We start from the raw sequence: 55729 nt of genomic DNA on the forward strand, positions 1-55729 counted from the left end.
TGCCGGAGCCCGGCCTCGCCGAGTAGGCGGGCCGAAGCCGGGGGCGCATCCCGTAAGGGGTGGCCCTGACGTCTTTACTGCGCCCGCGATTCCTTCAGGCCCGCAATGGGTGGGGCGGTCAGGCGGGCGGCGGGCAGCAGGATGGTCACGGTCGTGCCGCGTCCCGGCGCGCTGTCCAGCTCCACGTTGCCGCCGTGCAGTTGGGCGAAGCGGCGGACGATAGGCAGGCCCAGCCCGATCCCTTCATGCTGACGCACGAGGGAGCGTTCGCCCTGGATGAACGGGCGGAAGAGGTGATCGACGATCTCCGGCGGGACGCCGGGGCCGTCATCGGCGACCGTGATGGCGACCATCCCGCCCTGGAGCGCGATCCGCACCGCGACGCGCCCGTTGCGGTGGCCGAACTTCACCGCGTTGTCGAGCAGATGGACGACCATTTCCCCCAGGCGGCGCTGGTCGGCGCGCAAGGTGACGGGCGGCCCCGGCTGAAGCGTGATGGTCTGTGATTTGGCCTGCGCCTTGGGGCCGAGAAGGTCGATGCAGTGGATCAGCAGGGTGGGCAGGTCGATGGTCGACTCCGCGAGGTCGATGCCGCCCGAGCCGCGGGTGAAGTCCAGGATGTTGTTGACCATGCCGAGCAGCGCCTTACCGCTCTCCTCGATCAGCCGGACATAGTCCAGATAGTCGCGATGGCCGAGCGGCCCGTGCGCCTCGCTGGACAGCACCTCGGCGAAGCCGATGATGGCGTTCAGCGGGGTCCGCAGCTCGTGGCTGGTCACCGAGAGGAAGTCGAGCTTGGCCCGGTCGGCCTGCCGGGCGGCCTCCAGGGCGGCGCTGAGCTCCGCCGTGCGCTCCGACACGCGGCGTTCCAGCCCGCGGTTCTGCTCGGCCGCACGCTGGTAGAGCTTGCGGATCTCCAGCACGCTGCGCACGCGGTGCAGCAGCTCCCAGGCGATGAAGGGCTTGGTGAGGAAGTCGTTGGCCCCCAGCTCCAGCGAGCGCCGCCGCGTCTCCTGGTCGGTGTGGGCGGTCAGCACCAGGATGGGCACGACATCGTCGCCGTACAGGGCGTTGACGCGCTCCATCAGATCGAAGCCGCTCATGTGCGGCATGCGGATGTCGATCAGCAGAAGGTCGAAGCGCTGTGCCTCGCAGAGGGCGGGAACCCGGCGCGGGTCGGTTTCCCCCCGCACGGCGGTGTAGCCCTCGTGGATCAGGATGTCGCGGACCAACTCGACGTTCGAAGCGTTGTCATCGACGATCAGGATGGCGGCGTCCTTGACCTCCCGCGCCAAGGTCGGGTCGAGAGCGCTGCGGGTCATGGCGGAGCCGTCCCGGCCCGTCGGACGCACCATTGCATACTGCCCTCCACCTGTGCGCCGCCCCGCGGGATTTTACGGGTTTTAGATTAACCTTGTGCACAGGAGGCCCGTCAAGAACGGTTGAGACAAATGAATGCATTATTGTGCCGCGTTAGCGGTATCACTCGGAGAATGCTTCAATGCATATAAAATTAGTCGGTTTTAGGCGCGCTTTTCCCAGCCGCCGCGGTCGTTTTGTTGCCAGTAGGTAAGGGAATGCCCGGCGGCCTTGCAGACTTTCCAACGGTCGCGCGCGGCCAGCACCGCCTCCCCATCGTTGCCGTCGAACAGGTCGCAGACGAGGTCGAAGGACCCCATCGCGTCGCTGGTCACCCCGTCCACCAGAACCAGGACGGTGGCCCCGTTGGGGTTCTCCTCCTCGGCGGTCAGCCAGACCGGCTGTTCCGCGGCGAAGCCGTCACGCGCCGCGCCATGCGGCAGGAAGGAGGAGGGGTCGTAGGTCCACAAATGCTGATTGAGCGCGTCCACCCGCTCTGGCGAGCCGGCCAGGACGACGGCGCGCCAGCCGCGCTCCAGAACCTTTTCCAGGATCTTCGGCAACGCCTGTTCGAGCGTGCGCCGCTGGAGGTGATAGAAACGGACCTCGGTCATGGCCCCTCGTCGAGATGGCCCTCTCCCCGGAGGGGAGAGGGCTGGAGCTTACTTGCCCTCGTGATAGCTCGCGACGAAGCGGTCGAGCAGACGGACGCCGAAGGCGGTGCCGCCCTTCGGGACGGTGGCCGTGTCCTTCTTCGACCAAGCGACGCCGGCGATGTCGATGTGCGCCCAGGGCAGATCCTCGACGAAGCGCTTGAGGAACTGCGCGCCGACGATGCTGCCGGCGCCGCGGCCTGACCCGACGTTCTTCATGTCGGCGATGTCGGAGTTGATGTCCTTGTCGTAGGCGTCGCCCATCGGCAGGCGCCACAGCGGTTCGCCCACCGACCGGCCGGCGGCCAGCAGGTTCTCGGCCAGCCAGTCGTCGTTGGCGAACAGGCCGGCGTGCTCATGGCCCAGCGCGATGATGACGGCGCCGGTCAGGGTGGCGAGGTCGAGCAACAGGCGCGGCTTGAAGGTCTCCTGCGCGTAGGTCAGGCAGTCGGCCAGGACGAGGCGGCCTTCCGCGTCGGTGTTGATCACCTCGATGGTCTGGCCGGACAGCGAGGTCACCACGTCGCCGGGCCGCTGCGCGGTGCCGGATGGCATGTTCTCGACCAGACCGACGATGCCGACGGCGTTCACCTTCGCCTTACGGGCGGCGAGCGCGCGCATGGTGCCGATGACCACCGCGGCGCCGCCCATGTCCCACTTCATGTCCTCCATCCCGGCGGCGGGCTTGATGGAGATGCCGCCGGTGTCGAAGGTCACGCCCTTGCCGATGAAGGCGAGCGGGCGGCGGTCCTCGGCGTCGGGGGCGCCGTCCCAGCGCATCACGACGACGCGTGGCTCGAAGGCGCTGCCCTGGGCGACGCCGATTAGCGCGCCCATGCCGAGCTTCCTCAGCTTCTTGAGATCCAGCACCTCGACCTGCAGGCCGACGTCGGCCAGGTCCCGGCAGCGGTCGGCGAGGCTTTCCGGGTTCAGGACGTTGGCCGGCTCCGACACGAGGTCGCGGGTGTAGGCGACGGACTCGGCCAGCGGCTCCAGACGGGCATAGGCGCGCTTGGCGGTGTCCGGCTCCGCGGTCAGGACGATGATCTTCTTGAGGGAGGGCTTGGCCTCCTTCTTCTCGGTCGTCCGGTACTTGTCGAAGCGGTAGGAGCGGAGCTGCGCGCCGAAGGCGAGTTCCGCCGCCGCGGCGTCGGGGGACACGGTGCCGCCGTCCGGCAGGTCGAGCAGGACGGAGACCTCCGTCTCGCCGGACTTGTCCAGGGCGGCGACGATGGCGCCGCCGACGGCCTGGAGGGTGGCCTCGGACAGATCCTCGCCCTTGCCGATGCCGACCAGGAGGATGCGGTCGAACTCGACCCCGGCGGGGGCGAGGATGGCCAGCGTCTCCTCCTTCTTGCCGGTGAAGCGGCTGGCCTTCATGGCGCGGGACAGCGTGCCGCCCGTCTTCTGGTCGAGATCCCGCCCCGCGGCGCCGAGCGCGCGATCGGTGGCGACGGTGACGGCGACGGTGCCGGACTTGGGCAGCGCGGGCTTCGCAAAGGCGAACTTCATCGGCTCCTCTCGGGCTCCTCTCGGCTGGGACGGCCGGCGCGCGGGCGCCGGGGCGGGTGGGATCGATCCGCAACCACCCTGGGATAAAGACCTTCCCGTGCGCCCTGTCAAGGCGCGGACCGGTTGTTTCCCGCGCCCGTCCGCAGTACATAGCCCCGGCACGCCGTGGTGGAAACCCCCGGCGCGCCGCGTACCGCCCGTCGATCGGCCGGGGAGGCCGGAGCCCATGTATTCATCCGCCACGCTGTCGCGCTACATCGGGCGCCAGTTCGTCACCTGGTTCCTGCTGCTGCTCGGCATCCTGCTGTCGATCATTTTGCTGCTCGACGTCGTGGAACTGCTGCGCCGCGCCGGAACCAAGCCGGACATCACCTTCTGGCTGGTCCTGCGCATGGCCCTGCTGAAGCTGCCGGAGATCGGTCAGCAGATCTTCCCCTTCGTGATCCTGTTCAGCGGCATGTTCACCTTCTGGCGGCTGACGCGCAGCGCGGAACTGGTGGTGGCCCGCGCGGTCGGCGTCTCGGCGTGGCAGTTCCTGACCCCGGTGCTGATCGCAGCACTGATGATCGGCGCGGTGAAGGTGACGATGATCAACCCGGTCGGCGCCGTCTTCATCGCCAAGTACAACCAGCTTCAGGACCGGTACCTCAAACTGAAGTCGAGCAGCTTCGACGTCTCGCGCAGCGGCCTCTGGCTGCGCCAGCAGGAGGCGGGGGAGCAGTATTTCATCCACGCCGACGGGGTGAATCCGCTGTCCTTCGAGATGTCGCAGGTCATCGTCCTGCGCTTCGACACCGACATGACCTACATCGGCCGGGTGGACGCGCCGCGCGCCGTGCTGCGCGACCGGAAGTGGGAGTTGCAGGACGCGACGATCAACCTCGGCAAGAAGGAATCGGAGACGGTCCCGGCCTACGTCATCCCGACGGAGCTGAACCGGACCACCATCGAGGAGAGCTTCGCCGCGCCGGAGACGATCTCCTTCTGGGAGCTGCCGCAGTTCATCCGCACGCTGGAGGCCACCGGCTTCCCGGCGGTCCGGCACCGTCTGCACTACCAGTCGCTGCTGTCGCAGCCGCTGCTCTATGTGGCGATGGTGCTGTTCGCCGCGGCCTTCTCGCTGCGGCTGCCGCGGCGCGGCGGCACGATGACGATGGTGTCGGGCGGCGTGCTGACCGGCTTCGTGCTGTTCGTGATGACCGACGTGATCCGCACCTTCGGCATCTCCGAAACCATCCCGCTGGCCATGGCGGCCTGGAGTCCGGCCTGCGTCAGCGTGCTGCTGGGCACCGCGGCGCTGCTGCATCTGGAAGACGGCTGACGCCGGATCCGGAGCAGGGCCGACATCGACCGCCCGGTCTTTGGACACAATTCCGTTCCAGGATGCGGTCCACGATTCCGTTTACACGCGCCCGGGGGGGCCGTATTAAACGGCAACCACCTCTGGAGTCTGGAGCACCATGCAGAGTTTGCGAGCCGTCCGGTCTGCCTTCGCCGTGGCGACCGCCTGCGCCCTTCTTGCCGCCGGCGCGCCCGCCGCGGCCCAGACGCGGGCTCCCAACGCTCCAAACAGCCCTGCTGCGGGCACGCAAGGCCCCGCGGAACGCATCGCCGCCGTCGTCAACGACGAGGTCATCTCGCTGTCCGACGTGCACGCGCGCATCCGCCTCGCCCTGCTGAACGCCGGTGCCCAGGACAGCGCGGAGACGCGCCAGCGCCTGACCCCGCAGGTGCTCCGCCAGCTGGTCGACGAGCGGCTCCAGCTTCAGGAGGCCAAGCGTCTCGGCGTCTCGATCCCGTCGAAGGAGATCGACGAGGCCATCGGGCGCATCGCCGAACAGAACCGCATGGGCCGCCCGCAGCTCGAAGCCCTGCTGAAGACCCAGAACGTCCCGCTCTCCACCCTGCGCGAGCAGGTGCGGGCGCTGCTGTCCTGGCAGCGCGTGATGCAGCGCCGCATCCGCCAGGAGGTGGTGATCGGCGACGAGGAGATCGACGCCGTGATGCAGCGCATCAAGGCCAACATCGGCAAGCCGGAGTATCTGGTGGCCGAGATCTTCCTGGCCGTCGACAGCCCCGACCAGGATGAGGAGGTGCGGCGCAACGCCGACCGGCTGGTCGAGGAGGTGCGCCGCGGCGGCAACTTCGCCGCCTTGGCCCGCCAGTTCTCGCAGTCCGCCGGCGCCGCCTCGGGCGGCGACATGGGCTGGGTCCGCACGGGCGAGCTGAACGCGGAGCTGGACAAGACCCTGTCCACCATGCGCGCCGGCCAGCTCTCCTCGCCGGTCCGCACGGCGACCGGCTATCACGTCCTGCTGGTGCGCGACCAGCGGCCCTTCGGCAGCACCGCCTCCACCGCTCCGCCGCCGGCCCCGCCGCCGCGCCCGCGCGCCCAGCCGAAGCCCGATCTGGCCAAGGCCAAGGTCAACATGAAGCAGATCGTCATCCCGGCCCCTTCGAAGGAGGAGCTGAAGGCGGTCCAGGCCCAGGCGGAGAAGCTGCGCAAGTCGATCAAGAGCTGCGCCGACTTCGACGAGAAGGCCCGCGCCATGGGTATTCCGGAATCGGGCGACATGGGCACGCTGCGGGTCAAGGACCTCGCGCCGGGCCTCCAGCAGCTCGCCGTCGGCATTCCGCTCGGCCAGCCCAGCCCGGTGCTGATGAGCCCGGGCGGCGCCGTGATCCTGATCGTCTGCAAGCGCGACGTGCCGATGATCGAGCCGCCGCCGGAAGCCGAGCCGCAGCCGGTGGCCGCCCCGGCCCCGCCGCCGATCGACCCGAAGGACATCAAGATGCCGCCGCGCGAGGAGATCGAGCGCGACCTGATCAACGAGCGCGCCGACCTGCTGGCCCGCCGCTACCTGCGCGACCTGCGCCGCACCGCCTTCGTGGAGATCCGCAACTGATGACCGAGTCCGGCGTCCGTCCGCCGCTCGCCCTGACCATGGGCGAGCCGGCGGGGATCGGCGGGGAGATCGCACTGAAGGCCTGGGCGGAAGCTCGGGCGAAGGCCGGGGCGGCCCGCGCGGACGGCGCGGTGCCGCCCTTTGTCCTTCTGGACGATCCCGCCCGCCTGGAGGCGCTCGCCGCCCGGCTCGGCCTGCCGGTTCCGGTGAAGGCGGTGGGCAGCATGGCCGAGGGGGCTGCGCTGTTCGGCGCGGCTTTGCCGGTGCTGCCCCAGCCACTGGCGGCGCCGGTCACGCCGGGCCGGCCCGACCCGGCCAACGGGGCGGCGGTGATCGCCAGCATCGACCGGGCGGTCGAGTTGGTTCGCCGTGGCGAGGCGTCGGCGGTCGTCACCAACCCGATCCAGAAGTCGGCGCTCTACGCCGCCGGCTTCCGCCATCCCGGGCACACCGAGTATCTGGCCCATCTGGCCGGGCTCACCGAAGAGCCGGTGATGATGCTGGCCGCGCAGGATCTGCGCGTCGTGCCGGTGACCATCCATGTCTCCGTCCGCGACGCCGTGCCGCTGGTGACGCGCGAGGCGATCCTCCATGCCGGGCGGGTCACCGCGGCGGGGCTGGTCCGCGATTTCGGCATCGTCCGGCCCCGGCTGGCCGTCGCCGCGCTGAACCCCCACGCGGGGGAGGGCGGCGCCATGGGACGGGAGGAGATCGACATCATCGCCCCGGCGGTCGCCGACCTGCGGGCGGAGGGCATCGACGCGGTGGGGCCGAAGCCCGCCGACACGCTGTTCCACGCGGCGGCGCGGCGCGGCTACGATGCGGCGCTGTGCATGTACCACGATCAGGCGCTGATCCCGCTGAAGACCATCGACTTCGACACGGGGGTCAACATCACGCTGGGGCTGCCCTTCGTCCGCACCTCGCCCGACCATGGGACGGCGCTGGACATCGCCGGCACGGGCAAGGCCGGCGCATCAAGCCTGATCGCCGCCCTGACGACGGCGGAGGCCATGGCCGCCCGCCGCCGCGCCTGACCTTCGCCGGCGTAGGCGTCAGAGGCGGACCGAGCTGCTGGAGAAGCGGCTGGCCGAGCTGTGGTCGATGGAGGTCAGCGCGACCGACGCGCCGACGGCGATGACGATGGCGGCGGCGAAGCCGAGCAGCATGGCTTTCATGGGGGGCGCTCCTGGAACCGGATTCTGGTCGTGGTTTCGGCGCAAACGCGCTTTTTTCCAAGACCATAAGCGGGGCGGAGCGCGCTTTCAACCACACTTGGGACTCGACCGGGAGCGGCCGGGGAAAACGCCCCTAAGCCGCGGAGGTCAAGGCGCTGCGCAGCACCTCGGGGGCCACTGGCTTGTGCAGCAGGCGGTGGCCGCTCTGTTGGACCTCGGCGATGCGCGCGGGGTCGGTGTCGCCGGTCAGCACCAGCGCGGGCACGCGCACCCCGCAGACGCCGTAGATGTCGCGGATGGCCTGAAGCCCCGTCCGTCCTTCGCGCAGGCGGTAGTCGGCGACGATCATGTCGGGGCGCTGGCCGAGGCTGGTCAGCGTGCCCACCGCCTCGTCAGCGGAGACGGCAGCCACCACCTCGTACCCCCACTCCTCCAGCATGGTCCGCATGGAGAGCAGGATGATGGCGTCGTCGTCCACCACCACGACCAAACCCTTGCCGCCGTTGGCGGGGGACTGAGCGCCGGACTGGGGGGCCGGTCGGCAGGTCTTCATCACCTGGCGCGGCGCGACCGACGGCACGGTCAGGCCGAAGGCGCTGCCCCGTCCCGGCCGGGAGCGCAGCGTCACCTCATGGCCGAGCAGCCCGGCCAGCCGCCGCACGATGGCGAGCCCCAGCCCCAGCCCCTTGCGCCGGTCGCGCTCGGGGTTGGCGAGCTGGGCGAACTCCACGAACACCTCGTCATGCTTGTCTTCGGGGATGCCGATGCCGGTGTCGAGCACCTCGACCCGCAGGCTGTTGCCGGTGCGGCGGCAGCCGATCAGGATCCGCCCGCTCTCCGTGTAGCGGATGGCGTTCTCCACGAGATTGCGCAGGATGCGCTCGACCAACGCCGGATCGCTGCGCGTCCAGCCTTCGGTGGGGACGTAGCGCAAGGCGATCCCCACCTCCGCCGCGCGGCCCCGGTACTCGTCGGCCAGACGTTGCAGCAGGGGACCCAGCGCGAACTCCGTCACCGCGGGGGTGACCACCCCGGCATCGAGCCGCGACACGTCCAGTAGACTGTCCAGCAGCGTGCGCAGGCCGTTCAGCGACTCGCTCATGCTCGCCAGCAGGGGCGAGGCGGGATGGCCGTCGAGCCGGTCGGACAGGGCGTGGGCGAAGAAGAACAGCGACTGCACGGGCTGGCGCAAATCGTGGCTGGCCGCGGCGAGGAACTTGGTCTTGGCCATGTCCGCGCGTTCGGCGTTGTCGCGGGCGGCCAGCGCCTCCTCGCGGGCGCGCTCCGCCTCCGCCTTGGCGCGGTGCAGGGCGTCCTCCGCCGCCTTGCGGGCGGTGATGTCGCGCATGATGCCGGTGAACAGGCGCTGCCGCCCGTCGTGCCATTCGGCCACCGACAGCTCCAGCGGGAAGAGGGAGCCGTCCTTCCGCCGGCCCTCGACCTCGCGCCCGACGCCGATGATCCGCCGCTCGCCGGTCTCGCGGAAATGCGCCATGTAGCCGTCATGAGCGGAGTGGTGCGGCTCCGCCATCAGGATGCGGACGTTGGCGCCGACGGCCTCCTCCGCGCCGTAGCCGAAGGTCGTTTCGGCTGCCCGGTTGAAGGACTGGATGGTGCCGGTCTCGTCGATCACCACGATGGGGTCCACGGCGGAGTCGACGACGGCGCGGTAGCGCGCCTCCTGCCCCGCCGCGCGCTCCGCCGAGCGGTGCCGGTCGATCAGGACGGAGAGCAGCCCCAGCGAGAGGATCAGCAGCGTCCCGATGCCCGTCCCCACCGCCAGGGACGGCGTGGACAGCACGAGGCCGAGATCGTCGCCGGCCGAGGCGGCCCCCACACCGATGGCGTGGCCCATGGCGCTCTCGGCCGCGCTGGCGGCGGCCATGCCGACGTAATGCATGCTGACCACCGCGGCGCCGAGCACCAGCGCGCCGGACAGGCGCTGCAGGGGGCTGGCCGTGCGGAAGGCGAGCCAGAGCGCGGCGGTGGAGGCGGCGACGGCGATGACCACCGACGCAACGACCAGAAGCGTGTCGTAGACCAGCGGCACCGGCAGCCGCATGCCGGCCATGCCGACGTAATGCATGGAGACGATTCCGAAACCGGTCAGCAGACCCGCCGCCGCCAGGGTCGTCCGGCCGCCCCCGCCGTGCGCCACGGCGAAGAGGCCGGTCCCCGACACCCCGACCGCCAGGAGAAAGGATAACGCGGTCAGCAGGATGTCGTAGGACACCGGCACGGGCATGCGCATCGCCATCATGCCGATGAAATGCATCGACCAGATCCCCGCCCCGAGCGCGAGCGCCGCGGCGCCCAGCCAGCCGTTCCGTCCCCGCCCGGCATCCCGCGCGTGGGAGGCGAGGTCCAGAGCCACATAGCCGCCGAAAGAGGCCACGACAACGGACAGCGCAACGAGGTAAGGATCGTAATGGCCGAGCACGATGGGGCGCACCGAGAGTGGACGAGGGGACGGACGCGCAATGGCAGAAACGTTAGATAGTGGAAATCCGCAGCGAACCCAAGCCGGCGAAACGCCCCTGTACGCCTGACGAAAGACCTAATGGCTACCTCGAACGGAAATTCCTCCTCTCGGACTTTGGATCGGAGCTTGGGGCGGAGGCTGGCGGGGTTGCTGCGCCGCTTCGTGCTGCGCCCTTTGCTGACCGTCGCGGCGCTGGTCTATTTCCTGATCGACGCGGTGGCGCTGGAGGCGTTGCGCCCGCTGGCCGCCTGGATCGGGCGGCAGCGCTTCGCCGAACGGCTGGCCGCGCGCATCCGCCGGCTCGGCCCCTATCCGACGCTGGCGTTGTTCGTGATTCCGCTGGTGATTCTGGAGCCGCTGAAGCCAGTCGGCCTGTACCTGATGGGGACCGGGCATGCGGTCCAGGGCGCGCTGCTGCTGGGGGCCGTGGAACTGGTCAAGGTCACGCTGGTGGAGCGGCTGTTCCACATCGGCAAGGACAAGCTGCTGACCATCCCGGCCTTCGCCTGGTGCTACGTCCGGGTGGTGCGCTGGCTGGCCTGGCTGACCGCCCTGCCACCCTGGCAGGCCGCCAAGCGGGTGGTGGGGCGGGTGCGCGCGGCGATTCGCCCGGCGCTGGCGGTGGTCCGAGGCTGGGCGCGGTCGTTGCGCGACCGCCTGCGCGCTGTGTCGAAAAGAGGGTAACCCTGCCCTGCGCTTGCCGTGTCCTGCGGGGAGCCTCATATCAATGCGGTTTTGCAGACCGTTCCAAGGCCAACCCGTGCGTTTCCTCCCCCTGACCTTCGCCCTTTTCGTCGCCTTGGCGGCCCCGGCCGCCCTCGCCGCGGGCAAGTCCGGCTCCGTCTCCTCGCGCGAGTCGCGCATGGCCGACTGCGAGGCCGCGGAGAAGGGCGATCCGGAGGCGTCCTACCGCATGGCGCGGCGCTTCCTGTTCGGCGTCGGGGTGAAGCGCGACCAGCGGGTCGGCACGGCGTGGCTGCGCGCCGCGGCGTCGCGCGGCCACAAGGAGGCGCGGCGGCTGGTCGCCTATGTGCCGGGCCGCATGGGCCATGTCCGCCCCTGGTGCCGCCCCGGCGCGGCTCCGCTGCGCGAGGCGTCGCCCCCGCCGCCGGAAATCATCGCGCTGGTCCACAAGACCGCGCCGCAATACGGGCTGGACCCGGCGCTGGTGATGGCGGTGATCCGGGTGGAGAGCGCCTTCCGCTCCGAAGCGGTGTCGCCGAAGGAGGCGGCGGGGCTGATGCAGCTCATCCCCGATACGGCGGAGCGGTTCGGCGTGTCCGACGTCTTCGACCCCGCCCAGAACATCCGCGGCGGGGTGCGCTATCTGCGCTGGCTCTTGGCCTATTTCCAGGGGGACGTTACGCTGGCCCTTGCCGGCTACAACGCGGGGGAGCGGGCCGTGGACCGCTACCGGGGCGTTCCGCCCTACGAGGAGACGCGGAACTACGTGCGCGCCATCCGCCGCTTGTACGACGCGCCGCGGCATCCTTTCGACGCCGCGGCGGCGGACCCGTCGCCCATGGTCGTCCGGCAGGCGGCGGAACTGGCGAAGCCCGGCAAGGGCTGAGGACGAACCAACAAGGGGAGGGGCCACCCGTGCCGATGTCCGAACGCAGCTTTCTCGGCCTCAGCGCGGCGGGGTTCCACCGCGTCGCCTACACCCAGTGGGGGCGCGAGGACGCGGCCCGCACCGCCGTCTGTGTGCATGGCCTGACCCGCAACAGCCGCGACTTCGACGCGCTGGCCCTCGATCTGGCCGACCGCTACCGCGTTGCCTGCCCGGATGTGGTGGGGCGCGGCAAGAGCGGCCGGCTGGCCAACCCGACGCTCTACGGCTACCCGCAATACTGCGCCGACATGGCGGCGCTGATCGCCCGGCTGGGGGTGGAGTCGGTGGATTGGGTCGGCACCTCCATGGGCGGGCTGATCGGCATGCTGCTGGCCGCCCAGCCGGACAGCCCGATCCGCCGTCTGGTGATCAACGACATCGGTCCCTTCATCCCGAAGGCGGGCTTGCAGCGCATCGCCGATTACGTCGGCAAGGACCCGGTGTTCGAGGATCTGGCGGCGGTCGAGTCCTACCTGCGCTTCGTCCTGATGGGCTTCGGGCAGCTTTCCGACGAGGCGTGGCGCCACATGGCCGAGCACAGCGCGCGGCTGCGTCCGGACGGCTGCTACGGCCTTGCCTATGACCCGGCCATCGCCGAGGCCTTCAAGGCGCAGCCGATGGAGGACGTGGACCTGTGGGCCGTCTGGGACGGCATCCGCTGCCCGGTTCTGGTGCTGCGCGGCGCCACCTCCGACATCCTTCCGGCGGAGACGGCGGAGGAGATGACCCGCCGCGGCCCCAAGGCCCGTCTGGTGGAGTTCGCCCACACCGGCCACGCCCCGGCGCTGATGACGGCGGACCAGATCGCCGCGGTGCGCGACTTTCTGCTGGAGGACTGACGGGGGTACCCCGGCTTGGGTCCGGCATGCGGCCCGGAATCCGGCTGGCTATGGCCGTGCTCCTGGCTTAGCATCGCCGATACGGTTGCGCCGCAACGATGGTCTGGAGGCCCGACGCCATGAGGGGTTTCGCCGCGCTCGTCCTGTTGCCGTCCTTCATGTTTCTGTCCTTGGCCTCTGGTCCGGCCCAGGCCCGCGACGCGCTGGACTGGCTGGCGCGGGAGCCGGTGACCCTGCTCGACTGGGGCATGACCCGGCTGCGCGGCGACCTGCACGACACGGTGGACGGGCTGTCCCGCGATCTGCGGACGGAGGTGTCGCGCAGCGGCGTCTTCTACCGCTTCCAGGACCGGCGGATCGTCGCCTACGCCAACTTCGTCGATCTGCCGCGCAACCGGACCGAGGAGGTGTGCAAGGACGTCTACACCCGGCTGGCCGGCGCGCTGGTCCGCGGCGGGCCGCAGGGAGCGGGCGGGGCGGCGTGGTATCTGGAGAGCGTGTTCAGCCACGACTCCCAGGGCGGCGACCGGCCCCAGGATCTCGGCGACCAACTGGCCGACACGGTGGTCCTGCAGGTGACCATCGGGCCGAAGCCGTCCCAGGCCTTCGATGACGGGCGACGCATCACCTGCACGGGCCGTCTCGACGCCACGCCGGAGAACATTGCGCTCAAAAGCGAAGGGTGACGGTGACGCGCGGCAGATGACGGCGGGCCTGCGCCGTCCTATAAGTGCGCCCATGACCGACGCCACGCCCGATCCCGCCCCCATGTCTGGCCCCATGCCCACCGCTTTCGACCCGCAGGCCCTGCCGCCGCTGCGCGAGGTGATCGCCCGCTTTGGGCTGGATGCCCGCAAGGCGCTGGGGCAGAACTTTCTGCTCGACCTCAACCTGACGGGCCGCATCGCGCGCTCGGCAGGCGACATGACCGGCGTGACGGTCGTGGAGATCGGTCCCGGTCCGGGCGGGCTGACCCGTGCCCTTCTGGCGACCAAGGCGAAGCAGGTCATCGCCATCGAGCGCGACCACCGTTTCATCGAAGCGTTGCAGGACGTGATCCAGGCGGCGGACGGGCGGCTGTCCATCGTCGAGGGCGACGCGCTGGAGGTCGACCCCATCCAGATCGCCCCGGCCCCGCGGGCCATCGTGGCGAACCTGCCCTACAACGTGGCGACGCCGCTGCTGATCGGCTGGCTGGGGCGGATCGAGGAGTTCGTCAGCCTGACGCTGATGTTCCAGAAGGAGGTCGCCGACCGTCTGGTCGCCAAGCCGGGCAGCAAGGCCTACGGCCGCCTGTCGGTCATCACGCAGTGGCGGTCGGACGCCAGGGTGCTGTTCAACCTGCCGGCCAAGGCCTTCACCCCGCCGCCCAAGGTGGAGTCCACCATCGTCCACCTGACCCCGCGCGCCAACCCGGAGCCGGCCGAGTGGAAGGCGCTGGAGCAGGTGACCGCCGCCGCCTTCGGCCAGCGCCGCAAGATGCTGCGCCAGAGCCTGAAGAGCCTGGGGAACGCGGAGGCGCTGCTGGCCGCCGCCGGCATCGAGCCGACCGCGCGGGCGGAGGAGGTCGATGTGGCGGGGTTCGCGGCGCTGGCGCGGGCGTTCAGGGCGCGATAGGTTCTTTCCCCCTCCCTGACCCTCCCCCGCTTCGCAGGGGAGGGAACTGAACTCCCTCCCTTGCGAAGCGGGGGAGGGAAGGGGCCCGCGGCGAAGCCGTGGGAAGGGTGGGGGCAGTGCGCCGCCGCCTTACAGCGCGGCCTGCACGCTCTCCACAAACGCCGGCATCCCGACCTGCCGCGTCCGGCGCAGCCGCTCGGCGCGCAGGATGGCCTGGACCGCCTGCACGCTCTCGTCCACGTCGTTGTTGACGATCACGTAATCATACTCGCCCCAGTGGCTGATCTCGTCCGACGCCTTGGCCATGCGCTGGGCGATCACCTCCGCCGAGTCCTGGCCGCGGGAGTGCAGGCGGCGCTCCAGCTCGGTGCCCGAGGGCGGCAGGACGAAGACGCTGACCAGATCGGCGCGGGCGTTGGCCGCCAACTGCTGCATGCCCTGCCAGTCGATGTCAAACAGCACGTCGCGCCCGGCGCTCAGCGCCGTCTCCACGGCGTGGCGCGGCGTGCCGTAGCAGTTGCCGAACACGCGGGCGTGCTCCAGCAGCTCGCCCTGGCCGGCCATGCGGTCGAACTCCGGCATGTCGACGAAGTAGTAATGGACGCCCGGCTGCTCGCCGGGGCGCATCGGCCGGGTGGTGACGGACACCGACAGGGTGATGCCGGGGTCGCGGTCCAGCAGGCGGCGCGAAATGGTGGTCTTGCCCGCCCCGGAGGGGGAGGACAGCACGAGCATCAGGCCGCGCCGGGCGATCTTCGTGTTCATGGTCTCAGGCATATGATTTCGGGCATGGGGCGGGTGTCACTCGATGTTCTGGACCTGCTCGCGGAGCTGCTCGATGGAGGCTTTCAGCGACAGGCCGATGCGGGTCAGCTCCACGTCCGCGGACTTGGAGCACAGGGTGTTGGCTTCGCGGTTGAATTCCTGGCACAGGAAATCGAAGCGGCGGCCGATGGCGCCCCCCTCCGCCAGCATGTCGCGGGCGGCCTGGATGTGGGCGCGCAGCCGGTCCATCTCCTCGCGCACGTCGGCCTTGGCGATCAGGATGGCGGCCTCCTGGGCGAGCCGCTCCTCCGGCAGGGCCGGGGCGGCGTCGAGCAGAGCGGCGACCTGGCTGCGCAGCCGTTCGCGCAAAGCCTCCGGCTGGGTGCTGGCGCAGGCGGCGGCGGCGGTGATCAGCCGCTCGATCTCGTCGAGATGGCCGTTCAGGACGGTGACCAGACGCGCGCCTTCCGACAGGCGAGCGGTGACCAGATCGCCGATCAGCCGGCCGAGGTCGGCCTTCAGCGCGGCCTCCACGCGGTCCCGCGCGTCGCCCTCGTCCTCCTCCACCGGTTCGATGATGCCGCGGACGGACAGCAGCGAGTCGAGCCGCGGCGCGGCGGCCCCGGCGCCCTCGATCTCGCGCGCCAGCTCCAGCACCTGAGCCAGAAGCTCGCGGTTGATGCGGAGCTGCGACACCGACTGGCTGCGGGTGACGGTCAGGTTCAGGTTGACGCTGCCGCGTGCCAGCCGCTTGGGGATTTCGGCGCGGGCGGCGGCTTCCAGCGTGTCGAAGCCGGCGGGCTGGCGGCAGCGGATGTCGAGGTTGCGCCCGTTGACGCTCTTCACCTCGAAGGTCCAACTGTAGCCGTCGGCATGCCCATCCACGCGTGCGAAACCGGTCATGCTGGAAACGGCGGAGCGTTGGGCGGGCAAAGCGGCCTCGACGAGTATTTGTGGGATCGGGATGCTCACGTTATAGCGTCGGGCGGCCAAGGCAACAAGCGTCAGGGACAAGGGGGAAAGGGGCATGCGCGATCCGCGCTCGATCGTCATCACCGGGGCGTCCAGCGGCATCGGGGAGGAACTGGCCCGCGCCTACGCCGCCCCCGGAGTTGCGCTGGCCCTGAGCGGGCGCGACTCCGCAAGGCTGGAGGCAGTGGCGGAGCGCTGCCGCGCCGCCGGGGCGGCGGTGGAAACGGCGCTCGTCGACGCGGCCGACCGCGCGGCGATGGCGGAGTGGCTGAGCGCGCTGGACGCTCGCACGCCGGTCGATCTGGTCATCGCCAACGCCGGAATCTCCGCCGGCACCGGGGGCGGCGTGGAGAGCGCCGAGCAGGCGCGGCGCATCTTCCAGGTGAATGTGGACGGCGTGCTGAACAGCGTTCATCCGCTGCTGCCCGGCATGCAGGCGCGGCGGCGCGGGCAGATCGCCCTGATGGCCTCGCTGGCCGGCTTCCGCGGCATGCCCGGCGCGCCCGCCTATTGCGCCAGCAAGGCGGCGGTGCGGGTCTACGGCGAGTCGCTGCGCGGCGATCTGGCGGGGCAGGGGATCGGCGTGACGGTGATCTGTCCGGGCTTCGTGAAAAGCCGGATGACCGCGGTGAACCGCTTCCCCATGCCCTTCCTGATGGAGACGGACCGCGCCGCCCAGGTCATCAAGAGCGGGCTTGCCCGCAACAAGGCGCGCATCGCCTTCCCTTGGCCAATGGCCGCCACCGTGTGGCTGCTGGCGGCTCTGCCGGTGGCCTTGACCGATGTCCTGCTGCGGCAGGCGCCGCGCAAGGAATGAGGTGGGAGGATTAGGGCTTGGCTTTCCAATAGCCCCAGACGGAGGCGGGCGGGACGTTCAGCGGGGTGAAGCCCAGCCGCTTGCCCTTGACGCCCAGCGCGCGCTGGTTCAGCGGCGACACGAGGCCGTAGGTGTAGAGAACGAAGCGCCCGCCCTCGGGCAGGATGCGGAAGCAGGCCTCGACGACCTCCTTCTGGGCGCGCATCGGCAGGTTCAGCATGGGGATGCCGATCACCACCGTGCCGACCTTGCCGACCAGCTCCGGACCGAGGATGTCGGCGGCCTTGCGGCAGTCGTCATGGACGACGTTGACGTCCGGATAATGGCCGCGCAGGAAGCGCGACAGATGGTCGTCGATCTCGAAGGTGAAGATGCGGTTGCCCGGAATGCCGCGCTGGAGCAGGGCCTTGGTGATGGCGCCGGTGCCGCCGCCGAACTCCACGACGACCTGATCCGGCCCGCACAGCACCTGCTCTCCGATCAGCCGGCAGAGCGCGCCCGAGGATGGGGTAACGGAACCCATGGAAAGGGGATTTGCCAACCAACGCTGGAAGAAAAGCCACGCGGCCGGCGGCGTCTTGCCGCTTTTCTGCTTCTCCGCGACGGTGATTTCCGTTGGTGTCATGATCGGCCTTTCGCCGTTGGCTGTTGAGCGTTTTACCCCGGGGCTAAACAAGCTGGAGCCTCAGGGGGTCCCGAACCTAACAATCCCAGAGCGCACTTATGTCGCATCCGGGGTTCCCCCGCAACCGGCCGAAGCGGCGGGAGCTATGCCATAAACGCGGGATATGACGTGGCGGCCAGCAGGGTCTGGCCGGCGTAGGACAGGCTGCTGGCGACCAGCGCGAAGAAGACCAGGGCGGCCACGGTGAGGGCGAGGCTGACCGCGACGGCGGCCCCGTCGCGTTCGATCAGCCCCAGGGACAGCAGTACCAGGGCGAAGCCGGGCAGCCAGCCGGTCAGCGGCAGCGGGACCACGCAGGTCAGCGACAGGAGCAGCACCAGCACGCCGAACCAGCGTTCCCCGTCGATGCTGGCGAAGCGGCTGTGGCGCGGCTTCAGCATCCGCTCGATGGCGGTCAGGCGCGGCATCGCCTTGTCGATCATCCGGGCGGCGAGCGAGCGGCTGACCGAGCGGCGCAGAATCCAGCCGGGCAGGGCGGCGCCGCGCTTGCCGAAGGCCATCTGGGCGGAGAAGAGCAGGATCGGCAGGTCGAACAGGCAGGACACGCCCAGCGGCACCGGCGCGATGGTGGGCAGCGACAAAGCCAGCAGAATGGTGCCCAGCGAGCGGTCGCCCAGCGCCTGGATCAGGTCGCCCAGCGACACCCGCCCGTCCGGCAGGTTGGCGCGGAAGGCGGCCAGGACGTCGGAGGTCCGCTCCTCCCCATGGTCCTGCCGCCCACGTCGGGCGACGGTCGCGGGGAGCGAGGCCGCTCCGGTGAGGGCCACGTTGCGCGGCACGCTCATACGCCGGCCTCCGCCGCCGCCAACTCATAGGCTTCGAGATGCTCCAGCCACGCCTCTTCGGCGGCGGACAGCTTCTTGTCCACGACGCCGAGGTCGATCTGGAGCTTCTGCAGCTTGTCGCTGGGACCGCTGTAGAGGGCGGGATCGGCCAGCTTCGCCTCGATCTTGCGCTTCTCCTCGGTCAGCTTGTTGACCTGCGACTCCGCGTCGGTGGCCTTCTTCTTCAGCGGGGCCAGGGTGGCGCGGGCTTCCGCCGCGGCGCGGCGCTGGTCCTTGCGGCTGGACCCGGGGTCCACCGTCTCGCCGCCCTTGGCGGCGGCTCGCTCGGCTCGCGCGCGGTCGAGCAGGAAGCGCCGGTAGTCGTCGAGGTCGCCGTCGTAGGGCTGAACCGTGCCGTCGGCCACCAGCAGCAGGCGGTCGGCGGTCAGCTCGATCAGGTGCGGGTCGTGGCTGATGAGGATGACGGCGCCCTCGAACCCGTTGATCGCCTCGATCAGCGCCTCGCGGCTGTCCACGTCGAGGTGGTTGGTCGGCTCGTCCAGCATCAGGATGTGCGGCGTCTCGCGGCTCATCAGCGCCAGCAGCAGCCGGGCCTTCTCGCCGCCGGACAGGTCGGAGATGCGGGTTTCCGCCTTGCTCTGCTGGAAGCCGAAGCGGCCGAGATGGGCGCGCACCTTCTCCTCCGGCGCCAGCGGCATGATGCGCTGGGTCTGCTGGATGGGGGTCAGCGACAGGTCCAGCTCGTCTTGCTGGTGCTGGGCGAAATAGCCGACGCGCAGCTTGGTCGGGCGCTTCACCTCGCCGGCCATCGCCTCCAGCCGTCCGGCCAGCAGCTTCACCAGCGTGGACTTGCCGTTGCCGTTGGCGCCGAGCAGGGCGATGCGGTCGTCCATATCGATGCGCAGGTTGACGCGGCGCAGGATGGCGCGGTCGCCGTAGCCGATGGTCACCCCGTCCAGCGCAATCAGCGGCGGGGCCATCTCGTCCGGCTGGGGGAAGTTGAAGACGACCTCGGCGTCGTCCTCCATCAGCGTGATGGTCTCCAGCTTCTCCAGGGCCTTCAGGCGGCTCTGCGCCTGCCGGGCCTTGGTCGCCTTGTAGCGGAAGCGTTCGACGAAGGCCATCATGTGCTTGCGCTTGGCCTCCTGCTTGGTCGCCATGGCCTGCAGCCGCTCCATGTTGGCGCGGCGCTGCTTGAGGAACTGGTCGTAGTTGCCGGCGTAGGTCACCAGCTTGCCCTGGTCCACATGGATGGTCGTCGTGGGGACCGAGTTCAAGAGGTCGCGGTCGTGGCTGACCAGCAGGATCGTGTGGGGGTAGTTCTTGAGGTACCCCTCAAGCCAGATGGTCGCCTCCAGATCGAGGTGGTTGGTCGGCTCGTCGAGCAGCAGCAGGTCGGGCCGGGCGAACAGCACGCCGGCCAGCGCCACGCGCATCCGCCAGCCGCCCGAGAAGTCGGAGCAGGGCCGCGCCTGCGCGTCGGCGTCGAAGCCCAGGCCGGACAGCACCTGGGCGGCGCGCGACGGCGCCGAATGGGCCTCGATGTCGGCCAGCCGGGCGTGGATCTCGCCGATGCGCATGGGGTCGGTGGCCGTTTCGGCCTCGGCCAGCAGGGCGGTGCGCTCCGTGTCGGCGGCCAGGACGGCGTCGATCAGGGTGGTGGCGCCGCTCGGGGCCTCCTGCGCCACCATGCCGATCTTGGTGCCGGTCGGCACGCCGATGGCTCCGGCGTCCGTCTGGAGCTGGCCGGCGATGAGCTTGAGGAGAGTGGATTTTCCGGTGCCGTTGCGGCCGACCAGCGCCACGCGGTGGCCCTTCGACACGACCGCGGTGGCGCGGTCGAACAGCACACGTCCGCCGTAGCGGAACGTCAGGTCGTTGATGTGCAGCATATCGGCGCCGGTTTACCACGGGGAAACCGCGATTTGAAGCGGGACCCGCGGGGCAACCCTTCATGGCAGCCGCGCGAAGGCGGGCGAAGCGGCCTCACGAAGCGGTTGCCGTGGCCGAAAAGCGCCTATATAACCCCGCGCAATCGGCGCCCCGGCCAAACCAGCGGCGCCCATAACGCATTTCCAGCAGGAGCCCACCGCCATGGCCGTCGAACGCACCCTCTCGATCATCAAGCCCGATGCCACCCGCCGCAACCTGACCGGCAAGATCAACGCCAAGTTCGAGGACGGTGGCCTGCGCATCGTCGCGCAGAAGCGCGTCCAGCTGTCCAAGGCCCAGGCCGAGCAGTTCTACGGCGTGCATCGCGAGCGTCCGTTCTTCAACGACCTCGTCTCCTTCATGATCTCCGGCCCGGTCGTGCTTCAGGTTCTGGAAGGCGAGAACGCCATCGCCCGTAACCGCGAGATCATGGGCGCCACCAACCCGGCCAACGCCGCCGAGGGCACCATCCGCAAGGAGTTCGCCGAGTCGATCGAAGCCAACTCGGTGCACGGCTCGGACGCTCCGGAGACCGCCGCCCAGGAGATCGCCTTCTTCTTCGCCGGCATCGAGCTGGTTGGCTGATCGCGGCCCGTCCGCTTCGCAGTCTTGCGCGAAGGGCCGTCCCGACCGGGGCGGCCCTTTTCGATTCAGGGGCTTCCGCCCGCAACTTGTCGCCCGCGCCGGGTCACGGCGTCGTGGACAGGCGTGGCGAAGTCGAGTATTCGGGGATTCTACCGCTAGGAGTACCCCCGCCATGGAAAATCCGGACGTCAAGCCGATCGTCGCGGCCCTGCTGGAACCGCTGCCGCCCCTCGTGAAGGGCAGGAACGACCTGAGCGATCCGGGCGTGGTGGAACTGCTGGTGCGCGGCTACGTCGACCAGTGCCTGGCGGCCTTCCAGGAGGTGCTGCGCGGCAACGTCGAGCAGGACGCGGCCATCGATGCGATCAACGCGCAGGCCACCGCCCTGAACGCGGTCTTTCTGGGGACCAGCGGCTTCGACACGGTGGTCGTCCATCCCTGGAACGCCGCCGACCAGCTCGGCCAGTTCCTTCAGGACACGGTGGGGTTGGATTTCCCGGCGGAGGATTGCGTGCGCGCCGCGCTGATCCACCTCGCCACCCACGTCATGCACGCCATCCAGGGCGGCACCGAGGCGTGGGAGCAGCAGGTTGACGCGCTGGTCGGCGAAATGCGCGACCTGCTGCTCGGCCGTCTGCCGGACGGGGCGTAAGCGCCCCGCCACGGCGTTTTGGTTGGCAGGCTTCCGGCTGGCCGCCTGAATGGGCCGTCAGGCCAGGAAGATCGCCATGAAGACCAGCACGGCGATCACGCCCGCGGTCGCCAGCGTCAAAAAGCGGGTGAAGGCGTGCCAGCCCGCCTCGTGGCGGCGGACGACATCCTCGCTGACCGGATTGTGGCCGTGTTCCGTAACCGCCATCGCCCTCTGCCTCCCCTGTTATGGTTCCGGCGGAGAATGTGGGGAGCGCGGACGGTTGCGGCAAGGGTCCCGCTTGGCCGATGGGCGCCTTTGGGGCGCTCAGGCCGGCGGGTTGATGAGCGTCGGCAGGTCCGCCGCCGGGCCTGACAGGGTCACACGGCCATTCTCGACACGGGCGCGGCCCTCGGCGATCAGGCGCAGCGCCTGGGGGTAGAGCCGGTGCTCGGCCTCCAGCACGCGGGCGGACAGCCGGTCGGCGTCGTCGCCGGGCGGGACCGGAACCGCGGCCTGGGCGATGATTGGCCCTTCGTCCATCTCCGTGCGCACGTAATGGACGGTGCAGCCGTGGAAGCGCACCCCGGCGTCCAGCGCCCGCTGGTGGGTGTCCAGCCCCTTGAAGGACGGCAGCAGCGACGGGTGGATGTTGATCATCCGGTCGTGCCAGCGCTCGACGAACCAGGGCGACAGCAGCCGCATGAAGCCGGCCAGACAGACCAGCTCGACCCCCGCCTCGCGCAGGCGCGCGTCCATGGCCTCTTCGAAGGCGCGCTTGTCGCCGGGGAAGTCGCGATGGCTGACCACGGCGACCGGGACCCCGGCGGCGGTGGCGCGCTCCAACCCGTAGGCGTCGGCCTTGTTGGAGAGCACCAGAGCGATCTCCGCCGGAAAGTCCGGGGCGGCGCAGGCGTCGATCAACGCCTGCAGATTGCTGCCGCGCCCGGAAATCAGGACTCCAACCTTCAGAGCGGTGGGCGTCAGGCCGACCATGCCGTGTCCATGCCGGTGACGGTGACGCGGGCGTCACCGTCCTTGACCGCATGCACGGTGCCGACGGTGAAGACCGTCTCGCCGCCCTGGGCCAGGATCTCGGTCGCCTGCTGCGCCTTGTCCGCCGGGACCACGACGACCATGCCGAGGCCGGTGTTGAAGGTGCGCGCCATGTCCAGCGGGGTCAGCCCGCCCGTCTTCATCAGCCAGTTGAAGACCGGCGGCAGCGGCCACGTGGACGCGTCGAGGGTGACGCCCAGCCCGTCCGGCAGGACGCGCGGGATGTTCTCGATCAGGCCGCCACCGGTGATGTGGGCCATCGCCCGCACCGTGCCGGCGCGCACCGCGGCCAGCGTGCTCTTCACATAGATGCGGGTCGGGGTCAGCAGCGCCTCGCCCAGCGTCTTCCCGGCGTCCCAGGGGCAGGGCGAGTCGTAGCCGAGGCCGGACTTTTCGACCAGCTTGCGGACCAGCGAATAGCCGTTGGAGTGCACGCCGGAGGAGGCGAGGCCGAGCACGACGTCGCCGTCCTGCACGGTGGCGCCGGTCAGCGCGTCCTTGCGCTCGACGGCACCGACCGAGAAGCCGGCGAGGTCGTAGTCGCCTTCGGCGTACATGCCCGGCATCTCCGCCGTCTCGCCGCCGACCAGCGCGCAGCCGGCCTGACGGCAGCCCTCCGCGATGCCGGCGACGATGGCGCGGCCCGCGGCGACGTCCAGCTTGCCCGTGGCGTAATAGTCGAGGAACAGCAGCGGCTCCGCGCCCTGAACGACGAGGTCGTTCACGCACATCGCCACGAGGTCGATGCCCACCGTGTCGTGACGGTTCGCCAGGATGGCGACCTTCAGCTTGGTGCCGACGCCGTCCGTGGTGGCGACCAGCAGCGGGTCGTGATACCCGGCCGCGCGCAGGTCGAACAGGGCGCCGAACCCGCCCAGCCCGGCGTCGGAGCCCGGGCGCGCGGTGGAACGGGCGAGCGGCTTGATCGCGTCAACGAGCGCGTTGCCCGCATCAATGTCCACGCCGGCCTGCTTGTAGGCGTCGGACGTGTTATTAGACTGGGTGCTGATGGTATCCTCGCTTGGGCTGAGCTATATACCTGGGCCACCTGAACCGGGTCATTTTGGGCCGGGTCATAAGGGAACGGGCCGAACATACTCGAATCGGAAGGCTTTGCAATGCTCCACCGCCGCCATGCGCCGCTGTTTGCGGGCTTCGCCGCCATCACCGTGGCCCTGGCCGTTCCGGCCGGCCCCGTGGACGCGCAGGTGACCGGCGCCGCTCCACCCGCGGTGGCGGCGCCCATGGCCGTTCCGGGGGCAAGTCCCGGAACGGCGCCCGCAGCGGTTCCGGCGGCGGACCCCTTCACCGTGTTGGGCGTGAAGGTGGACGTCAGCGCCGCCAACGCCAACGCCGCCCGCGATCAGGCGATCCGCGACGCGCAGGTGAAGGCCTGGGCGGAGCTGTACAAGCGCCTCGTCCCCACCGCCAGCAGCGTGCCGCGGGTGTCGGACATCGAACTCGCCCGGCTGGTCCAGGGCTTCGAGATCGACGACGAGAAGGTGTCGGCCACGCGCTATGTGGGCAGCATCACCGTGCGCTTCCGCCCCAACCCGGTGCGCGAGACGCTGGCCGGCGGTGGCCAGCAGTATGTCGAGCCGCCGGCCCGGCCCTACGTGATCCTGCCGGTCACCGTCGTGGACGGGCGCCCCGTCCTGTGGGAGGACCGCACCGACTGGCGCGAGGCCTGGGAGGGCCGTTCGGCCGGCGCCTCGCTGGTGCCCCTCGTCGTTCCGGACGGCGAGTTGGCCGACATCTCCGCCATCGGCGTGAACGAGGCGCTGTCCGGCGATCCCGAGGCGCTGGCCCGCATTGCCCAGCGCTACAACGCCGGCGGCGTGGTCGTCGCCAAGACCGACCTGCCGGCGGGCGGTCTGGATCTCGGCCGTCCGCTCGCGGTCGAGGTGACCCACTACACCCCCGACGGCGCGCGAGACCAGCAGACGGTCAACGTAAAGGCCGACATGGCCGACCGGGCCGGCGACTTCCTGACCCGCGCGACGACCTTCGTGTCGGCCGCCATCGACGAATCCTACCGCCGCGACAACACCGTGGCGAGCGGGCCGGAGCAGTCGACGCTGGTGCGAGTGCCGCTGGCCAGCCTCAACGACTGGGTGGAGACGCGCAAGCGGCTGGGCATGGTCAACGCCGTCACCCGCACCGACGTGCTGTCGATCAGCCGTTACGAGGCGCTGGTCGCGCTGACCCACCGCGGCGACGTGGAGCGGCTGCGCCAGGCGCTGGCCCGCCGCGACCTCGGCCTCGCCCGCACCGGGGCGGTCGCAGCACCGATGCCGGCTCCTGTTCCGGGCCAGCCGCTTCCGCCGGTCGCGCCCACGCCGGAATGGCAGCTCCAGGTGTTGGCGAAGGGCGCCGGGGCGTCGTCCCTGGCGCAGCCCGCCGCGGCGTCTCCGGCATCCGTCCCGGTGACTCCGTCCGCCTTCTCGCCGGCCACCGCCGCGCCGTCGGCCTATCCCGGCGTGGCGCCGGCTCCGGTCGGCGCACCGCAGTCGGCACCGGGGGCGCCGCCGCGCATTCTGGGCACGCTGCCGGCTGGCACGGCGCGCCAGTGACAGCTGAGGGCGTGACGGTCGAGGGCGTGACGGCGTTACAGACGGGCCGGAACCGGCCCTTGACGGGGCGTCGGCGCAAGGGACAACGGCAGAAGGCACAACGGTGAGCATCCCGAACATCATCACCTTCGGCCGCATCCTGGTGGTGCCGGTCGCCGTCTACTTCATCCTGGCCGGGGAGCTGGGGGTCGCCTTCTGGCTGTTCGTCGGGGCGGGGGTGTCCGACGCCGTGGACGGCGCCGTGGCCCGCATGTTCCGCGCCCGCACGGTGCTCGGCGCCTATCTCGACCCGATCGCCGACAAGGCGCTGCTGGTCAGCGTCTACGTCTCGCTGGGCCACATCGGCGTGCTGCCGCTGTGGCTGGTCATCCTGGTCGTGTTCCGCGACCTGATGATCGTCGGCGGGGTGATGCTGCTCTACACGCTGAAGGAGTCGCTGGCGATGCAGCCGCTCTATGTCAGCAAGATCAACACGGCGGTGCAGCTTGCGCTGGCGGCGGCGGTGCTGGCCCCGGCGGGGCTGGGGCTGCCCGACTTCCACCTGTTCGGGCGGGAGCTGGTGCCCCTGCTGATCTGGGTCTGCGCCGGAACCACGGTGCTGTCGGGGCTGGCCTACGTCTACCGCGGCGGCCTTCTGTTCAGCCGGCACGGAGGGGTGCCGTGACGGCGGGCAAGCAGATCCGCTTCTGGCTGATCGGCCTTGGCCTGTTCGTCCTGGTTCTGTGGCTTCTGTCGGGCATGCTGCTGCCCTTCGTGGTGGGGTTGGCGGTCGCCTATCTGCTCGATCCGGTGGTCGACCGGGTGGAGCGCTGGCGCCTGCCGCGCTGGCTGGCGACGACTCTGGTGCTGCTGTCCTTCGTCCTGGTTCTGGTGCTGATGGTCCTGCTGCTGCTGCCGCTGGTGCAGTCGCAGGTGTCCCACCTGATCGAGGTGCTTCCCAACTACGCCAACGCCGCGCGAGACCGGCTGCTGCCGATGCTCGACCGGCTGATCCACCGCCTGTCGCCGGAGGATGTCGAGCGGCTGCGTGGTGCTGCCGGCAACTACGCCGGGGACGTCGTCGGCTGGGTCGGCAAGGTGCTGAAGCACATCCTGTCCAGCGGGCTGGCGCTGTTCGACGTGTTGTCGGTGATGTTCATCACGCCCATCGTCGCCTTCTACCTGATGCGCGACTGGGACATCCTGGTCGCCAAGGTGAACGGCTGGCTGCCCCTGCACCACGCCGCGACGATTCGGGAGCAGGCGCGCGAGGTCGACGAGACGCTGGCTGGATTCGTCCGCGGGCAGGCGCTGGTCTGCCTCGTACTGGGCGTGTTCTACGCGGTGGCGCTGTCGCTGGCGGGGCTGGACTTCGGGCTGGTGATCGGGCTGATGGCGGGGCTTTTGTCCTTCATCCCCTATGTCGGCTCGCTCTTTGGATTCGTGTCGAGCACCGGGCTGGCCCTGCTGCAGTTCGACGACCCATGGCGAGTCGCCATCGTCATTGCGATCTTTCTGTTCGGGCAGGCGGTGGAGGGCAACGTCCTGACTCCGAAGCTGGTGGGCGACAAGGTCGGGCTGCATGCGGTCTGGGTGATCTTCGCCCTGCTGGCCGGCGGGTCGCTGTTCGGCTTCGTCGGCGTCCTGCTGGCGGTTCCGGTGGCGGCGGTGATCGGAGTGCTGACACGCTTCGCGTTGGGGCGCTATCTTGAGAGCCCCTACTACCGTGGTACCCCCTCTTCATGACACTGGCGGCCCAGATACCGCTCGACCTCGGACACCGCGCCGCCATGGGCTGCGAGGATTTCCTCGTGGCGCCCAGCAACGGCGAGGCGGTGGCGTGGCTCGACCGCTGGCCGTCCTGGCCGGCGCCGGCCCTGACGCTGTACGGGCCGGACGGTTGCGGCAAGACGCATCTGGGCCATGTCTGGCGGGCGCGCAGCCACGCTCCCATCGCCCTGGGCGAGGCGCTCGACCAGATCGACCCGCACGCCCTGCTGGCCCGCGCCAACGCCGTGGTGGTGGAGGACGCGGACCGGGTGGCCGGCGCCCCGGCGCGGGAGGAGGCGCTGTTCCATCTCTACAACCTCGCCCGCGACTCGGGCGGGCATCTGCTCCTGCTGTCGCGCCGCCCGCCGTCGCGCTGGCGGATGAAGCTGGCCGACCTGCGCTCCCGCATTAAGGCGGCTCCCGCGGTGGGGGTGGAGGCGCCGGACGACGCCCTGCTCGCCGCCGTGCTGGTCAAGCTGTTCGCCGACCGGCAGTTGCGGCCGGGCATGGACCTCATCACCTACCTGCTGACCCGGATGGAACGGTCGCTGGAGGCGGCGGGGCGGGTGGTCGCGGCGCTTGACCGCGCCTCGCTGGCCGCGCACCGTCCTCTGACCGTGCCGCTGGCCCGCGAGGTGCTGGCCGGTCTGGAGGCCGGGAAGGGAGGAGACGAGGATGGATCTGGGAATCGCCGGACGCCGCGCCATCGTGTGCGCAGCCAGCAAGGGACTGGGTAAGGCCTGCGCCCTGGCGCTGGCGCGCGAGGGGGTGGCGGTCACCATCACCGCCCGCGGCCGCGACCTGCTGGAGGCTGCCGCCGAGGAGATCCGCAAGGAGACCGGCGCCACCGTGACCACCGCCGTCGGCGATATCGCTACGGAGGAGGGGCGCGCCGCCGCGCTGGCCGCCTGTCCGGAGCCGGACATCCTTGTCAACAACGCGGGCGGCCCGCCGCCGGGCGATTTCCGCAACTGGGAACGCGATGACTGGGTCCGCGCCGTCGAGGCCAACATGCTGGCCCCGATCTTCCTCATCAAGGCGACGGTGGACGGCATGATCGGCCGCCGCTTCGGGCGGATCGTCAACGTCACCTCGGCGGCGGTGAAGGCGCCGATTCCGATCCTCGGCCTGTCCAACGGGGCGCGGGCGGGGCTGACCGGCTTCGTCGCCGGGCTGTCGCGCCAGACCGTGCGTCACAACGTGACGATCAACAACCTGTTGCCGGGCCCCTTCGAGACCGACCGCCTGCGCACCACCATGGAGGGCGGGGCCAAGGCCAACAACCGCAGCCTGGACGAGGAGATGGACCTTCGCCGTGCCGACAACCCGTCGGGCCGGTTCGGCGACCCGGCGGAGTTCGGTGCGGCCTGCGCCTTCCTCTGCTCGGCTCACGCCGGCTTCATGACCGGGCAGAACGTCCTGCTGGACGGGGGTGCCTACGCGGGGACGCTGTAGGCGACAGGTCGAGGATTCCGATGGGTTCTGTCCGACTGCCATCCCAGGGCCGTCGGACAGGCCCCGGCAAAGCGCCCGTTAGAAATCGCAACACGGATCGAGGGCCGATAGGGCCTCGAACGCGGCCTGCATGCCGCTTTCCCTGTGCGCATCGCTGATGGCGAGACCTTCCGCGACGATCACATCGAGCCTCGTCACGCCGATGAACGCGAACATCGACCGAAGGTAGGCTTCGGCGTGTTCGGACGACGCCAGGGACATGACCTGTCGATACTGACCGCCCCGCGCCACGGCAAGGATCACCCGCTTGTCCTGCGCCAATCCTTCCGAGCCGTTCTCTGTGTAGCGGAACGTCTTCCCCGCTATGACGATCCGGTCGATCCACGCCTTGAGCTGGCTGGAAATGGTCAGGTTGTAGAGCGCGACGCCGATGACGATGACATCGGCATTGATGAACTCGTCCAAAAGATTTTCACCAAACGCGATCTCGTCCATCACGGCCGGGGACGCCGCCAGATGATCGCCGGTCAGATGTGGAACGGGAACAGCGACCAGATCACGATGGATGATGTCGATCGCGGGATTGTGTTCCTTCAATCGTTGGACGGTGGCTCTGGACAGCATGCGGCTTACGGATTGCTCACCGAGAATGCTGGAGTCGATATGAAGCAGTTTCATGGGTGATCTTTCTTGAAATGTTGGCGAGAGCGTCGTGCCGTCATGAACCGGCGGGCGGCTTCACACCGAGTCCCGGCAACTGCATCACGATCAGCCCGAGAAAAATCAGGCCAAGACCGGCAAGACGCGACAGGGCGACGGGCTTTCGAGGCAGGCCGACAAGACCCCAGTGGTCGATGATGATCGACGCCAGCATTTGCCCGGCGATGGCCGCCATGATGAAGCCGGCGGCGCCAAGTTTCGGCGCAAGCATGAGCGCGCCGGTAATGTAGGCGACGCCGACAACACCGCCGATCCATACCCAGCGGGGGGCTTGCGCCAGAGTCGAGAGGGTCGGCGCTTCCACCTTCGCCAACGCCAGAACGGGCAGGATGCAGGCGAAGCTGACGCACAGGGATACGACCGTCCCCCACAGGGGATGACCGAGCGTCCGTCCCAGGACGGCGTTGGCTCCGGCCTGAAACGGTACAACCGCACCAGTGATGACCGCGGCCAGGATGAGAAACAGCGCATTGGTTTGCATGGTTGAGCCTCCATGCGTCACCAGATGACGCATTCACTTCATGGATGGAAATTCTTATGTAATATCTTGCTCATGCACGACATGAATACCCTTCGTGGCATCGACCTCAACCTGCTGGTGGTCCTCGATGCACTGCTGGCCGAGCGGCATGTGTCGCGCACGGCATCCCGGCTGAACATGAGCCAGCCGGCGGTCAGCCACGCGCTCGGGCGTCTGCGGCATCTGTTCGATGACCCCCTGTTGATACGCCGCGACGGGCAGTTCGTGCTGAGCGCAAGGGCGCTTGAAATAGCTCCGGTGTTGACCGAAGCCCTGCGGCAGGTGCGGGAGGTTCTAGGGCCGGGAGGCTTCGACCCAGCCAAGGAAAAACGGACGTTTCGCCTTGCGATGTCGGATTACGGCTCCGCAGTCGTCCTTCCCGGTTTGCTGAAGAGGCTGCGCCTCGAAGCGCCGGGAATCGACGTGGTGATAACCCAATCGAGCCGAGAAACGATGCTTCGGCAGGTGTTGGACGGGGACTGCGATCTGGCGGTCGGCGTGTTTCCCGATCTTCCCGAGCGGATCGAAGCGGAGCAGCTTTTCGTCGAGCACTTTGCATGCCTTGCGGATCGGGAGAGGATGGCGAGCCATGACCGTCTGGATATTGGAGCCTACCTTGCCCGGCCACACATGCTCGTCGCGCTGAAGGACGAAGCAAACACCGAGATCGACGCGGCCTTGCGCGCCGTCGGCCACACGCGCCGCATCGCTGTCACGCTGCCGCATTGGGGAAATGCGCCACGGCTGATCCAAGGGACAGACCTCGTTCTGACCGTGGCCCGGAAAGCCCTTGCGCTCTGTGAGCATGACCCGGTCGTCGTCGTCTTCGAGCCGCCGTTTCCGATACCGTCATTTCCCTTCGTTCAGGTTTGGCATGAACGGCGCGGCGGCGATCCCGCGCACCTGTGGCTGCGCAACGCGGTCGCGGGCGTGTCGATATCCGTGTAGTTGGTAGCTATCCAACGTCGGGGCTGCCCACGCACGTGTGCGAAGCGGGGGAGGGCTAGGGTGGGGGCAAGACCGTCACCAGAACACCGGCTTGTCGCGGAACGCCTTCCACAACCCCGGCAGTGCCTTGCGGCGCTTGTCGGCCTGCTTGGCGAGCCAGCGGGTGGTCCCTTCGGCAGCGGGCCGCTGCTCCGGCCGCTCCGCCGACAGGCCGCGCAGACGATCGCCGGCCACCGCGGCGTCGTGCTCGGCGTCCAGCGCGCCCAACAGGGCGTCCAGCGCGGCGATGAAGGGCACCGTTGCGGTTTCGGCGTAGAGGCCACGGAAAAACTCCGCCGTGTGGCGCAGTTTGCGCAGGCGGCGGCGCAGCCGGTCGCGCGCCGCGGCGTCGGCACCGTCCAGGTCGCGCCCCGCCTTCAATGCTCCGGCCCTCAGGGCCTTGGCGTGCTGGGCGGCCAGCCAGGGGCCGGACAGCTCGGCCATCGGGCGGTCGAGCTGGGCGCGGACCTCCGGCGCGGCGCCGGACTGCCACGCCCCGTCCTCCAGCCAGGCGCCGAGGGCCAGGATCAGCCCAGTGCAGCGCGGCGACTGGATCGCTTCCACCGCCGCCAGCGCGGGTGCACGACGGGCTTCCCGAACCGCAGCGGTCAGCGCGGCGATTCCGTCAGCGGGGGCTTTCTCCGTCGCGGCGAAGGGCATGATCCCATGGGACAGCAGCACGTCCCAATCGCGCGCCGGGCCAAGTTGACGGGAGAACCAGCGGATGTCGTTCCCGGCTCGGCAGGCGTCCGGCGCCCCGGCGAGGGGGCGAAACAGGCGGATCGCGGTGCGCAGGCGGCGCAGCGCGACGCGCATCTGATGCAGCCCCTCGACGTCGCCGCCGGCCAGGGCGCAGGCTTCGTTGGCGAGCAGCAGGCGCAGACCGTGCCGCAGGATGTGGCGGTAGGCCTCGGCCACCGTGGTGACCGGGGTGAGGCCCAGCGGCTCCGGCAGGACGGGAGCGGGCAGGCGCCCGGTGACGAGACGGTCGCCGATCTCCGCCTTGCTCTCCGTCCCGATGCGCACCGGCACCCGGCGCTGGAGCGTCAGCGCGATGTCGAACAGGCGGCCGATGCGGCCCGACTTCAGCTCAAGCTCGACCTCGCTGATCCGGGCGCAGGCGTTGCCGGCGGTGATCTGGCCGTCGTCCACCGCCACCTCGATGGAGGTCCGGGCGTCCGGGCGGACGAGCAGGGTGGTGCGCCGGAACTCCGTCGTGAACTGCGGAACCAGCGCCGCCCGCGCGTTCTCCGGCACCAGGGCGGCCACGCCCTCGGCGTCGAGGGGCGTCATGTCGGGGGCGGCCGTGGGGATGGTCCAGTCCCATTTCTTGCGGATGGCCACCGCGGCCGAATCGCCGGGGGTGGCGGCGTTGATGGTCTTCAGCGTCTGGACGAAGCGGTCGCCGTCCTGCCGCACCCGCAGGGCCACGCCCCCCAGGAACAGCCGCCGGTCCGGCGTGTCATAATAGACGGTGCGCAGGTCGCGGACGGCCGGCGCGCCCTCCGCCTTCTCCTTCAGCGCGGGCAGGTCGGCAACGCGGGACAGATCGCGCGGATCGAGATGGAGCTTCATCTCCACCTCGCGCACGGCGGAGACCGCGGTGGGTGCGGCATTCTGGGGCGCGGAAGACACGGGGGGCGACTCCTGCTCGGTTCCGGGCCTGCTCTGTTAAGGGTTGAAATACCCCATTTGGCAAAAGGGCGTTAAGAGAGTTTCCGCGGCAGGATGAAATCGGCCAGCCGTCCCGCCCCGCTGTCCAGGTCGGCCCAGCGGGCCGCTTCGAACAGAATGACGGCGCAGGCACCGGTCGGAAACTTCTCCGCCAGCGCCGCGCGGTGCCGCTCGTCGCCGCTGCCGGTCAGCTCGCGGGCGAGGTCGTGGAGGTCCGGGTTGTGGGCGACCAGCATCAGCGATGACGCGGAGTCGGGCGCGTCGCGCAGCCGTTCCAGAAGCACCCCGGCGCCGCACAGGTAGAGGCCGCGCTCGCGCTCCACCGGGATGTCCGGCGCGTCCATCACCTCCAGCAGACGGTCGGCGGTGTCCGCCGCGCGCCGGGCGGTCGAGCACAGCACCAGCCCAATGCGCGCGCCCCGGTCCTTCAGCTCGTGCCCGACCAGCCGGGCCGCCTTCCTGCCCCGCGGCGCCAGCGGGCGGTCGTGGTCGTCCAGGGAGGGATCGTCCCACGCGGACTTGCCATGGCGCATGAGATACAGGGTCTTCATCGAGGCGGTCCCTTCCTGTCCGGATCGCGGTCCGGCGGGATGCGCCGGGGGTGCGACTGTTTTCGCAGCGGTATTATCGTGACGGCAGTATTATGCTGTCTGACTCAAAACCGTAACGTAGTTGGGGTAGGTTGCTTGGCCCGCCGACCGCGGCGGGCGGTCCGGCCCGACCGGACTGTAGCGGCACCACCCATCACGCAAAAGCCCGAGGCTGCTGTGACCGAACTTCAGGACTTGGAAGCGACCTGCATCGAAGCGGACGCGCCGGAGCGCTTCATCAACCGCGAACTGTCGTGGCTGGCCTTCAACCAGCGCGTCCTGGATGAGGCGTCCAACCCGAACCACCCGCTGCTCGAGCGGCTGAGGTTCCTGTCGATTTCGTCCAGCAACCTCGACGAATTCTACATGGTCCGCGTCGCCGGCCTGAAAGGGCAGGTGGCCGCGGGGGTGAAGACCCCCAGCGCCGAGAACCTGACCCCGGCCCAGCAGCTCACCGCGGTGAACCAGCGCATCGTCGAGCTGATGAACGCGCAGCAGACCATGTGGCGCAGCCTGAAGCAGGATCTGCGCGAGGCCGGCATCATGGTGGTCGACGCCGAGGACCTGACCGAGGGGGAGAAGGACTGGCTGGAGGCCAAGTTCCTCGACGACATCTTCCCGATACTGACCCCCATCGCCGTGGACCCGGCGCACCCGTTCCCCTTCCTGCCCAACCTGGGCTTCTCGCTGGCGCTGCAACTGCATGAGCCGGTGAAGGGGCGGCATCTCGACGCGCTGGTCCCGCTGCCGGCGCAGCTCGACCGCTTCATCCGCCTGCCGGGATCGGAAATCCGCTTCATCCAGCTGGAAAAGCTGGTGATGCTGTTCATCGACCGCCTCTTCCCGCCGTTCCAGGTCAAGGCGCACGGCGTCTTCCGCGTCCTGCGCGACAGCGAGATGGAGATCGAGGAGGAGGCGGAGGATCTGGTCCGCACCTTCGAGAGCGCGCTGAAGCGCCGCCGCCGCGGCAGCGTCATCCGGCTGGCCACCGACGCCGGCATGGCCGCCGACCTGCGCGAGTTCCTGCGCCACGAGCTGCGCGTGTCGAACGACGACGTGTTCGTCCTGGACGGGCTGATCGGCTTGTCGGACACCCGCCAGCTGATCGTCGACGAGCGGCCCGATCTGGTCTTCCGCCCCTTCAACGCCCGCTTCCCGGAGCGCATCCGCGACTTCGGCGGCGACTGCTTCGCGGCCATCCGCGACAAGGACATCGTCGTCCACCACCCCTACGAGAGCTTCGACGTGGTGGTGCAGTTCATCCGGCAGGCGGCGCGCGACCCGCAGGTGGTCGCCATCAAGCAGACGCTCTACCGCACCAGCAAGGACAGTCCGATCGTCGCCGCGCTGATCGAGGCGGCGGAGGCCGGCAAGTCGGTGACCGCCTTGGTCGAGCTGAAGGCCCGCTTCGACGAGGAGGCCAACATCCGCTGGGCGCGCGACCTGGAGCGCGCCGGCGCCCAGGTCGTCTACGGCTTCGTCGATCTGAAGACGCACGCCAAGGTGTCGCTGGTGGTGCGGCGCGAGAACAAGGCGCTGCGCAGCTACGTCCATTTCGGGACGGGCAACTACCACCCGATCACGGCGAAGGTCTACACCGACCTGTCCTTCTTCACCTGCGACCCGGCGCTCTGCCACGACGCGGCGGTGATGTTCAACTACATGACCGGCTACGCCACGCCGAAGCTGTTGGAGAAGATCGCCATCGCCCCGATCACGCTGCGCCAGAAACTGGGCCAGCTGATCGACGCGGAGGTCGCCAACGCCGCCGCCGGCAAGCCCGCCCACATCTGGGTGAAGCTGAACTCCCTGGTCGATTCGGAGATCATCGACCGGCTCTACAAGGCGTCGCAGAAGGGCGTGCAGATCGACATGGTGATCCGCGGCATCTGCTGCCTGCGCCCCGGCGTCAAGGGACTCTCGGAGAACATCCGGGTGCGCAGCATCGTCGGGCGCTTCCTGGAGCACGGGCGCGTGATCTGCTTCGCCAACGGCCAAGCGCTGCCCAGCCCGCAGGCCAAGGTCTTCATCTCCTCCGCCGACTGGATGACGCGCAACCTGGACCGCCGCATCGAGACGCTGGTGCCCATCGAGAACCCGACGGTGCACGAGCAGGTTTTGGACCAGATCATGGTCGCCAACCTGAAGGACGAGGCGAACACCTGGAAACTCGGCCCGGATGGCGTTTATCATCGGGTGGAGGCTGGTCCGGACGCGTTCAGCGCCCATAACTATTTCATGACGAACCCCAGCCTGTCGGGCCGCGGCAGCGCGCTCAGCAGCAAAAAGACGCCGCCGCGGTTGAAGCTGCGTACGGTCATCTGATTGAGGACATCGGTTGCTTATGACGCCGGCGCAGGAACACACGGTCTCTACCAAGGCCATCGAGAAGGTCGCCGACAGGGGCGAGCGGATCGCGGTCATCGACATCGGGTCCAACTCGATCCGGCTCGTCGTCTATGACGCTCTGAAGCGGTCGCCCCTGCCGGTCTTCAACGAAAAGGTCCTGTGCGGGCTCGGCCGCGGGGTGGAGAAGACCGGCTGCCTGAACCCGGACGGCGTGATCCAGGGCCTGGAGGCCCTGGAACGCTTCGCCCTGCTGGTCGGGGGCATGCGCGTCGGGCGGCTGGACGTCATCGCCACGGCGGCGGTGCGCGACGCCACGGACGGTCCGGCCTTCATCCAGCGGGTGAAGGACCGCACCGGCCTCGACGTCAGCGTCATCAGCGGCGAGGAGGAGGCGCGGCTGTCCGCCATGGGCGTGCTGTCCGGTACCCCCGCCGCCGATGGGCTGGTCGGCGACCTCGGCGGCGGCAGCCTGGAGCTGGTGCGGCTGGAACGCGGCGTGATCGGCGAGCATCTGACGATGCCGCTGGGGCCGTTGCGCCTGATGGAGCTGAACCCCGCCAAGCCGAACGGGCTGGTTCGCGCCATCGACCAGCATCTGGAGAAGCTGGACTGGCTGGCCCAGATGCGCGGCAAGCCCTTCTACCCGGTGGGCGGCGGCTGGCGGGCCCTGGCCAAGCTGCACATGGAGCATGTGAAGCACCCGCTGCACATCATCCATCACTACACGGTGCCCTTCGCCGAGGCGCGGGACTTCGCGGCGTTGATCGCCAAGCAGAGCCGGTCCTCGCTGGAGAAGATGTCCGGCTCCCGCCGCCGCATCGACACGCTGCCCTACGCGGCGCTGGTGTTCGAGCGGCTGCTGCGGATGGTCCAGCCGTCCAGCGTGGTGTTCTCGGCCTTCGGGTTGCGGGAAGGGCACCTGTACGCGCTGCTCGATCCCGAGGCGCAGCGGCAGGACCCGCTGATCGCCGCGGTGGAGGATTGGGCGCAGCGCTTTGTCCGCATCGGCGATCCGGCCCTTCTGGTGTCCTGGACCGGCAACCTCTTCGCCGGGGAGGACGACGCGGCCCTGCGGCTGCGGCAAGCCGCCTGCCTGTTGAGCGACGTGGGCTGGGCCGAGCATCCCGATTACCGGGCGGAGCACGCCTGTCTGCGCATCCTGCGCTACCCCTTCCCCGGCATCGACCATGACGAGCGGGCCTTCCTGGCGCTGGCCGTCTACGCCCGCTACGCCGGCTCCATCGACGGTCCGGGCACGCCCAACGCGGTGACCGCGGGTCCACGGTCGCTCCTCAGCGACGCCCAGGCGCGCAAGGCGCTGGTTCTGGGGCTGGCGCTGCGGCTGGCCCACACGCTGACCGGCGGGGCCACCGCGCTGCTGCAGCGCACGGCGCTGAAGGTGTCGGGGGAGCGGCTGGTGCTGTCCCTGCCGGACGACTTCAGCGTACCGGCCGGCGAGACGGTGCAGCGACGCCTTGACGCGCTGGCGAAGGCGCTGAACCGCAAGGGCGAGATTGTGCCGCCGGCTAGGCCGCAAGCGGCGGAGTAGAGGTTTTTTACCCCTCTCCCGGGGCGGGAGAGGGGATCAAACTGGAAGAACCCTCACGCCACCTTGGCGTGGGCGATGGCTTCGCGGACGCTCACGCCCTTGCGCAGGATGTTGTCCACGGCGCGGCCCTGCACCATCGTGATGCCGACCTTGTGGGCGTAGACGAGGCTCGACACGCTGTCGCAGCGCGCCAGGATGAACTTGCAGCGGTCCTGCTCCTGGATGCGCTCCATGAAGTACTTCTCGAAGGTCGGGTCCATCTCCAGCATGTCGTTGGACCAGAAAATCTTCGCGTAATCGGCGTTCAGGTACTCCAGATCGAAGTTCGTCACCCAGAAGGGGTTCAGCCCGTCCACCGCGATCTGGTAGCGGCGGTCCTGGGCGAATTCCACAACCTCGTTGAACAGCGACAGATTCTCGATCAGGTCGCCCTTGGAGATTTCCAGCACCACCTGCCCGCGGAAATCGAGGGGAAGCCGTTCGTCGAACTTCACGAAGCCGGTGGAAATGACCGTGGACAGATTGATGTTGATGCCGATGCGCCGGCCCCGCATGAAGCTGAGCCCGTGGTTCAGCGCCCGCAGCACCGACTGGTCGAGGTTGGCCGTGAAATAGTTGAACAGCCACTTGTTGGCCGTGATGTCGTAGTCCGGGCAGAGCCGTTCCTGAAGCAGCTTGATTGAGATGTAGAGTTCGAAATAGGCCATGTCCTCTTCGGCGTTGCGGCCGATGTTGGCGATGGCTTGGTTGAACAGGAAGGGCGACAGGTCGAACATCTGCATGGAGCGTTCGAGCTTCGCCATCTCCTCCAGCGTGATCGGCGGCTTCGTCTCGTTGGAATGATCGCCGGTCTCGTTGGCCTGCAATTCCTCGATGAAGCGGATGACGTTGATGAAGTTCAACGCCAGTTCCATGATCGAGTAGAGCGAGAATTCCTTGTAGGGGTTCGCCCCGGTCAGGGTCGTCTTCGCCAGGAAGATCTGCTCCACCTTCTGGCAGACGTCGGTGACGCCGGTCAGCTTCAGCCCCTTGTAGAGGATGATGACGTCGCCGTTGGAGATGTTGAAGGACTGGAGGTAGGAGGCCTTGCTCGCCAGTTCCTGGATGATCGTGCGGACGATCATCTGGCTGGACGGGTCCTTGTCCCGCAGCAGCGACAGGTGCATGTGAATCAGCCGCATGCCCTGCAGTTCGGACTTCGCGGAGCGGAGCAGATTCAGCAGTTTGTCGTTGTCAAATTCGGGCTTCTGGTCCTTCGCGGCGGCGACGGCAGCCTGCTTCTCCGTCGTGGAGAGGCGGACGCGGTCGCGTCCCATGGGTGGTTTGCCGCCGAACCTGCTCATACGCGAAATCCCCCGGGTGTGCGCATAGGGCGTGTGCGCACCTTATAGGCGAGAATTCCATCCGCGAGCCACACCGGGCCGATACACGGCATGGATACGGAGCCCGTGACTTATTAGCCCTGACCTTTTTTAACAATGCCTTAAAGCGCTGTTAATTGCGATGAATTGTTTCATAATTTTGGCTAAACGTCGCGACGCTGACTGAACCTGTAACGGGCCAAGCCGACTCTTGCGCCATTCTGGAATGATTCTGGATGGGGCCGCTTACGACCCCTCTCCATTGCCGGCTGGAACGATGCGGACGCGACGGTCGAGCACCGCCAGCCCGATGCGGCCATGCTTCAGCGCCAGCGCGTCTTCGCCGAACAACTCCCGGCGCCAGCCCTGCATCGCGGGTACCTCGGCCGCATCGTCCGCGGCGATGGCCTCCAGATCGGCGGCGGAGGCGATCAGCTTGGACGCCACGTTGTTCTCTTCGCACTTCATCTTCAGAAGCACGCGCAGCAACTCAACGATCGGTTGCAGTCCGGGCGGCGGCTCCTCGCGCGGCTCGACGCGCGGCAGTTCGGAGTCCGGCAGGTCCAGTCCCTTCTGGACGCAGGCCAGCACCTCGGCGCCCTGGCGCCCTTCCGCGAAGCCGCGGCCCATGCCGCGGGTGCGGGCGAGGTCGTCCACGCTGGTCGGGGCGTGGGCGGCGATCTCCAGCAGCGCCTCGTCCCGCAGCACGCGGGAGCGGGGCAGGTCGCGGCGCTGCGCCTCGCGCTCCCGCCACGCCGCCAGCTCCTTCAGCACGGCCATGAAGCGCGGCTTGTTGGTCCGCACCTTCAGCCGCAGCCAGGAGCTGTCCGGGTCCGTCTGATAGGTGGCCGGGTCGGTCAGGACGGCCATCTCCTCCTCCAGCCAGTGGGCGCGGCCGGAGCGGACGAGGCGGCGCTTCAGCTTCTCATAGGCCGGGCGCAGGTGGATCACGTCGGACAGGGCGTAGGTCAGCTGCCGCTCGGTCAGCGGGCGGTGCGACCAGTCGGTGAAGCGGCTGGACTTGTCGATGCGCGCCCCGGCCAGCTTGGTGACCAGCGTCTCGTACCCCACGCTCTCGCCGAAGCCGCAGACCATGGCGGCGACCTGCGTGTCGAACAGCGGGTGGGGGATCTGGCCGGACAGGTGCCAGAAGATCTCCACGTCCTGCCGGGCGGCGTGGAACACCTTCAGGATGGCCGGGTCCACCATCACGCGGAACAGCGGCGCAAGGTCGATGCCTTCGGCCAGCGGGTCGATGGCGACCGCGCCGTTCGGCCCGCCGACCTGCACGAGGCAGAGCTGCGGCCAATAGGTCTTCTCGCGCAGGAATTCGGTGTCGACGGTGATGTAGTCCACCCCGGCCAGCGAGCGGCAGAAGGCGTCAAGGTCTTCGGTGGTCGTGATGAGTGTCATGCGGGCTTCATACACGAGCGCGCGACCGCGCGAAAGCTCGCCCTTCGGCAACTCTCCCAGCGTGCAGCGGACGCGGATGGCGACTTGACATTCCCGCGCTGTCGGTGTGGTGTGTCGGGCCGCCTTTCCGCGCAGGATTCCGACCTTTTCCAAGGTGTTTCGACCCATGCACCCCTACCGCACGCACACCTGCGGCCAGCTTCGCGAAGAGAACGCCGGTCAGATTGTCCGCCTGTCGGGCTGGATCAACCGCAAGCGCGACCATGGACAGCTCCTGTTCATCGACCTGCGCGACCATTACGGCCTGACGCAGTGCGTGGTCGACACCTCCAACCCGGCCTTCCAGGCGGCGGAGCGGCTGAAGCTGGAATCGGTCATCACCGTGACCGGCAAGGTGGTCAAGCGCACGGCGGAGACCATCAACGACCGCCTGCCGACCGGCCGCATCGAGGTGCAGATCGCCGAGCTGTCGGTGCAGGGCGAGGCGGAGCAGATCCCGCTGCAGGTCAACCAGGACACCGACGCCGGCGAGGACGTGCGCCTGCGCTACCGCTTCCTCGACCTGCGCCGCGAGCGCATCCACGAGAACATCCTGCTGCGCTCGCGCGTCATCGCGTCGGCGCGCCGGCGCATGATCGACCAGGGCTTCACCGAGTTCCAGACGCCGATCCTGACCGCCTCCTCGCCGGAGGGGGCCCGCGACTATTTGGTGCCCAGCCGCAACCATCCGGGCAAGTTCTACGCGCTGCCCCAGGCGCCGCAGCAGTTCAAGCAGCTGCTGATGGTCGCCGGGTTCGACCGCTACTTCCAGATCGCCCCCTGCTTCCGCGATGAGGACGCCCGCGCCGACCGCAGCCCGGGCGAGTTCTACCAGCTCGACTTCGAGATGTCCTTCGTCACCCAGGAGGACGTGTTCGCCGCCATCGAGCCGGTGCTGCACGGCATCTTCGACGAGTTCGGCGGCTTCCGCCGCGAGACGCCGCCGGCCATCGACAAGCCGCCCTTCCGCCGCATCTCCTTCGCAGAGTCGATGCTGAAGTACGGCAACGACAAGCCGGACCTGCGCAACCCGCTGGAAATCACCGACGTCACCGCCGTCTTCAAGCGCGACGACGTGGAGTTCCGCGCCTTCAAGCAGACGCTGGAGAAGGGCGGCGTGGTCCGCGCCATCCGCGCCCCGAAGGTGTCCGACAAGCCGCGCAGCTTCTTCGACAAGCTGAACGACTGGGCGCGCGGCCTCGGCGCTCCGGGCCTTGGCTACATCATCTTCGAGGCGGCGGGCGGCAAGGGCCCGATCGCCAAGTTCGTGCCGGAGGCCGCCCAGGCGGAACTGCGCACGGCGGCGGGCGTGGAGGACGGCGATGCGGTCTTCTTCGTCTGCGACCAGCCCGGCCCGGCGGCCAAGCTGGCCGGCTTCGCCCGCACGAAGATCGGCGAGGAGCTGGACCTGATCGAGAAGAACGCCTTCCGCTTCTGCTGGATCGTCGACTTCCCGATGTACGAGCTGGACGAGGAGACCAACAAGGTCATCTTCAGCCACAACCCCTTCTCCATGCCGCAGGGCGGCCTGGAGGCGCTGAACACGATGAACCCGCTGGACATCAAGGCGTACCAGTACGACATCGTCTGCAACGGCGTGGAGCTGTCGTCGGGCGCCATCCGGAACCATCTGCCGGAGCTGATGTACAAGGCGTTCGAGATCGCCGGCTACCCGCCGGAGGAGCTGGAAGCCCGCTTCGGCGGCATGCTCAGCGCCTTCAAGCTGGGCGCCCCGCCGCACGGCGGTTCGGCCCCGGGCATCGACCGCATCGTGATGCTGCTGGCCGACGAGCCGAACATCCGCGAGGTCATCGCCTTCCCGCTGAACCAGCGCGCGGAAGACCTGCTGATGCAGGCCCCGGCCCCGGTGGATCAGGCGCGCCTGCGCGAACTGCACCTGAAGCTGGACCTGCCGAAGCCGAAGGTCGCCGCCGAGGCGCCGAAGGCCGCCACCTGACGGCTTGAGTTTTCCTTTCCCTTCCCGCTTCGGCGGGGAGGGCAGGGCGGCCAACAAGAAAGCCCCCCGTCCGCGAGGCCGGGGGGCTTTCTTGTTGGGAACGGAAAGGCGAAACCGGAAGGCTTCAGGCCGCGACGTTGCCGGCGGGGGCCGATCCGATCATGCGGTAATAGTTGGAGTCGACCAGGACGAAGCAGCTCAGCGTCTTGGCGTCGCCCTCGTCCTCCGTGCTGACCACGCGGGCATGCGGGATGCCGAACAGGGTCACGGTCTCCCGCACGCGCCAGGACCGCCCGTTGGTCGCGCCAACGGTCTGGAACACCTGTCCCACCAAAACCTGCTTCTTGGCCATAGGGAAACCCTCATCCTGCTGTCGGTGCACACCATGACTCCATGGAGGCGTGGATGCACCATGCACAGCTTAGGCCAGTTTCGTCATAATATGGCAAATTGAATTGTAACGATTTGCGCCAAAGGCTGTGACCTTTGCGCCCGGCGGTCAGCAACCCGACTTCGGCAGAGCCTCCACCTTCTCCAGGATGGCGTTCACGGTGAAATCGCCGTAGTCGATCTGCATGGATTCGGCCACGCCGTTCTGCAGCAGGCGCAGGCTCATCTCGTACTCGGGCTGGGCGGAATCGCTCTTCAGCGGGAAGAAGGCCATGCGCACCGGCCACGCCTTCTTGCCCTTCAGCAGCGGGTCGGCGCCGTCCTCCTTGATCGGCGCCGCCGCGCCGATGACCGTGGAAACCTCGGTCGCCCCTTCGGAATCGGCGCCGTCGAAGACGACCCGGTTGAAGAAGGTCTCGCCGGCCCCGGCGTGGTCGAGCACCGCCAGGGTGTGGGCGGTCGGGAACATGGTATTGGGGGGCAGTTCCATGTCCTGGGGCTCCGGCTTGGAGAAGGCGGCGGTGCCGGTGCCGTCCTTGGCCAGCCGGGCGTCGCCGCGCACCTCCTCATCCTCCTCGCCGTTGATCAGCTTGCGGACGTTGAAGCGGTAGCGCTGCCCGTCCTTGGCCTCCCACGTCGTGTAGTTGGTGGTCATCGCCATCTCGTCGCCCTCGGCGTAGACGAAGCGGAGCTGAAAGCGCTGCTCCGTCGTCCAGCCGTCGCAGGCGTCGGCCCATTCGAAGAGCATGCGACCCCGCACGTCGCTGACCTTGGAGCTGTTGCGGGCGGACAGCAGCGACATCTTGTAGACGGCGCGGTGGGGCAGGATGTTCGCCGCGGCGCCGGCGGCCGCCCCCACCGCCGCGCCCGCCGCGTTGGCGGGTGCCGCCTGGACCGGGCCGGCTGCGGGAAGGGTGGTCAGGGACACCAGGAACGCGCCGAAGGTCGCGCAAAGGGCGAGGCGGGCGGCGGAGCGGCGGTTCTGCAAAGCGACATCCACAGGTGATTGGCAGCGTCGGATGGATTATGGGTGTTTCGGCGTCGGAGCGGAAGGCCCGACCCCCCGAATAAACGGAAGGCTGAGGACAGAAACATGCGCAGCGACACCCCCGCATCACGCCCCGTCCTCCTGGTGACCCGGCGCCTGCCCGAGGCTGTGGAGGCCCGCGCGGCGCGCGATTTCGACGCCCGGCTGAACCCGCAGGACCGCGCGCTGTCCGGCGCCGACATCGCCGTCCTGGCGGCGGAGACCGGTGCCGAGGGCATCCTCTGCACCGCCGGGGACCGGCTGGACGCCACCGCCATCGCGGCGCTGCCCGAGGAGGTGAGGATCGTCGCCACCTTCTCCGTCGGCACCGACCACATCGACCTGAACGCGGCCAAGGCCCGCGGCCTGATCGTCACCAACACCCCGGACGTGCTGACCGACGCGACCGCCGACATCGCCCTGCTGCTGATGCTCGGCGCGGCGCGGCGCGCCTCGGAGGGTGAGCGGATGATCCGCGCCGGGGCGTGGAGCGGCTGGACGCCGACCCAGCTTCTCGGCACCCATCTGGGCGGAAAGCGGCTGGGCATCATCGGCATGGGCCGAATCGGGCAGGCGGTGGCGCAGCGGGCGCGGGCCTTCGGCATGACCATCCACTACTCCAACCGGCGGCGCCTGCCCGCCGAGCAGGAGGCGGGGGCCGTCTATCACGCCGATCCCGAGGCGATGCTGGCGGTCTGCGACGTGCTGTCCCTGCATTTCCCGGCGACTCCGGAAACCACCCACTGGCTGAACGCGGAGCGGATCGAGCGTCTGCCGCCGGGCGCCATCGTGGTCAACACCGCCCGCGGCTCCGTCGTCGACGACGAGGCCCTGATCGCCGCCCTGGCCTCCGGACGGCTGGCCGCCGCGGGGCTGGACGTGTTCGAGAACGAGCCGAACCTGCACGCCGGCTACCGGGGGCTGGAGAACGCCTTCCTGCTGCCGCATCTGGGGAGCGCCACGGTGGAAACCCGCAACGCCATGGGCTTCCGGGCGCTCGACAATCTGGACGCCGTCTTCGCCGGGGCGGAGGCGCCGGACCGCGTGGTGTGACACCGCCGCGTGCGCGCCTGTCGGGAGCCCGACAGGCCTTTTGTTCGAAAGCCGTTCAAAAGAGAAAATAAATCAAAAATAGATAAAATTTTCCGTAACCGGCTGTTCTCCAGGCAAATTCTGCCTGGGGGCGGCCTTGCCCGGCAGAAGTTGCCGGGACGAAAGGCCTAGTCTTCTGGATTTCCTCATATGGCACGGCGATTGCTTTGAATTCGGCGCAGCCAGTGCCGATCATGTGGAGAAAGCCCATGAGCGCCGTCGTGAACACCCAGGACCCGGACGCTATTTCCGCCGACCATCACGACGGACTGCCTTTCGACCGCGGGACCCACGACCGGCTGTTGCGGATGCCCCCCTTGCGAAGCTCGCGCATCGCCCATCCGGTGGTCGCCGTGACCGTCGAGGCGGCGGCCCTGGAGCGCCAGCTTGCCGAGGCCCGCGCGACCATCGCCGAACAGCGTGACCGGATCGCCTATCTGGAAAGCCTGTCCATGACGGACGAGTTGACCGGCCTGCTGAACCGCCGCGGCTTCTTCAGCCATTTCCGGCGCGAGATCGCCGCCGCGCGGCGGCAGGGGACCAAAGGAAACGGCGCCAAGGGAAATGGAACGGGCGGCGGGGTGCTGGTCATCATCGATCTGGACGGCTTCAAGCGGATCAACGACACCCATGGGCACATGGCCGGCGATGCCTATCTCCGGCAGGTCGCGCGGATGCTGGTCGGATCGGTCCGTGAGGAGGATGTGGTGGCCCGGCTGGGCGGGGACGAGTTCGCGCTTCTGCTGACCAAAACCGACGCGGTCTGCGGCGACGTCCGTGCCCGGCAGATCGCCGCGGCGGCGGGCCGACACTGCGTGCGTTGGAACAACGCCGACCTGCCGGTCCGCTTCTCCTTCGGGGTGCAATCCTATGGGGCCGACGACCGGGAGGAGGAGGTGATCCGCCTCGCCGATTCCCGGATGTACAGCAACAAGGCCGGACGTCGTCCGCGCCCCGCGGGACGCAAGGCCGAACGCCCGTCCGGTCATCGCGCGGCGAACCCGCGGACCACCGCCTGACACCGTTCGACTCCGGCCCGGAGGTTGCCGCCGGACAGCGGGATCGGGCAGCCTGTCGCACCCCCCAGACCGCGCTTGACCGGGCGGTCGTTCCAGCCGCAGCATCGGCACCTTTCCGTCGCAGAGGTGCCCGTCCTGAACACGTTTTCGGATAGTCCGAATCCTCCTTCTTCGCCATTCCGGGCTGGCCAATCAACCGGTTGGGCCGCCGAAGGCGCGGCCGATGGGATACAGCCGCACGGCGCCCTGGTGGCGTTGCACAGCGATGGAAAGACGATCCTGGCCTGCAGCGCGAACACCGCGGAATTCCTCGGCCTGGTGCCGGACCGGCTGCTGGGTCGTGACGTCGGGGTTCTCGAACTTCCCGAGCTTGCGGGTTTGTTGACGGGGCTGCGCGCCCTGCCGCCGGACCTGCGGGCGCTGGGTTTGCACGCGTCCGTGACGCCGCCGGGAAGCCGGCCGCTGCCGGCCTTTCTGCACGAGCATGACGGCCGGGTGATCATCGAGGTGGAAAGGCTGCCCGCCGGGGCGGAGCATTGGCCCGCCACCACCCCGCCGTCCGGCTTCATGCCGGGCGTCGCGGCCCTGCGCGGGGTCGCAGGCCTGGAGGCCATGGCGGCGCACACCGCCAAAACCGTCCGCCGTCTCACCGGGATGGACCGCGTCATCGTCTGCCGTTTCGACGATTTCGGCAACGGGGAGGTGGTGGCAGGGGACGAGGCGCCGGATTGGGCGCACGCCCTTCCCGAACTCCGGCCCGGCGAGGCCCTGCCGGCAAGCGCCTTCGACCGCGGTCCGGACGGCAGCCCGCGCCTGCGCGTGGTCCTCGACCATGCGGCGGCGCCGGTTCCCCTCCTGCGCGCCGACAGGGCGCTTCCGCCGCCCGATCTCGCCCACGCCCATCTGCGCAGCCCGGCTCCGGCCCGCCGGGACTTCCTGAGGCGCATGGGAGCCGGGGCGGCCCTGACCGTACCGATTTTCCAGGGCGGCAAGCCGTGGGGGGTGATTTCCGGCCACCGCCGCCAGCCCCAGGGGGTGCCGCCGTCCGTCCGGATGCTGACCGCCATGGCCGCCGACGCGTTCGGCCTGATGCTGGACTCCGCCGAACGCGCCCTGGAGCGGGAGCGCCGGACCGCCCACGCCACGCGGCAGGCGGAGCTGAACCGGGTCAAGTCCGACTTCCTGACCGGGATGAGCCACGAGCTGCGCACCCCGCTCAACGTCATCATCGGCTATTCGGACTTTCTGCTGCATCCGGGGACCGGTCCGCTGACCGACCGGCAGCGCGACTGCATCGGCAACATCCGCGCTTCCGGCACGCATCTTCTCGAACTCATCAACGACGTTCTGGACCTGTCGAAGATCGAAGCCGGCCACCTTGACCTGAACGACGAGGACGTGGACGTCGCGGTCATGGTGGGCGAGGTCTACGCCCTTCAGGAATTGACGCTGGCGTCCGCCGGGCTGACCTTCGACGCGCTGTTTCCCCGTCCGCTGCCGCGCCTGCGCGCGGACCGGCGGTCGCTGCGCCAGATCCTGCTCAACCTGCTGTCCAACGCCGTCAAGTTCACCCCGGCCGGAGGGCGCGTCACCATCGACGTGGCGCGCACGGAGGAGCGGACCGGGACCGGGCTGCGCATCGCCGTGATCGACACCGGGGTCGGCATTCCGGAGGAGCACCGTCCCATCGTCCTGGAGCCCTTCCGGCAGGTGCCGGGGGAGCGCATTCGCGGCGGCACCGGGACCGGGTTGGGGCTGCCCATCGTGCGGTCCCTGGTCGAGGCCCACGGCGGGCGGCTGACCCTGTCCGGCGGGCCGGGGCAGGGGACGCGGATTGACCTGCATTTCCCGCCGGAGCGGGTCATCGCATGATGGAAGCCGTGGAATCCGCAGGACTTATCGGTCGGCTGCGGGCCGCGAAGGACATCGCTAACGACAATTTAACCGTCGCGGCGGGACAGTGAACGGGATATACCGGTCTTTCCGGGTGTGGTCGCTGCAAGCAGAAGCGCGGGTGGCACAATGCTCGCGGAACCGAACAGCCCCAAGAAGGCGCCGATGGACGACCGAACCGTGAAGCGTGTCCTGATCGTCGAGGACAACGAGCTGAACATGAAGCTCTTCCACGATCTGTTGGAGGCGCACGGCTACGCGACGCTTCAGACCCGCAACGGGATGGATGCCCTGGCCATCGCGCGGGAGCACCGGCCGGACCTGATCCTGATGGACATCCAACTGCCCGAGGTGTCGGGCCTGGAGGTCACGCGCTGGATCAAGGACGATCCGGAACTGGCGGGCATTCCGATCATCGCGGTGACCGCCTTCGCGATGAAGGGGGACGAGGAGAAGATCCGGGAGGGCGGCTGCGAGGACTACATCGCCAAGCCGATCTCGGTGACGAAGTTCCTGCAAGCCGTTCAGAAGTTCCTTCGTTAACCTTTTACGGGATCGGTCGCACGTTCCATGTCCGCTCGCGTCCTCGTCGTCGATGATGTCCTTCCGAACGTGAAGCTGCTCGCGGCGAAGCTGACGCGCGAGTATTTCAACGTCATCACCGCCAGCAATGGTCCCGAGGCGCTGGAGGTGATCCGGCGTGAGGCTCCGGACATCGTTCTCCTCGACGTCATGATGCCGGGCATGGACGGGTTCGAGGTGTGCGAGAAGATCCGCTCCGACCCTGCGACCATGCACATTCCGGTGGTGATGGTCACCGCCCTGTCCGACGGCGCCGACCGCGTGCGTGGGCTGGAGGCCGGGGCCGACGACTTCCTGACCAAGCCCGTCAACGACATCGCCCTGTTCGCGCGGGTGCGCTCGCTCGTCCGCCTGAAGATGATGATGGACGAATGGCGGCTGCGCGAGACCACCTCCGGCCAGTTCGGGGTTCTGGAGCCGACCGGCACGCTGCACAGCGAGTCCTTCGAGGGGGCCCGCATCCTGGTGCTGGAGGATTCGCTGCTCGATCTGGCCAAGATCGCCGAGACGCTGCAGCGCGACCATGGCCACATCATGTCCGCCGACACCTGCGCCACGGCTCTGGAGCGCGCGCTGGGCGACGATCTGGATCTCGTGGTGATCAGCCTGACCCTGATGAACGAGGATGGGCTGCGTTTGTGTTCCCAGCTGCGCTCGCACGAACGCACGCGGCAGGTGCCGATCCTGCTGGTGGTGGATGAGGGCGACCTCAACCGCGTCGCCAAGGGGCTGGAGCTGGGCGCCAACGATTACGTCATCAAGCCGATCGACCGGAACGAGCTGCTGGCCCGCGCCCGCACCCAGATCCGGCGCAAGCGCTACCAGGAGCGGCTGCGCGCGAACTACGAGCAGAGCCTGTCCATGGCGCTGACCGACAGCCTGACGGGCGTCTTCAACCGCCGCTACATCAACGCCCACCTGCCGCGGCTGCTGGAGCGGGCGATCGACAACCACAAGCCGGTGGCAATCCTGCTGTTCGACATCGACCATTTCAAGGTCGTCAACGACAGCTACGGCCACACCGTGGGCGACGAGGTGCTGAAGGAGGTGTCCAGCCGCGCCAGCCGCAACCTGCGCACCTTCGATCTGGTGGCGCGGCTCGGCGGCGAGGAGTTCGTGGTGATCCTGCCGGACACCGACGCCGAAGCGGCGCTGACGGTGGCGGAGCGTCTGCGCACCCGCATCGCCGACACCCTGTTCAAGGTGACCGCCGACGTGGGTGAGATCCCGGTCACCGTGTCCATCGGCGTCACGGTCGGCGGCCGGCTGGGCGACACCGCCGAAGGGCTGATCCGCCGGGCCGACGAAGCGCTCTACGAGGCCAAGCGCGCCGGGCGCAACCGCACCATCGCCGACCCTCGCGCCGACGCCCTGCTGGCTCCCTGACGGGCGCCGGGCCGGCTCCTGACCGGACCTGGGACCCTCCGGACAAGCAAAAGGCCGCCGAAAGGCGGCCTTTCTGATTCCGCTGGTCCCGGGGAAACCTTACTTGATCTTGGCTTCCTTGAACTCGACGTGCTTGCGAGCCACCGGGTCGTACTTACGGAACGACAGCTTCTCGGTGGTCTTCTTCGGGTTCTTCTTCTTCACGTAGAAGAAGCCGGTGTCGGCCGTGCTCACCAGCTTGATGAGGACGGTGTTCTGCTTCGCCATGATCTCAATCCCGACTAAAAATCCGTGACCCGCCAGCCCGGCGGGGCGGCGTCGTAGCGGGGGAAGATACCCGCTACAGCCGCGATGTCAAGCCTTTGTAAAGTGGCCGGAAGGGCCGGTCGGAGTCCTTTTTTCGCCCGCAATCCGGGGCGGAAAACGACTCAGCGCTCGGCCACCGTGTTGGTGGAGGACAGGGCGACCGCGCGCTGGTAGAGCGCCGGTTCGGCGAGAAGGCGCAGCGCCACCTTCACGTCCAGCTCCGGTTCGTGCTCCTTCCACGGGCAGGCCTCGCGCAGGCGGGCCAGAGCCTCCTCGTCGTCGGCGGCGCGGGCGCGCCAGCCGGCGAATTGGGTCATCGGGCGCGCCCGGCCGTCGCGCAGGTCGGACAGCAGGGAGACGGGATCGTCCTGGCCGGTGCGGCTGGTGCAGACCGTCGGCTGCACGCCCTGGCGGTGCAGGGTGTAGCCGGCGGGCGTGTAGATGCGGCTCCAGGTCAGGAACAGCTCGCCGTCGTTGGGCAGGCGGGTCACCGTCTGGACGCTGCCCTTGCCGTAGGAGGAGGCGCCGACCACCACCGCGCGCCCCGAGTCCTGGAGCGCCGCCGCCACCACCTCGGCGGAGGAGGCGGACCGCCCGTCGACCAGAACGACCAGCGGCAGGCCTTCGGCGATGTCGTCGGGGCCGGCCTCGAAGCGCTGGCGGCTGTCGGGGTGGCGGCCCTCGGTCGTGATGATCTTGCCTTGGGCGATGAACAGGTCGGCCACCGCGACCGCCTGATCGAGCAGGCCGCCGGGGTTGCCGCGCAGGTCGAGCACGAAGCCGCGCAGGCCCTTGCCCATGCTCTGCCGCGTCGACAGCACGGCGTCGCGCAGGTTGGAGGCGGTGGCGGCGTTGAAGCGGTCCACCTTCAGCACGCCGACCTGCTCGGACACGCTGGCGTTCACCGTGTTGGGAACCACGCGCTCCCGCCGGAGAGGGGCGCGGCGGGGCGGGTTGTTGTCGCGCGCCACGGTCAGCAGGACCATGGTCCCGGTCGGGCCGCGCAGCCGGTCGCGCATGTCCGACTCGTTCAGGCGCGCGGTCAGGTCGCCGTCGATGGCCAGAAGCTGGTCGCCGCTGCGGATGCCGGCGCGGTCGGCCGGGCTGCGCGGCAGCACGTTGCGGATCAGGGTGCGCCCGTTCGCCGTCTCCAGCGACAGGCCGATCCCGCCGTAGCCCTCGCGCTGGGCGCGTTCGCTGGTGGCGCGCTGGGTGCCGGTGTAGCGGGAATAGCCGTCCAGGTCCGACATCACGGAATCGAGGACCACCTGATAGACCCGCTCCGGCACCGCCTGATAGAGGGTTGGGGAGTAAAGGCGGGCGCGTTCCACCGCCTTGGTGGTCAGAGCGGCCCAGCCGGCGGCGTCGGACAGCGACGGGGCGGCGTACTCGCCGATCAGGCTTCCGGAAACGTACAGGCGTACGGTGTTGCCCTGGCGCTCGGCGCGGGCGGTCGGGTCGATGGTCGCGAGACCCTTCAGCCCGTCCAGCCCGAGGCGGCCGAAATCAACCTGTTGGAGATACACTTCGGCGATCTTGCCGTACGCAACGGCGAAGACCTGCTCGCTGACGAAGGCGGCTTCGGTCGCGGCTGTGGCCGGACGGGGCAGCGCCCCGCCGAGGCATCCGAGGCCGACAGCGAGCATGGCGGCTGCGAGCGGGACCGACAGCCGCCCGCGCGGCGAAAATCCTCGTTTCCGTATGCCCATGGCGCGCCGTACGCGGCCTCCTTTCCCACAGGCGGACCCGGACGGTTGCCCGCCGGGTTCGAACGGATAAGGAATAGCACTTCAGAAATGAGGGCTGGCGGGACAAAAGTCGGGGGCAAGAACTCTTTGTTGTGGAATGTCCACCACTGTGACTCAGCGGCCACGCTTCCGTTGCTTCTGGGTTGCGCGGCCCGCGAAACGGGCGTTTCCCGCGGGGCGATCGGGGTGGCCGGATTGCAACGGATGATCGGTCCTGCCAACCAAACCTCCGGTCAAATCGCCTTCGGCGCGGGGCAGGGCGAACAGGGTGCTGCCGGTCAGCGGGTCGGCCTCCATCAGCACCACCGTCACCGCGGCGCCCAGCCGGTAGCTGCGGCCGGTGCGCTGGCCGACCAGGGCGTGGGCGCGTTCATCATGCTCGTACTGGTCGTCGGGCAGGGTGCTGGCGGGGATCAGCCCGTCGGCCCCGTTCTCGTCCAGCCGGATGAACAGGCCGAAGCGGGTGACCCCGGAGATCCGTCCGGTGAACAGGGCACCCACGCGGTCGGCCAGGAAGGCGGCGGTGAAACGGTCGATGGCGTCGCGCTCGGCCGTGGCGGCGCGGCGTTCGGTCATCGAAATGTGCTCGCCGATGTCGGTCAGTCCGGCCATGGCCGCGTCGTCCAGCCCGCCCGGCCCCAGCCCGTGCGCGCGGATCAGCGCCCGGTGGACGATCAGGTCGGCGTAGCGGCGGATCGGCGAGGTGAAGTGGGCGTAGCGGTCGAGCGACAGGCCGAAATGGCCGATGTTCTCCGGGCTGTATTCCGCCTGCGACTGGCTGCGCAGGATGACCTCGCTGACCAGCTGCGACTCCGCCGTTCCGGCGGCGCGGTCGAGGATCGCGGTGAAATGGGCCGGGGTCAGCCGGGGCACCCGCGGCAGCGTGTAGCCGATGCCGGTCAGGAATTCGCGCAGCGTCTCCTGCTTGTCGAGCGACGGCTGGTCGTGCACGCGGAACAGGCCGGGCATGCCCGCCCGCTCCAGGCTGTCGGCCGCCGCGACGTTGGCGCAGATCATGAATTCTTCGATCAGCCGGTGGCTGTCGAGGCGCTCGCGCGGCGCGATCTCCGCCACCCGCCCGCGCTCGTCCAGCCGCACGCGCCGTTCCGGCAGGTCCAGCTCCAGCGTGCCGCGGCGCTGCCGGGCCGCCCACAGGCGGGCGTAGGCGCCGTAGAGCGGGGCGATGACCGTCTCCAGCAGCGGCGCCGTCGCCTCGTCCGGGGCGCCGTCGCGGGCCGCCTGCACCTGCTCGTAGGTCAGGCGCGCGGCGGAGCGCATCAGTCCGCGCACGAAGCGGTGCCGCAGCAGCGCGCCGTGGCGGTCGATCCACAGATGCGCCGCGACGCAGGCGCGGTCCTCATGGGGGCGGAGCGAGCAGAGGTCGTTGGACAGCGCCTCCGGCAGCATCGGCACGACGCGGTCGGGGAAATAGACGGAGTTGCCGCGCTCGTATGCCGCCCGGTCCAGCGCCGAATTGGGGCGGACGTAGAAGGCCACGTCGGCGATGGCGACCAACAGGTGCCAGCCGCCTTCGTTCGCCGGGTCGGGGTCCGGCTCCGCCCACACCGCGTCGTCGAAATCGCGGGCGTCGGCGCCGTCGATGGTCACCAGCGGCAGGTCGCGCAGGTCGGTCCGTCCGGTCAGGGAGGGCACGGCGGCGTGCGACGCCTCGCGCAGGGCGGCGGGCGGGAAGTCGGTGGGCAGCCCATGGGTGTGGACGGCGATCAGGCTGACGGCGCGCGGCTCCGCCGTATGGCCCAGCCGCTCGGCGACGCGGGCCTGCGGCAGGCCCATCCGGGAGGCCGGCAGCAGGTCGGCCAGCACCAACTCGCCCGGCTCGGCGTCGTTGCGGTTGGCCGGCAGGACCAGCAGTTCGGTCTTGTTGCGCTTGTCGGTGGGGACGATGCGCCCGCCGTCCGCCGCGGGGTAATAGACGCCGAGGACGCGCCCCACTGTGCCGTCGAGCCGGCGGATGGTGCGGGCCTCGTACAGCCGGTCGTTGATGCGGCTGAGCTTCGCCAGCACCCGGTCGCCGGTCCCCAGCGTGGGGTGGCCCTTCCTCTCCGGCATCAGGAAGATGCGCGGCGGGTTGCCCTCGCCGGTCCAGGTGACCGGGCGTGCGGTGACCTCGCCGTCCGCATCGGTGCCGGTCACCTCCAGCACGGCGACCTCCGGCAGCGACTGCGGCGGGGCGACGCGCTTGTTGCGCCCGCGTTCCACGGCGCCGTCGGCCTCCAACTCCTTCAGCAGCGCCTTCAGCCTCTCGCGGTCGTCGCTGCCCGACAGCTTGAAAGCGCGCGCGATCTCGCGCTTGCCGACCGGAGTCGCGCTGTCGCGGATGAAGGAGAGGACGGTGTCCTTATCGGGAAAGCTGCCGGAGCGGCGGGAGGTGTCGGTCAAGGGAATCCGTGCCGTGGAGAGTGGACCGCTTAAGTAAGCCCTGGGCGTGGCGAATCCAACCGCCGCGCCATGGCTCCGCCACAAAGACGCGCCAGAACCGTGCCGGGCGTGGCGGGGGCGCATCCATGAGGATCGTGCGGAACGGGGTGCTGCTGGTTTTGGCCGTTCCGGCGCTTGCGGCCGGAGCCTACCTGCTGGCGGCTATGCTTCTCTCACGCCACGCGGTGGAGGGGCGGCCGGCGGTGCCGGAGGGCGTGGAGGTCTTTGTCTGCACCAACGGAATTCACACCGATCTGGTGCTTCCCGCCGTCACGGACACCGTGGACTGGACCATCGACCTGCCGGGCGGCGATTTTCCCGGTGTCGGCCCCTGGACGAGCCATCGCTCCTTCGGCTGGGGCGACCGCGCCTTTTATCTGGAAACCCGCCAATGGTCGGACCTGATGCTCGCCACGGCGCTGTCCGCCCTGTTCGGCCGAGGGCCGTCGGTGATGCATGTCTACACTCTGCATCGCCCGGCGGGGAGCCCGGACTGCGGGATGGTGGTGCTGGACGAGGGCCAGTACGGTGCCCTGGCCGCCTTCGTGCGCGGCAGCTTCCGCCGGGATGGAGCGGGGAGGGTGATGCCCCTGCCGGGCAGTGGCTATGGCGCGACCGACCTGTTTTACGAGGCGGTCGGCCATTACAGCCCGGTCGAGACCTGCAACGAATGGACCGGCAAGGCCCTGCGCGCCGCCGGAGTGACCATGGGCGCCTGGACGCCGTTCGAGAGCGGCGTCATGCGTTGGGTGCGGTAGGGAGTCAAGAGCGGCAGTTATCCCCTCTCCCCTCCGGGGAGAGGGTTAGGGTGAGGGGGTTGCGCTTGTGCCGGACGCAGTGACACGCGCAACCCCCTCACCGGCCCTGTGGGCCACCCTCTCCCCCGAGGGGAGAGGGTTAAGATGGCGTTGTCGATGTTTATGAAGTAAGGCGTCACGCCCGCTTGCGGGCCGCAGGCTTTTCCTCGTCCCCTGCGTCTTCCTTCTTGGCGGCCGCCTTTTTCGGAGCGGCCTTCTTCGCCGCATCCTTCTTGGCCGGCTCCTTCTTGGTGGCGGTCGCCTTGGCCTTGGTCGCCTTCTCGGCCTTGGCGGGCACCTCGGCACCGTCGGCCGCCGCCGGCTCGGCGTCCTTCGGAGCCTTGCCCTTCTTGGCGGCGTCCTTGGCGGCCTTGGCCTCCAGAAGCTCCAGCGCCTGCTCCAGCGTCACGCTGTCCGCTTCCGTGCCCTTGGGGATGGAGGCGTAGACGGAGCCGTGCTTGACGTAGGGACCGAAGCGGCCGGACCCGGTGGTGACCGGCTTGCCGGTCTTCGGATGGTCGCCCAGCGTCTTGGCCGGGGCCGACGCCTTCTTGGCGGCGCCGGCCAGCAGGTCGACGGCGCGGTTGATGCCGATGGTCAGCACGTCGTCGTCGGGCGTCAGCGACTTGTAGACGCTGCCGTGCTTCAGGTAGGGGCCGAAGCGGCCGATGCCGGCGCTGATGTCCTCGCCCGTCTCCGGGTGGTTGCCGATGCTGCGCGGCAGGGCCAGCAGCTTCAGCGCCGTGTCGAGGTCCACATCGGCGGCGGCCATGCCCTTGGGCAGGGAGACGCGCTTGGGCTTCGGCGCCTCGACCTTGACCTTCTTCTTGCCCTTGGTCTTCTTGCCGTCGGCGGGCGCTTCCTCGACCACCGCCTCAGCCGGGGCGGCGGCCACCGGGGGCGGGCCGAGCTGGATGTAGGCGCCGTAGGGACCGCGCCGCACGGTCACCGGCAGGCCGGTTTCGGGGTCGTTGCCCAACTCGCGCGGGCCTTCCTGCGCCTCGCCGTTCTCGTCGTTGGCGACGGCGAGCGGGCGGGTGTAGCGGCATTCCGGGTAGCGCGAGCAGCCGATGAAGGCGCCCATCTTGCCGAGCTTCAGGCCGAGCCGGCCCTGGCTGCACACCGGGCAGACGCGGGGGTCGTGGCCCGGCGTGTCGCTGTTGGCGTTGGTCGGGAAGAAGTGCGGCCCCAACTCCTCGTCCAGCGTGGTCAGCACCTGGGTGATGGTCAGGTCCTTGGTCCCGTCCACCGCGACGTGGAAGGCGCGCCAGAAGTCGCGCAGCACGGTCTTCCAGTCGATCCGGCCGTCGGAGATCTCGTCGAGCTTGTTCTCCAGGTCGGCGGTGAAGTTGTACTCCACGTACCGGTTGAAGAAGTTCTTCAGGAAGGCGGTGACCAGACGGCCCCGGTCTTCCGGAATGAAGCGCCGCTTGTCCAGCCGCACGTAGTTGCGGTCCTGGAGCACCTGGAGGATGGAGGCATAGGTGGACGGACGGCCGATCCCCAGCTCCTCCAGCTTCTTGACCAGGCTCGCCTCGGTGTAGCGGGGCGGCGGCTGGGTGAAATGCTGCTCCGGGCTGATGTCGCCGCGGGCGAGGGCGTCGCCCTGCTCCATGGCGGGCAGGCGGTGCTCCTGGTCGTCATCGGCGGCGCCGTCGTCGCGGTCCTCCTGATAGACCTTGAGGAAGCCGTCGAACACGACGACCGAGCCGGTGGCGCGCAGCACGA

Annotated in this window: 53 protein-coding genes (2 of these 53 running past the window's edge); 27 read left to right on the forward strand and 26 right to left on the reverse strand. The window is 69.2% G+C overall.

What is annotated here, in order from left to right:
* Nucleotides 1-26: the 3' end of an MFS transporter gene (locus ACWPN7_RS03030; protein WP_459196646.1), read on the forward strand. The gene continues 1291 nt to the left of window position 1, outside the view; the window shows 26 of its 1317 coding nt (coding positions 1292-1317); the start codon falls outside the window, past its left edge; its stop codon occupies nt 24-26.
* Between the two features lie 48 nt (nt 27-74).
* Here the strand turns inward: ACWPN7_RS03030 and ACWPN7_RS03035 are convergent, their stop codons facing one another.
* The 3 genes from ACWPN7_RS03035 to ACWPN7_RS03045 form a co-directional block, all read right to left on the reverse strand.
* Nucleotides 75-1322 carry an ATP-binding response regulator gene (locus ACWPN7_RS03035; RefSeq protein ID WP_149650172.1) on the reverse strand — a complete coding sequence of 416 codons (1248 nt, stop codon included), beginning with the start codon at nt 1320-1322 and terminating at the stop codon, nt 75-77.
* Nucleotides 1323-1523: 201 nt separating this feature from the next.
* Entirely contained in the window at nt 1524-1973 is a 450-nt protein-coding gene (locus ACWPN7_RS03040; RefSeq protein ID WP_035676752.1) for a DNA polymerase III subunit chi, read from the reverse strand.
* A gap of 48 nt (nt 1974-2021) precedes the next feature.
* Entirely contained in the window at nt 2022-3524 is a 1503-nt protein-coding gene (locus tag ACWPN7_RS03045; RefSeq protein WP_459196647.1) for a leucyl aminopeptidase, read from the reverse strand.
* A gap of 226 nt (nt 3525-3750) precedes the next feature.
* On the opposite strand from ACWPN7_RS03045, the gene lptG reads away from it, so the two are divergent.
* From lptG to pdxA, 3 genes are all read left to right on the forward strand, one after another.
* The gene (lptG, locus tag ACWPN7_RS03050; protein WP_040134417.1) at nt 3751-4845 is read left to right on the forward strand and encodes an LPS export ABC transporter permease LptG; all 1095 of its coding nucleotides are present in this window, start codon (nt 3751-3753) and stop codon (nt 4843-4845) included.
* A 139-nt stretch (nt 4846-4984) separates the two neighbouring features.
* On the forward strand, nt 4985-6430 hold the full coding sequence (locus ACWPN7_RS03055) for a peptidylprolyl isomerase (protein ID WP_103039580.1): 1446 nt from the start codon (nt 4985-4987) through the stop codon (nt 6428-6430).
* Nucleotides 6430-7467: a 4-hydroxythreonine-4-phosphate dehydrogenase PdxA gene (gene pdxA / locus ACWPN7_RS03060; RefSeq protein WP_459196648.1), complete on the forward strand. Its 1038-nt coding sequence runs from the start codon at nt 6430-6432 to the stop codon at nt 7465-7467. Before ACWPN7_RS03055 ends, pdxA begins: the two co-directional genes overlap by 1 nt.
* A gap of 18 nt (nt 7468-7485) precedes the next feature.
* Here pdxA and ACWPN7_RS03065 read toward each other — a convergent pair whose 3' ends face one another.
* Entirely contained in the window at nt 7486-7608 is a 123-nt protein-coding gene (locus tag ACWPN7_RS03065; protein ID WP_257722160.1) for a hypothetical protein, read from the reverse strand.
* A gap of 133 nt (nt 7609-7741) precedes the next feature.
* Nucleotides 7742-10048, reverse strand: coding sequence for a hybrid sensor histidine kinase/response regulator (locus ACWPN7_RS03070; RefSeq protein WP_451994362.1), 2307 nt, complete (start codon nt 10046-10048; stop codon nt 7742-7744).
* Between the two features lie 189 nt (nt 10049-10237).
* Here ACWPN7_RS03070 and ACWPN7_RS03075 point away from each other — a divergent pair, with 189 nt between their 5' ends.
* The 5 genes from ACWPN7_RS03075 to rsmA all read left to right on the forward strand — a co-directional run bounded on the left by ACWPN7_RS03075 (nt 10238) and on the right by rsmA (nt 14158).
* Nucleotides 10238-10774 carry a hypothetical protein gene (locus ACWPN7_RS03075; RefSeq protein ID WP_247891723.1) on the forward strand — a complete coding sequence of 179 codons (537 nt, stop codon included), beginning with the start codon at nt 10238-10240 and terminating at the stop codon, nt 10772-10774.
* 76 nt (nt 10775-10850) lie between these two features.
* Nucleotides 10851-11660 carry a lytic transglycosylase domain-containing protein gene (locus ACWPN7_RS03080; protein ID WP_200775494.1) on the forward strand — a complete coding sequence of 270 codons (810 nt, stop codon included), beginning with the start codon at nt 10851-10853 and terminating at the stop codon, nt 11658-11660.
* Between the two features lie 29 nt (nt 11661-11689).
* Nucleotides 11690-12541 (forward strand): alpha/beta fold hydrolase, encoded by an 852-nt coding sequence (locus tag ACWPN7_RS03085; RefSeq protein WP_149650168.1) that lies wholly within the window; start codon nt 11690-11692, stop codon nt 12539-12541.
* A 119-nt stretch (nt 12542-12660) separates the two neighbouring features.
* A complete protein-coding gene (locus ACWPN7_RS03090; protein WP_040134412.1) occupies nt 12661-13227 on the forward strand; it encodes a hypothetical protein in 567 nt (188 codons plus the stop codon).
* A gap of 82 nt (nt 13228-13309) precedes the next feature.
* Nucleotides 13310-14158: a 16S rRNA (adenine(1518)-N(6)/adenine(1519)-N(6))-dimethyltransferase RsmA gene (gene rsmA / locus ACWPN7_RS03095; RefSeq protein ID WP_040135596.1), complete on the forward strand. Its 849-nt coding sequence runs from the start codon at nt 13310-13312 to the stop codon at nt 14156-14158.
* A gap of 129 nt (nt 14159-14287) precedes the next feature.
* Here rsmA and gmk read toward each other — a convergent pair whose 3' ends face one another.
* Both gmk and ACWPN7_RS03105 read right to left on the reverse strand, forming a co-directional pair.
* Entirely contained in the window at nt 14288-14935 is a 648-nt protein-coding gene (gmk, locus tag ACWPN7_RS03100) for a guanylate kinase (RefSeq protein ID WP_014197480.1), read from the reverse strand.
* Between the two features lie 24 nt (nt 14936-14959).
* The gene (locus ACWPN7_RS03105) at nt 14960-15826 is read right to left on the reverse strand and encodes a YicC/YloC family endoribonuclease (protein WP_407824194.1); all 867 of its coding nucleotides are present in this window, start codon (nt 15824-15826) and stop codon (nt 14960-14962) included.
* A gap of 124 nt (nt 15827-15950) precedes the next feature.
* Between ACWPN7_RS03105 and ACWPN7_RS03110 the strand changes: the two genes are divergently transcribed.
* On the forward strand, nt 15951-16712 hold the full coding sequence (locus ACWPN7_RS03110) for an SDR family NAD(P)-dependent oxidoreductase (RefSeq protein ID WP_459196649.1): 762 nt from the start codon (nt 15951-15953) through the stop codon (nt 16710-16712).
* 10 nt (nt 16713-16722) lie between these two features.
* On the opposite strand, the gene ACWPN7_RS03115 is transcribed toward ACWPN7_RS03110, so the two are convergent.
* The 3 genes from ACWPN7_RS03115 to ACWPN7_RS03125 all read right to left on the reverse strand — a co-directional run bounded on the left by ACWPN7_RS03115 (nt 16723) and on the right by ACWPN7_RS03125 (nt 20074).
* The gene (locus ACWPN7_RS03115; protein WP_014197477.1) at nt 16723-17337 is read right to left on the reverse strand and encodes a class I SAM-dependent methyltransferase; all 615 of its coding nucleotides are present in this window, start codon (nt 17335-17337) and stop codon (nt 16723-16725) included.
* A 143-nt stretch (nt 17338-17480) separates the two neighbouring features.
* Nucleotides 17481-18182: an exopolysaccharide biosynthesis protein gene (locus ACWPN7_RS03120; RefSeq protein ID WP_459196650.1), complete on the reverse strand. Its 702-nt coding sequence runs from the start codon at nt 18180-18182 to the stop codon at nt 17481-17483.
* On the reverse strand, nt 18179-20074 hold the full coding sequence (locus ACWPN7_RS03125) for an ABC-F family ATP-binding cassette domain-containing protein (RefSeq protein WP_492273108.1): 1896 nt from the start codon (nt 20072-20074) through the stop codon (nt 18179-18181). Before ACWPN7_RS03125 ends, ACWPN7_RS03120 begins: the two co-directional genes overlap by 4 nt.
* Before the next feature lie 202 nt (nt 20075-20276).
* Between ACWPN7_RS03125 and ndk the strand changes: the two genes are divergently transcribed.
* Nucleotides 20277-20699: a nucleoside-diphosphate kinase gene (ndk, locus tag ACWPN7_RS03130; RefSeq protein WP_014197473.1), complete on the forward strand. Its 423-nt coding sequence runs from the start codon at nt 20277-20279 to the stop codon at nt 20697-20699.
* Between the two features lie 172 nt (nt 20700-20871).
* Nucleotides 20872-21351, forward strand: a complete 480-nt coding sequence (locus ACWPN7_RS03135; RefSeq protein WP_040134408.1) for a hypothetical protein — start codon at nt 20872-20874, stop codon at nt 21349-21351.
* A 57-nt stretch (nt 21352-21408) separates the two neighbouring features.
* On the opposite strand, the gene ACWPN7_RS03140 is transcribed toward ACWPN7_RS03135, so the two are convergent.
* The 3 genes from ACWPN7_RS03140 to purM form a co-directional block, all read right to left on the reverse strand.
* Nucleotides 21409-21558 carry an aa3-type cytochrome c oxidase subunit IV gene (locus ACWPN7_RS03140; RefSeq protein WP_081863166.1) on the reverse strand — a complete coding sequence of 50 codons (150 nt, stop codon included), beginning with the start codon at nt 21556-21558 and terminating at the stop codon, nt 21409-21411.
* A gap of 99 nt (nt 21559-21657) precedes the next feature.
* Nucleotides 21658-22326, reverse strand: coding sequence for a phosphoribosylglycinamide formyltransferase (gene purN / locus ACWPN7_RS03145; RefSeq protein ID WP_459196652.1), 669 nt, complete (start codon nt 22324-22326; stop codon nt 21658-21660).
* Nucleotides 22314-23348, reverse strand: a complete 1035-nt coding sequence (gene purM, locus ACWPN7_RS03150) for a phosphoribosylformylglycinamidine cyclo-ligase (RefSeq protein ID WP_407824190.1) — start codon at nt 23346-23348, stop codon at nt 22314-22316. Before purM ends, purN begins: the two co-directional genes overlap by 13 nt.
* Nucleotides 23349-23504: 156 nt before the next feature.
* On the opposite strand from purM, the gene ACWPN7_RS03155 reads away from it, so the two are divergent.
* The 5 genes from ACWPN7_RS03155 (at nt 23505) to ACWPN7_RS03175 (ending at nt 28163) form a co-directional block, all read left to right on the forward strand.
* A complete protein-coding gene (locus tag ACWPN7_RS03155) occupies nt 23505-24959 on the forward strand; it encodes a DUF2066 domain-containing protein (RefSeq protein ID WP_459196653.1) in 1455 nt (484 codons plus the stop codon).
* A gap of 103 nt (nt 24960-25062) precedes the next feature.
* Nucleotides 25063-25623: a CDP-alcohol phosphatidyltransferase family protein gene (locus ACWPN7_RS03160; RefSeq protein WP_040134404.1), complete on the forward strand. Its 561-nt coding sequence runs from the start codon at nt 25063-25065 to the stop codon at nt 25621-25623.
* The gene (locus tag ACWPN7_RS03165) at nt 25620-26684 is read left to right on the forward strand and encodes an AI-2E family transporter (protein ID WP_040134403.1); all 1065 of its coding nucleotides are present in this window, start codon (nt 25620-25622) and stop codon (nt 26682-26684) included. The genes ACWPN7_RS03160 and ACWPN7_RS03165 overlap by 4 nt, the downstream gene beginning before the upstream one ends.
* A complete protein-coding gene (locus tag ACWPN7_RS03170; protein WP_051658264.1) occupies nt 26681-27445 on the forward strand; it encodes an HdaA/DnaA family protein in 765 nt (254 codons plus the stop codon). Before ACWPN7_RS03165 ends, ACWPN7_RS03170 begins: the two co-directional genes overlap by 4 nt.
* Nucleotides 27384-28163 (forward strand): SDR family oxidoreductase, encoded by a 780-nt coding sequence (locus ACWPN7_RS03175; RefSeq protein WP_040134402.1) that lies wholly within the window; start codon nt 27384-27386, stop codon nt 28161-28163. The genes ACWPN7_RS03170 and ACWPN7_RS03175 overlap by 62 nt, the downstream gene beginning before the upstream one ends.
* Nucleotides 28164-28241: 78 nt before the next feature.
* On the opposite strand, the gene ACWPN7_RS03180 is transcribed toward ACWPN7_RS03175, so the two are convergent.
* On the reverse strand, nt 28242-28841 hold the full coding sequence (locus ACWPN7_RS03180) for an FMN-dependent NADH-azoreductase (RefSeq protein WP_459196654.1): 600 nt from the start codon (nt 28839-28841) through the stop codon (nt 28242-28244).
* 40 nt (nt 28842-28881) lie between these two features.
* A complete protein-coding gene (locus ACWPN7_RS03185) occupies nt 28882-29364 on the reverse strand; it encodes a DMT family transporter (protein ID WP_040134400.1) in 483 nt (160 codons plus the stop codon).
* 72 nt (nt 29365-29436) lie between these two features.
* Between ACWPN7_RS03185 and ACWPN7_RS03190 the strand changes: the two genes are divergently transcribed.
* Nucleotides 29437-30351, forward strand: coding sequence for a LysR substrate-binding domain-containing protein (locus tag ACWPN7_RS03190; RefSeq protein ID WP_459196655.1), 915 nt, complete (start codon nt 29437-29439; stop codon nt 30349-30351).
* 75 nt (nt 30352-30426) lie between these two features.
* On the opposite strand, the gene ACWPN7_RS03195 is transcribed toward ACWPN7_RS03190, so the two are convergent.
* Together ACWPN7_RS03195 and ACWPN7_RS03200 are read right to left on the reverse strand one after the other, a co-directional pair.
* Nucleotides 30427-32025, reverse strand: a complete 1599-nt coding sequence (locus tag ACWPN7_RS03195; RefSeq protein WP_459196656.1) for a CYTH and CHAD domain-containing protein — start codon at nt 32023-32025, stop codon at nt 30427-30429.
* Between the two features lie 71 nt (nt 32026-32096).
* Entirely contained in the window at nt 32097-32615 is a 519-nt protein-coding gene (locus ACWPN7_RS03200) for a SixA phosphatase family protein (RefSeq protein WP_040134398.1), read from the reverse strand.
* A gap of 216 nt (nt 32616-32831) precedes the next feature.
* On the opposite strand from ACWPN7_RS03200, the gene ACWPN7_RS03205 reads away from it, so the two are divergent.
* Nucleotides 32832-34979: an RNA degradosome polyphosphate kinase gene (locus ACWPN7_RS03205; RefSeq protein ID WP_040134397.1), complete on the forward strand. Its 2148-nt coding sequence runs from the start codon at nt 32832-32834 to the stop codon at nt 34977-34979.
* Between the two features lie 19 nt (nt 34980-34998).
* The gene (locus tag ACWPN7_RS03210; RefSeq protein WP_459196657.1) at nt 34999-36552 is read left to right on the forward strand and encodes a Ppx/GppA phosphatase family protein; all 1554 of its coding nucleotides are present in this window, start codon (nt 34999-35001) and stop codon (nt 36550-36552) included.
* A gap of 53 nt (nt 36553-36605) precedes the next feature.
* On the opposite strand, the gene ACWPN7_RS03215 is transcribed toward ACWPN7_RS03210, so the two are convergent.
* On the reverse strand, nt 36606-37895 hold the full coding sequence (locus ACWPN7_RS03215) for a hypothetical protein (protein ID WP_040134396.1): 1290 nt from the start codon (nt 37893-37895) through the stop codon (nt 36606-36608).
* Nucleotides 37896-38159: 264 nt separating this feature from the next.
* Complete coding sequence (rnd, locus tag ACWPN7_RS03220) at nt 38160-39326, reverse strand: ribonuclease D (protein ID WP_103039606.1); 1167 nt, start codon at nt 39324-39326, stop codon at nt 38160-38162.
* A 166-nt stretch (nt 39327-39492) separates the two neighbouring features.
* Here rnd and aspS point away from each other — a divergent pair, with 166 nt between their 5' ends.
* A complete protein-coding gene (aspS, locus tag ACWPN7_RS03225) occupies nt 39493-41322 on the forward strand; it encodes an aspartate--tRNA ligase (RefSeq protein ID WP_014197455.1) in 1830 nt (609 codons plus the stop codon).
* Between the two features lie 124 nt (nt 41323-41446).
* Here aspS and ACWPN7_RS03230 read toward each other — a convergent pair whose 3' ends face one another.
* Together ACWPN7_RS03230 and ACWPN7_RS03235 are read right to left on the reverse strand one after the other, a co-directional pair.
* A complete protein-coding gene (locus tag ACWPN7_RS03230; protein ID WP_040134394.1) occupies nt 41447-41674 on the reverse strand; it encodes a hypothetical protein in 228 nt (75 codons plus the stop codon).
* A 147-nt stretch (nt 41675-41821) separates the two neighbouring features.
* Nucleotides 41822-42700: a cell envelope integrity EipB family protein gene (locus tag ACWPN7_RS03235; protein WP_211112740.1), complete on the reverse strand. Its 879-nt coding sequence runs from the start codon at nt 42698-42700 to the stop codon at nt 41822-41824.
* 105 nt (nt 42701-42805) lie between these two features.
* Between ACWPN7_RS03235 and ACWPN7_RS03240 the strand changes: the two genes are divergently transcribed.
* Nucleotides 42806-43792: a 2-hydroxyacid dehydrogenase gene (locus tag ACWPN7_RS03240; protein WP_459196658.1), complete on the forward strand. Its 987-nt coding sequence runs from the start codon at nt 42806-42808 to the stop codon at nt 43790-43792.
* A gap of 55 nt (nt 43793-43847) precedes the next feature.
* Here ACWPN7_RS03240 and ACWPN7_RS03245 read toward each other — a convergent pair whose 3' ends face one another.
* Nucleotides 43848-44042: a hypothetical protein gene (locus ACWPN7_RS03245; protein ID WP_198129069.1), complete on the reverse strand. Its 195-nt coding sequence runs from the start codon at nt 44040-44042 to the stop codon at nt 43848-43850.
* Between ACWPN7_RS03245 and ACWPN7_RS03250 the strand changes: the two genes are divergently transcribed.
* From ACWPN7_RS03250 to ACWPN7_RS03265, 4 genes are all read left to right on the forward strand, one after another.
* The gene (locus tag ACWPN7_RS03250; RefSeq protein ID WP_201043355.1) at nt 44041-44850 is read left to right on the forward strand and encodes a GGDEF domain-containing protein; all 810 of its coding nucleotides are present in this window, start codon (nt 44041-44043) and stop codon (nt 44848-44850) included. The two genes, ACWPN7_RS03245 and ACWPN7_RS03250, sit on opposite strands and share 2 nt — an antisense overlap.
* Before the next feature lie 126 nt (nt 44851-44976).
* Nucleotides 44977-46722, forward strand: coding sequence for a sensor histidine kinase (locus ACWPN7_RS03255; RefSeq protein WP_282184635.1), 1746 nt, complete (start codon nt 44977-44979; stop codon nt 46720-46722).
* A 150-nt stretch (nt 46723-46872) separates the two neighbouring features.
* Nucleotides 46873-47286, forward strand: a complete 414-nt coding sequence (locus ACWPN7_RS03260) for a response regulator (protein ID WP_081863163.1) — start codon at nt 46873-46875, stop codon at nt 47284-47286.
* 27 nt (nt 47287-47313) lie between these two features.
* The gene (locus tag ACWPN7_RS03265; protein WP_149650151.1) at nt 47314-48711 is read left to right on the forward strand and encodes a PleD family two-component system response regulator; all 1398 of its coding nucleotides are present in this window, start codon (nt 47314-47316) and stop codon (nt 48709-48711) included.
* Between the two features lie 99 nt (nt 48712-48810).
* Here ACWPN7_RS03265 and rpmG read toward each other — a convergent pair whose 3' ends face one another.
* The 3 genes from rpmG to rnr form a co-directional block, all read right to left on the reverse strand.
* Nucleotides 48811-48978 carry a 50S ribosomal protein L33 gene (gene rpmG, locus ACWPN7_RS03270; RefSeq protein ID WP_012974790.1) on the reverse strand — a complete coding sequence of 56 codons (168 nt, stop codon included), beginning with the start codon at nt 48976-48978 and terminating at the stop codon, nt 48811-48813.
* A 161-nt stretch (nt 48979-49139) separates the two neighbouring features.
* Nucleotides 49140-50663 (reverse strand): S41 family peptidase, encoded by a 1524-nt coding sequence (locus ACWPN7_RS03275; protein WP_459196659.1) that lies wholly within the window; start codon nt 50661-50663, stop codon nt 49140-49142.
* A 216-nt stretch (nt 50664-50879) separates the two neighbouring features.
* Nucleotides 50880-53165: a ribonuclease R gene (gene rnr / locus ACWPN7_RS03280; protein ID WP_459196660.1), complete on the reverse strand. Its 2286-nt coding sequence runs from the start codon at nt 53163-53165 to the stop codon at nt 50880-50882.
* A gap of 125 nt (nt 53166-53290) precedes the next feature.
* Here rnr and ACWPN7_RS03285 point away from each other — a divergent pair, with 125 nt between their 5' ends.
* Entirely contained in the window at nt 53291-53962 is a 672-nt protein-coding gene (locus ACWPN7_RS03285; protein WP_459196661.1) for a TIGR02117 family protein, read from the forward strand.
* Nucleotides 53963-54137: 175 nt separating this feature from the next.
* Here ACWPN7_RS03285 and topA read toward each other — a convergent pair whose 3' ends face one another.
* On the reverse strand, nt 54138-55729 hold the 3' portion of the coding sequence (gene topA / locus ACWPN7_RS03290; RefSeq protein WP_459196662.1) for a type I DNA topoisomerase. 1231 nt of this gene lie beyond the right edge of the window; only the last 1592 of its 2823 coding nucleotides appear in the window; its start codon lies beyond the right edge, outside the window; its stop codon occupies nt 54138-54140.

It is taken from the genome of Azospirillum sp. UENF 312511 (genome assembly GCF_058780635.1).

Excerpts from the sequence above, each read along its gene's own strand:
- ACWPN7_RS03035 (WP_149650172.1), bottom strand. The coding sequence starts at position 1,322 with ATGACCCGCAGCGCTCTCGACCCGACCTTGGCGCGGGAGGTCAAGGAC.
- ACWPN7_RS03040 (WP_035676752.1), bottom strand. The coding sequence starts at position 1,973 with ATGACCGAGGTCCGTTTCTATCACCTCCAGCGGCGCACGCTCGAACAG.
- ACWPN7_RS03045 (WP_459196647.1), bottom strand. The coding sequence starts at position 3,524 with ATGAAGTTCGCCTTTGCGAAGCCCGCGCTGCCCAAGTCCGGCACCGTC.
- lptG (WP_040134417.1), top strand. The coding sequence starts at position 3,751 with ATGTATTCATCCGCCACGCTGTCGCGCTACATCGGGCGCCAGTTCGTC.
- ACWPN7_RS03055 (WP_103039580.1), top strand. The coding sequence starts at position 4,985 with ATGCAGAGTTTGCGAGCCGTCCGGTCTGCCTTCGCCGTGGCGACCGCC.
- pdxA (WP_459196648.1), top strand. The coding sequence starts at position 6,430 with ATGACCGAGTCCGGCGTCCGTCCGCCGCTCGCCCTGACCATGGGCGAG.
- ACWPN7_RS03065 (WP_257722160.1), bottom strand. The coding sequence starts at position 7,608 with ATGAAAGCCATGCTGCTCGGCTTCGCCGCCGCCATCGTCATCGCCGTC.
- ACWPN7_RS03090 (WP_040134412.1), top strand. The coding sequence starts at position 12,661 with ATGAGGGGTTTCGCCGCGCTCGTCCTGTTGCCGTCCTTCATGTTTCTG.
- rsmA (WP_040135596.1), top strand. The coding sequence starts at position 13,310 with ATGTCTGGCCCCATGCCCACCGCTTTCGACCCGCAGGCCCTGCCGCCG.
- gmk (WP_014197480.1), bottom strand. The coding sequence starts at position 14,935 with ATGCCTGAGACCATGAACACGAAGATCGCCCGGCGCGGCCTGATGCTC.
- ACWPN7_RS03105 (WP_407824194.1), bottom strand. The coding sequence starts at position 15,826 with ATGACCGGTTTCGCACGCGTGGATGGGCATGCCGACGGCTACAGTTGG.
- ACWPN7_RS03110 (WP_459196649.1), top strand. The coding sequence starts at position 15,951 with ATGCGCGATCCGCGCTCGATCGTCATCACCGGGGCGTCCAGCGGCATC.
- ACWPN7_RS03115 (WP_014197477.1), bottom strand. The coding sequence starts at position 17,337 with ATGACACCAACGGAAATCACCGTCGCGGAGAAGCAGAAAAGCGGCAAG.
- ACWPN7_RS03120 (WP_459196650.1), bottom strand. The coding sequence starts at position 18,182 with ATGAGCGTGCCGCGCAACGTGGCCCTCACCGGAGCGGCCTCGCTCCCC.
- ACWPN7_RS03125 (WP_492273108.1), bottom strand. The coding sequence starts at position 20,074 with ATGCTGCACATCAACGACCTGACGTTCCGCTACGGCGGACGTGTGCTG.
- ndk (WP_014197473.1), top strand. The coding sequence starts at position 20,277 with ATGGCCGTCGAACGCACCCTCTCGATCATCAAGCCCGATGCCACCCGC.
- ACWPN7_RS03135 (WP_040134408.1), top strand. The coding sequence starts at position 20,872 with ATGGAAAATCCGGACGTCAAGCCGATCGTCGCGGCCCTGCTGGAACCG.
- ACWPN7_RS03140 (WP_081863166.1), bottom strand. The coding sequence starts at position 21,558 with ATGGCGGTTACGGAACACGGCCACAATCCGGTCAGCGAGGATGTCGTC.
- purN (WP_459196652.1), bottom strand. The coding sequence starts at position 22,326 with ATGGTCGGCCTGACGCCCACCGCTCTGAAGGTTGGAGTCCTGATTTCC.
- ACWPN7_RS03155 (WP_459196653.1), top strand. The coding sequence starts at position 23,505 with ATGCTCCACCGCCGCCATGCGCCGCTGTTTGCGGGCTTCGCCGCCATC.
- ACWPN7_RS03170 (WP_051658264.1), top strand. The coding sequence starts at position 26,681 with ATGACACTGGCGGCCCAGATACCGCTCGACCTCGGACACCGCGCCGCC.
- ACWPN7_RS03175 (WP_040134402.1), top strand. The coding sequence starts at position 27,384 with ATGGATCTGGGAATCGCCGGACGCCGCGCCATCGTGTGCGCAGCCAGC.
- ACWPN7_RS03180 (WP_459196654.1), bottom strand. The coding sequence starts at position 28,841 with ATGAAACTGCTTCATATCGACTCCAGCATTCTCGGTGAGCAATCCGTA.
- ACWPN7_RS03185 (WP_040134400.1), bottom strand. The coding sequence starts at position 29,364 with ATGCAAACCAATGCGCTGTTTCTCATCCTGGCCGCGGTCATCACTGGT.
- ACWPN7_RS03190 (WP_459196655.1), top strand. The coding sequence starts at position 29,437 with ATGCACGACATGAATACCCTTCGTGGCATCGACCTCAACCTGCTGGTG.
- ACWPN7_RS03200 (WP_040134398.1), bottom strand. The coding sequence starts at position 32,615 with ATGAAGACCCTGTATCTCATGCGCCATGGCAAGTCCGCGTGGGACGAT.
- ACWPN7_RS03210 (WP_459196657.1), top strand. The coding sequence starts at position 34,999 with ATGACGCCGGCGCAGGAACACACGGTCTCTACCAAGGCCATCGAGAAG.
- ACWPN7_RS03215 (WP_040134396.1), bottom strand. The coding sequence starts at position 37,895 with ATGAGCAGGTTCGGCGGCAAACCACCCATGGGACGCGACCGCGTCCGC.
- rnd (WP_103039606.1), bottom strand. The coding sequence starts at position 39,326 with ATGACACTCATCACGACCACCGAAGACCTTGACGCCTTCTGCCGCTCG.
- aspS (WP_014197455.1), top strand. The coding sequence starts at position 39,493 with ATGCACCCCTACCGCACGCACACCTGCGGCCAGCTTCGCGAAGAGAAC.
- ACWPN7_RS03230 (WP_040134394.1), bottom strand. The coding sequence starts at position 41,674 with ATGGCCAAGAAGCAGGTTTTGGTGGGACAGGTGTTCCAGACCGTTGGC.
- ACWPN7_RS03240 (WP_459196658.1), top strand. The coding sequence starts at position 42,806 with ATGCGCAGCGACACCCCCGCATCACGCCCCGTCCTCCTGGTGACCCGG.
- ACWPN7_RS03250 (WP_201043355.1), top strand. The coding sequence starts at position 44,041 with ATGAGCGCCGTCGTGAACACCCAGGACCCGGACGCTATTTCCGCCGAC.
- ACWPN7_RS03245 (WP_198129069.1), bottom strand. The coding sequence starts at position 44,042 with ATGGGCTTTCTCCACATGATCGGCACTGGCTGCGCCGAATTCAAAGCA.
- ACWPN7_RS03260 (WP_081863163.1), top strand. The coding sequence starts at position 46,873 with ATGCTCGCGGAACCGAACAGCCCCAAGAAGGCGCCGATGGACGACCGA.
- ACWPN7_RS03265 (WP_149650151.1), top strand. The coding sequence starts at position 47,314 with ATGTCCGCTCGCGTCCTCGTCGTCGATGATGTCCTTCCGAACGTGAAG.
- rpmG (WP_012974790.1), bottom strand. The coding sequence starts at position 48,978 with ATGGCGAAGCAGAACACCGTCCTCATCAAGCTGGTGAGCACGGCCGAC.
- ACWPN7_RS03275 (WP_459196659.1), bottom strand. The coding sequence starts at position 50,663 with ATGCTCGCTGTCGGCCTCGGATGCCTCGGCGGGGCGCTGCCCCGTCCG.
- ACWPN7_RS03285 (WP_459196661.1), top strand. The coding sequence starts at position 53,291 with ATGAGGATCGTGCGGAACGGGGTGCTGCTGGTTTTGGCCGTTCCGGCG.